Origin of the sequence: uncultured Gilliamella sp. (assembly GCA_945271295.1) — a bacterium.
GTDB lineage: Bacteria > Pseudomonadota > Gammaproteobacteria > Enterobacterales > Orbaceae > Gilliamella.
Genome location: CALYPG010000009.1, coordinates 1 through 57,671 on the forward strand (window position 1 = coordinate 1; position 57,671 = coordinate 57,671).

Genomic DNA, 57,671 nt, shown 5'->3' on the forward strand with positions numbered 1-57,671 from the left:
CCTTTTACTGACTGGATTCGCACTTAGATGTTGAATGTAGGTTTAATTTTATACTTAAACGTATACCTTTCCTGAAACTTCTTTACAGATTAATCCATTTCAATAACATAATTCTAGTTCATATTGATGATAATTTAGGTATAAAAGGTTAACTTTCTGAAGTTAAATGGGATAAATGATTAATTCACCTGACCTTTCAGCTATGCTGAATGATAAGGTGAATTAGCAGATAACTAAATTTAGTTAGTAATTTTATGTAAAAATTCAACTAAACTAACTTTTTCATTTGATCAGCGATTTTTTCTGCTTGCTGACCAACCACAATTTGTACACCTGTCTTACCTAACTTAATTACTGCCATTGCGCCAAGTGCTTTAGCTGCTTGTTCATCAATAAGATCAGAATCATTAACATTTAGGCGTAAACGTGTAATACAAGAATCAATATTAGTTAGATTCTCTTTACCACCAACAATGATTAAATATTGTTCAGCCAGTTTAGCTACATCACCTATAGTTTGTGTTGGTTCAAATTCTTCAGTGTCTTCTAAAGTAGAAGTATCATCTTCTTCACGACCAGGTGTTTTAAGATTAAATTTAACAATCACGAAGCGGAATACCACATAGTAAACCACAAAAAATACCAAACCTTGCAATATTAGCATATACCAATGTACAGCTAGTGGATTGCGTGATTGCAGTAACATATCAATTAATCCGGCACTAAATGCAAAGCCTGAAATCCATTGCATAGTTGCGGCAATAAATAATGAAATACCTGCTAAAACAGCATGGATAACATAAAGTAATGGTGCCACAAACATGAACGCAAATTCTAGTGGTTCAGTAATACCGGTAAAGAAAGCGGCGAAAGAAGCGGCTAACATAATTGAGGCTGTTTTATCTTTATTGCCTTTTTTCGCAGTATGATAAATAGCTAATGCCGCACCAGGTAAACCAAACATCATAATCGGGAAGAAGCCGGCTTGATAACGACCTGTAACACCAATAATTGATTTACCTGAATCAATCGCTTCTTGTCCAGCTAAGAAGTTTGGAATATCGTTAATACCCGCAACATCAAACCAAAATACGGAATTAAGAGCATGGTGTAAACCAACCGGAATTAATAAACGATTGAAGAAGCCATAAATACCTGCACCAACAGAGCCTAAGTTCTTAATCCATTCACCGAATGATACTAATGAACTAAATACAATTGGCCAGATAAAATATAACACCACCGAAACAAATAACATTACAATTGAAACAATAATTGGAACTAAACGCTTACCACTGAAAAAAGCCAATGCGCTATGTAATTCAACCCCACTAAAGCGATTGTATAATTCAGCAGCAATAATACCGACTAAAATCCCAACAAATTGATTATTGATTTTTGCATATGCTGGTGATATTTGACTTTGCCAGCCTTCTATACCGGTATCGATTCCTTGAAACAGTGCTACAGCAGTTGGTGATAATAAGGTGGTAATAATTAAAAAACCAACTAAACCTGCCAGTGCCGCTGCACCATCTTTATCTTTCGACATACCATAAGCCACCCCAATTGCGAAAAGGATTGGCATGTTATCTATAATTGCACTACCTGACTTAATTAAAAACGCTGCGGCAATATTATTAGCACCCCAACCATTGGGATCAATCCAATAACCGATACCGAGCAGAATTGCTGCTGCAGGTAGTACTGCCACCGGCACCATTAATGAACGCCCAATACGCTGCATGTAAGCTAAAATTCCCATAAGTGTTTCCTCATTTTATTATTTGAACTTTCCACAAAGAAGTTTTGAAATTTAATATCTTTAGTTAAAAAGTAATTAGTAATTATATTTCAACCTATATTATTTTTCTTCGCAAATTAATTATTCATTTTTTGTGATTTTAATCACGATTTTTTTTTGCTTAATTACTTTAATGTAGTAAAATAACGCTAACATTTTTTACTTTAAAAAAAAAGAAGTTGTTTTAATTATATCAGAAGAGGCTATATTTTATGAGACTTATTCCCTTACAAAATGCTCAGGAAGTGGGCGCTTGGGTTGCACAGCGTATTGTTAATAAAATCAACCAATTTAAACCGACAGCGGATCGTCCGTTTTTATTGGGTTTACCTACAGGTAGTTCACCACTGGTTATGTATCAACAATTAATCAAACAGTACCAAGCTGGTAACGTTAGTTTTAAACACGTTGTTACTTTTAATATGGATGAATATGTAGGGCTTGCTGAAGATCATCCACAAAGTTATCATACTTTTATGTATGAAAATTTCTTCAATCATATTGATATTAATAAAAACAATATCAATATACTCAATGGCAATGCTGCTGATATTGATAAAGAGTGCCGCCAATACGAAGAAAAGATAAAAGCCTATGGTAAAATCAATATTTTTGTTGGTGGTGTGGGTCAAGATGGACATATTGCTTTTAATGAACCAGGATCTTCACTTTGTTCTAGAACCCGTATCAAAACGTTAACGGAAGATACGCGTATTGCTAATTCTCGTTTCTTTGATAACGATCAAAATCAAGTACCAAAACATGCACTTACTATTGGTGTTGCAACATTAATGGATGCAGAGGAAGTTATTTTATTAGTGTGTGGTCATAATAAGAGCCTAGCACTACAAGCTGGCGTTGAAGGTTCTGTTAATCACCTATGGACCGTGACGGCTTTACAAATGCATCCAGCATCTATTATTGTTTGTGATGAACCAAGTACTGATGATCTTAAAGTTAAAACACTAAACTATTTTAAACAAATGGAAGCAGATAATCTTAAGGTAACCATTTTATAAAGGATAAATTAATGTATGCATTAACAAATTGTCGTTTTTATACAGGTTATGAAATTCTTGAAAATCATGCTGTTATTATTAATGGCGATAAAATTGAAAGAATCTGTAAACTAGACGAATTACCAACCGGTATTGCCATTGAAAATTTACAAGGAGCGATTGTTGCTCCTGGTTTTATTGATATTCAAGTCAATGGTTGTGGCGGTGTACAATTTAATGAAACACTTGATGCATTAAGTGTAGAAACACTCGAAAAAATGCAAGCAACTAACCTTATTTATGGGTGTACTAGCTATTTACCAACTTTAATCACATCAACGGATGGGTTTATGATAAAAGCCGTAAATGTAATGCGTGAATACTTAGCTAAGCACCCTAATCAAGCTTTGGGTTTACATCTTGAAGGACCATATATTAATCCAGAAAAGAAAGGCATTCATGATGAAAATATCATTCGTCAACCTTCGCAAAAAATGATCGATTTCCTTTGCGAAAATGCTGATGTTATTAAAATTCTAACCCTAGCCCCAGAAAAAGTTGATAGTCGCTTTATTAAACAATTAGTTAATGCAGGTATTCATGTTTCTGTTGGGCATTCTAATGGGCACTATGATGATTGCCGCCGTGGATTTAATGCAGGAATTAGTTTAGGTACGCATTTATTCAACGCTATGCCGTATATATCAGGACGTGAGCCGGGCGTGGTTGGGGCTATTTATGATGCACCTGACGTTTATGTTGGTATTATTGCTGATGGGCAACACGTAAGCTGGGCTAATATCCGCAACAGCCATAAAATTAAACAAGATCATTTGATTTTGATTACTGATGCGATGTTACTTGCTGGGTCTGATTTATCTTCAGGTGTATTTGCTGGTAAAACTATTTATTATAAAGATGGTCGTTGTATTGATGAAAATGGCACGCTAGGCGGATCTGCACTAACCATGATTGAAGCAGTAAAAAATGCCGTTGAATATGTTGGCATTGCATTAGATGAGGCTTTACGCATGGCTACGCTTTATCCGGCAAGAGCAATTGGTGTAGATAAAACACTTGGAAGTATTAGTGAAGGTAAAATAGCTAACTTAGTTATCTTTAATCGTGACTTTACTGTAGCTAAAACTATTGTTAATGGAGAAATCACCCGTTAGAATGTCAGATCATTAATGAATCAATAAAACTATTGAGATGATATATGACATTTAATTATCTGAATTTGGTGGGAAATGCTGAACTAATCAAGCAACTTAATTACGCCATGATTTATCGTTTGATTGTTCAGCAAGGACCTATTTCACGAATTCAACTAGCTGAAATAAGTCAATTAGCTCCTGCTAGTATTACAAAAATTACTCGCCAATTCCTTAAAAATAAGTTGATTAAAGAGGTTGATGTCCAACAATCAACGGGTGGACGTCCAGCTGTATCTATTGTTGCCAGATACAATTATTATCGGGCAATTGCTGTGCAGTTGAGCCGTTCACATATCATGATTGAGCTTTATGATATCGGGGCAAATTGTTTAGCATCAAACAAATATCCTCTCACCGATTTTACAGAGCAACAAGTACAAACAAACTTAATTACTCTTATTGAACAATTTATCCAAGAACACAGTAAAAAAATTAAAAACTTAATTGCTATATCGGTAGTAATGCCTGGATTAATTGATTCTGTGCGTGGAATTGTTCGTTATACACCACATATTCAAGTTGAAGACTGGCCGTTAGTTGAAGCATTACAAAAACAGTTTAATGTTTCTATTTTTGTCGGCAATGACATTCAAAGCTTAGCCCTAGCTGAAAGTTATTTTGGTACCACTCAAGATGTGGATGATTCTATTTTAATTCGAGTACATAAAGGGGTAGGATCAGGCGTTATTGTTAATCAACAATTACTTACCAACCATAATCAAAGTGCCTGTGAAGTTGGACATATCCAAGTTGATGCACTCGGTGATCGTTGTCATTGTGGTAACTTTGGTTGTCTGGAAAATCGAGTTGTAAATAAAGCAATTGAAAGTCGTGCCAAACAGATGATTGAACAAGGTTATGCAACTAAATTAACAACCGAGTTATGTAACATTGTTAATATTTGTCAACGTGCCAATCAAGGTGATGAACTGGCTATTAAATTAGTGAAAGATGCAGGGGAAAACCTAGGCAGAGCCGTTGCAATTATGGTTAATATCTTCAATCCGCAGCGCATTGTATTAGCTGGGGAATTAATCAAATCTCCAGAAATACTGTTAAGTGCTATAAATAGCGCATTAAACACGCAGAGTTTAGTAGGGTTAAGGAAAAATTTGACTATCACTTGCTCAACACTCGATGATCGTTCAGCTATTGGTGCATTTGCATTAGTTCAACAAGCGTTATTTAACGGTTCATTGTTAATGACATTATTTGATGACAACGCAATGTAATTTATCTTATTTTATAAAAAAAGCCCGAAAAGATCGGGCTTTTTACTAAGCTAAAATACGTAGCATTCTTCGAAGTGGTTCTGCCGCTCCCCATAATAATTGGTCACCAACAGTAAAGGCTGATAAAAAGTCTTTACCCATATTGAGTTTACGCAAACGTCCAACTGGAGTGGTTAATGTGCCTGTTACTGCGGCTGGGGTAAGTTCTCGCATTGATAATTCACGATCATTTGGTACGACTTTTACCCAATCGTTATGGGCTGCAAGTAATTTTTCAATTTCAGGAATACTAATATCTTTTTTCAATTTAATTGTGAAAGATTGACTATGGCAACGCAATGCACCGATACGAACACAAAGTCCATCAACAGGAATAATTTGACTGGTACCTAAAATTTTATTGGTTTCAGCTTGCCCTTTCCATTCTTCCTTACTTTGACCATTTTCGAGCGCTTTATCGATCCAAGGAATCAAGCTTCCAGCTAATGGCACGCCAAAATTATCGGTTGGTAAACTGCCATCTCGCATTTTTTGGGTGACTTTACGTTCAATATCTAAAATAGATGAATGTGGATTTTGTAGTTCCTTAGCCACATCTGCATGCAACATACCCATTTGAGTTAATAATTCACGCATATGGCGAGCACCACCACCAGAAGCTGCTTGATAGGTCGAAACCGAAATCCAATCAACAAGATTTTCAGCAAACAGCCCACCTAATGACATTAACATCAAGCTAACCGTACAGTTACCACCAACAAATGTTTTAATGCCTTGGTCTAACGCGGCATGAATATTGGCTTTATTTACAGGGTCTAGCACGATAACCGCATCATTTTCCATGCGCAGTGTTGATGCAGCATCGATCCAATAACCTTGCCAACCGGTAGATCGCAATTTTGAGTAAATCTTTGCGGTATAATCACCACCTTGGCAAGTTACAATAATATCTAATGCTTTTAATGCCTCAATATTGTCTGCACTTTGCAACGTGCCGGTTTTACCACCAAAAACCGGAGCAACTTGTCCCGCTTGGGAAGTAGAAAAGAAAACAGGATTAATATAATCAAAATCATGTTCTTCAACCATACGTTGCATAAGAACAGATCCAACCATTCCACGCCAACCAACAAAACCAACATTTTTCATAATTTTTCCATTCCAAAAGTAGTTGTTATACAGAGATATACTTAGCTATTAAAACAAAATATCACCATAAAACAAAGTAAGATAAGAATTATTTTTGTCAGCAAAGGTATAATAACGTGGTGTTATATAATTTTATTTTTATAAAATGAGAGTTTAAGCTATGTGCTTGTTTATATATTCTTGAAATTGTAGGTATTTTGCTATAAGGCTAAATAAAAAAGTATAATTATTTGATAAATAAAGGCAAATCTTATTGTTATTATTTATAAAAATTGATCTGCCTTTTTATAACAAGTGTTAGGTGTTATTACCGAACTAGAAGATTAAAAATCCTCATCTTGATTTTCGTTGTTTGTTATTGAAGCAATATTATGTAGCTCAATGCCTTTTACCGACGCTTCGATGATTTCTGGTAAAAAATCACTTAGATTGCTTTCGTCAGTTCTTAGCATAAACGTTGTTAACAACATTGGTATATTTACCCCAGTTATCACTTCTAAACTTGGGTAATTAGCTATTAGCTTAACCAATGTATTAAACGGTGTTCCACCCTTTAAATCAACTAAGCATAAGATTTGTGAACATTGGTTTGTTAAAAGCTGAAGTTTTTGTTCAATCTGTTGTTCAAAGTCATCTAATGATTGTCCCATTGTAAACGATACCGCTTCGCATAAAGTTTGTTCGCCACAGATCATCTCTGCAGACTCAACTAAACTTTTGGCCGACGCACCATGGGTACTCACTAATACTGCAATCATGGATATGGAACTCCTTTAATAATCAAGGCAACGATAATAACGACGAATAGTCATTGGATGACGATTTAAATGTTCAACATAAGCATCTATTCGGTTATTTATAGCACGAAAAACGAATGGCGATACATTACCTCTATATTTTTCAGATATTCCCGGTAATTCATAATCTTTTGTATCAATAATTGTATAATTACCACAAATTTGCGGTAAGAATTTAGCCACTCTTTCGCTTAAAGGTCGTTGTGAATCTTCACCAACATAAACGGTTACCGCCGTATCACGATCGATAACTTCTAATGTTCCATGGAAAAATTCTGCTGATTCAATTGATTTTGAACGTAGCCAGTGCTGTTCTTCCCAATAACACATGGCGTGAGAATACGTTGCGCCCCATTGATTACCTGCACCTACAAAATAATGCATGCTATCGTTATGATGTTTTTCAGCAACTTCTTGTCCAAACTTATCGGCTTTTTTAGCAACAGCGACAATATTTTTGGCAAAATGTTGATCCATTTGTTGATAAAACTCATCGTAATCAGGAAATTCACCGGCTAAATACATTAAACGATCAGCTGCCATAAAGAATTTTAGTTGTTCATTCATTGGGTAAACAATAAGATGATTAACTAAGTCATCTAATGGTGTATTTTCTCTATCTAAGAAAGCAAATATGGTTGCACCAACCTCTTTTTTAATTTTCTTTATTGCATCAACCAGTTCTTGTGTCGAACCTGTGACTGACGAAATAATGATAAGTGTATCTTTAGTAATTCGTTTATTACCGGTTACTAGGTATTCAGCCGCATGCTGTACAAATGTTTCAATGGCTGTTTTTTCTTTCATATGGACAACAGCTTGCATTGACGATGCATAAGTACCACCAATACCCAACCAACAAACATTGCTATAACCACGTTTGTGTATTTCATCAATAAACTTATTAATCGTTGGACGTAATGCTAATGCGCCATTCATACTGTTTAATTCTTTTTGTTCGTCATATTTTCTCATAATTTAACCCTTTATATTTTAGATTTAGTGATTACGTCGAATTCTGGATAAGTTGATTTCTCCAGATCACGACCTTTCAATTGTGAAACTTGATAACTGAGTAAATGGATCGGGATTGTCATAAATAATGAAGATAATAATTCGTCACAATTCACATTAAGACATAAATCCCGTTCTTTAATGTTGTCTGTTTTGTCAGCATAAATAGTTGTGACATTTTCAACATATTTATTTAAAAAATGTTTTAAGGCGTTTGCTCTTTGTTCTAGTTGACCTTGAGGTTCAATAAAAACGATACTGTCATTTGCATGCAAACCTATATATGGCCCATGCATATACTCTTCTAATTCTTTTCCTAAAGCTGTGTTTTGCACAGTTTCGGTAAATTTGGTTTCCCCTTCTCTGGCTACTCCATATGTTGCGCCATACCCAATTAAAATGACTCTTTCTGCATGAAAAAATTGGCTTAAATTGTTATTCACCCAAGTTTGGGATTGTTGAATGACTTGTGGGAGAGCAGTGATAATTGTTTGAATTTGATTTAGGTAACTATCAAATTGTTTAGTTTCCAAATGTCCAATTTTTTGACTAATTACCATGGAAATTAATATTAAATCAAGAATAGTGACACTATAGCCCGCACTCACATAAGGCATTTCTTCAACAGGCATACCCATTGACAACACATTATTACTTATCTTATTTAACGGACTATTAGGATTACTAGTAAGAGCGTAAATGGTTTGATTATTTTTTATAAATTGTTCGACTAAATGGATAGTTGAATAACTTTGTCCACCTTGTGAAATCGCAATATATAGCGTGTTGGAGTCATTATAATGTAAGTAGTTAGCTGCCATTGATGGATCTTCAACATATACCGGTACCTTTAATATTTTACTCATTAAAGGACGAGCGCCGTAAGCAGCATTTGAACTTGAGCCGGTAGCAAATAATACGATAGCGCTAAGTTGTTTAACTTTATTTAAATCAATTGGTTCAACAAACAACTTTACGTAATTATTTAAAACATTTTGATAATATTCGGGCTCTAATGCCACATAATCAGCAATACTTTTCATTATTTTTACTCCAACTATCCTAATAAACCACTCCAAGCCCCAAAAATGCCAATAGCAGCGATTAGCAAGAGAATCCAATGAGCCTTCAACCCCTTTTTGACTAATACAAAGATAAATATTGTGAAGAGTAAAGGTAAAATTTGCGGTACAATCCCATCGAAGATATCTTGCAATGACGAGGAGTCATCACCGGTTCCTATTTTTAATGGCATATTTAATGACACCATGGTGGCGACCATGGATCCGACCACACAAAGCCCTAAAACCGATGCACCGTAGGATAATTTATCCATTAAACCTGTCTTTTGTACTTTATCAATAAATGACGCACCTATGTTATATCCTATAAGTAAGCCAAAATAACGGGCTAAAATGGCAGGGACATTAAAAATTAATAAAAATAGCAGTGGACCTAAAATATTGCCTTCAAATGCTAACGAAGTACCTATACCTGTTGCAATAACACGTAATGTTCCCCAAAAGAATGAATCACCTAAACCACTTAATGGCCCCATGAGAGCTATTTTGACATCATTAATTGTGCTTTTATCAAAATCATTATCAGTAGCATTTTGTTCTTCCATGGCAATACAAATGCCTAACGGGAAAGTGATTAACCATGGTGTAACATTATAAAATTCAAGGTGACGTTGATAAGCATCAGTTAATTCTACTTTGTTATTACTGTAGATTTTATCTAAAGCAGGACGCATGGCATAAGAATAACCTAAGTTCATTTGTCGTTCATAATTCCAAGACCACTCGGCAGTGAAAGATCGCCAAAAAGTTCTTGTTAATTCTTTATTAGTTATTAATTTAGAATTCTTCATTTTCATAATTGATCTCCTGTGAGGCTAACACATTGCCTGTATGGGTATTTGGTTGTTGGCTGTTATCTCCAATTGCTTCTTTTTTGCCATTAAATGCGGAATAACCTGTCAAAATTAGCGCAATACAAGCACCAAAAATGGCAACACCTGTGACCGGTACTTTCATATATACGGCTAAAGCAAAGCCAAGAATAAAAAAGGTGGTATTGGTTTTTTTAATCATGATTTTCATTAACATGGCAAAACCAAAGGCAGGTAATAAGCCTGTTGCAATACCTAAACCATCAATAATAAATTTTGGAATCGTTTCTAATAAGCTATTAACCGCTGAACTGCCAAATAGATAGGAAAGTCCTACCACTAAGCCAATTGGAAGGTTAATGGAAAAAAATCCACCTAATAAGTTCATTCGATCCATGCCTTTACCATTACCTTCGTTAGCGTATTTATCCGCTTTATGAACAAAATAAGGAAGAATGAAAAGGAAGCATAAATTTTTGACTAATAAAACTAGTGAAGCAATTGGAATGCCAAGCGTTAATGCAATTTCGGTGCTTTTACCTGCACCAATAGCAAACGCCGTACCTAACACACTACCTGAAATAATTTCAGGCGGAATAGAGGCACCGATAGAAAATGATCCAACAAATGCCAATTCTAATGTTGCTCCAATAATAACGCCTTGTGTGATATCGCCCATGACTAAACCTGCTAAAGTACAAGTCACTAAGGGTCTTGATAACATCGATGAACCTAAAAAGTATTCACCATTTGCTAACATCGCAATCAAAGCTAAAACTACTGCTGTTAATTCGATACTCATTTTTTGTACCCTCTAAACTATTTTTCAAATTTTTGCTTTGATTCACTTGGAATTTGCTGAATATAGATATCAATGCCGTTTTGTTGTAATTCTGTTAATAAATCTGCTTCTGTATCGGTTAAATTAATTGTCTTGGAATAATTTTTAGTACCTTCGCGTGGTTTTGTTCCACCTAAATTAAGGCTTGTTATTGTGCCTTGTGTTTCTCGAATCAATTTTTCCGCATCCGCAACAGATTCAACTACAATTAGCATTTGATATTTATCGGTTACGCCAGAATTAATTGCATTAATACTGTCATCAATAGACTTCATGACTAATTTTGCATTTTCTGGTTTAGCTAGACGAATAGCTGATTTACGAAGTTCATCATTAGCAACAGCATCATTGGCAACTAAAATTGTATTAGCACCAACATTTTCAAACCACGAAACAACGACCTGACCGTGTACTAAACGGTGATCAACACGTAATAATTTAATCATTTGTGTACCTCCTAAGTGAAATCAACCACATATTTAGTATTGCTAGCGAATTTGTATTCAATGGCAATAGGTTCGCTATTAATATCAAAATAGTGATTGGAAATTTTAAATAATGGGTCATTAATATTACTTCGTAGCTGCTTAGCTAATTCAGCATTCGCTACAATTAGTTGTAAATCTTGTTCTAACTTATCGACTTTTTTCTTACCGGAATTAGTAATTTCCAGCGCAGATAAAACCTTTACTATTGAGATTTGAAAATCTGGAAAGTGATTAAGAGGTAGGATAAAAATTTCTTTTACTACGCTGTTTTTTGCTACCTCTAAAAAACTAATATAATAAATTAGCTCAGAAGGTTTTATCTTTAACAATTGACTATAGTATGTTCCCGCTTGTCTTAAATAATTATCTTTAATAACCTTTTTGTGATGTTGATAGGTATATGGTTTGATAATTCCCGTCATTGTTAAGATATTCTGGGTAGAAAGAGTCGGTGCAACAAATAGACCTACTCCTTTTTTCCTAACAACCAAACTTTGTTCTACTAAAAGATCAATTGCTTTCCTTATTGTTGTCCTACTTACATCATAATCCTTTTGTAATTGAACTTCGGGCGGTAATTCTGCACCTACCCCATATCGTCCCGTTTTAATCTGCTCCATTAAATGAGCAGCTACTTTTTCAAATAAACTCATTTAATTTTTTCTCGGTAATCAAAAATATTTTTTGCTGATAAATGATATCTAAATCTATTACCAATTAAATATTGAACGGTATGTTCAAAGGGTTGAAAATTAAGGTCGAAACTATAACTCGAAACTTTATAAATGGGCGTTCCTTCAGTGACTTGCAAATACGTTGCTTTATCTTCGGTTGCAGCTTCATAAGCGATCTCTTCACGGCCATGACTTGGAATGAAATAATAGTTGTCTTTCAAAAATTGATAGAGAGAAACATTATTTAAATCTACTTTTTCTAAACCTTTAAATTTTTCGGATGATAAATAGGTGATCTCATAAGATAAAGGGCTTTCACTTACTCCTAATAAACGTTGTCTTATAATTCTGATTAATTGTTGATTTGAACCAAAGAATGTTCTTAATTCAGCTGGCATTTTGATGATTTGATTAGACAGAACTTTTATTTTTATTTGGGCATTATCACCTTTTTTAACTTCTTCACTAAATGAAGACATCTTTAACATATTAATCTCAAAGACTTGATGACATTCCAAGCTTTTTTCAGTTTGAAATACAAAGTTTTCCATGGCTAAATCATTTAAAGCTTTTCGAACGGTAGTTCGACTAACCCCAAAATATTCGGCTAGTCCTCTTTCTGTCGAATTTTCCTTAATAATAGCTGGATTTGCTCTAATTTGTTCTTCAACATTCATTTTTGAAGCTATATCACGGTATTCCAAAAAACACTTCCTTTATGGGTTTTTTTATTCAAAAGATATATCTTAATCTACATAATATTGTTTATAAAATAAATAAAAAAATACATGTTATCTATTTTTAGTACCAAAATTGTTACGATGATCACAATTTTCATTGTTTATGAAATTGGAAAAGAAGATCAAAATAGGAATGGCAAGCAGCAATTGTAGACCTTAATAGCAATGACAACATAAGTTGATAAAGAGATAAATGATTGAGATTTTTAGGCTTTAAGTGATCGTTGATATAATCAAAAAATGGATGTTACTGTTTATGATGTCGTTAATTAAACGATCGGTTTGAGTATTTCTATAGGGAATAATCATCCTCAGTTACTTGCTCATCGTTATTTATAAATTAATATAAGCGATGACTGTTAATCTAATACAATTTTATATAAAGGATGATAGTATGAATAATATTCAATCTATTATGGCTATTCATCAACTCTTTGCTATTCAGAATAATAAGCAGATATTAGTAGGTTATATTGAGGGTAACGATATCAAAAAAGGAATCGGTAAAATCTATAAAAACACGACTTTTATTCAAGAGATATTAGTTATAGGTGAACAGATGATCAAAAAAATTTCTAATAATGATTACCGTTCACTCGAAGTGAAAGGAAAATTATTATTCTCTAATGGCGATTTATGCAAAGATAATTGGACACTTGTCATATAATTTTTAAGACTGCTAAGCTATATTTTAAGCAAAAATTAACGATATTGATTATGAAGATGCAGATTCTAACTATAAAATATATGTTGAATTTGGCTAGGATATTCCTTATAAAAAGGTGTTATCTATCTATATATTAATTCGATTTATAATGAAAATTTAAATCAGGTTATTTTAAGTGATAAAGATAGCGATACTTTAATTAGTAAGGTAATAAATGCTGAAAATTTTATGCCTGAATTTTGACTAGAACTTAGCTTTTGAACCTGCACCGTGATTTTATACTCAAACGTATAGTTAACCTGAAACATCTTTACAACTTATTAAACCAATACTTATCATTTTAAACGCTATTGTTATTGTTTAATTTTTGTTAGGCGGACTATTTAACTTCGCTTGATTGTAATCCTCTTTTAATAATTATTTTAATATCGATTTAAGTATTAGAGATTATCAAAAAAATCAACACAGAAACGAGATTGTTTACTAAATTCATAATGTTAAACGCAATCTTTTCTGTGTTAATGATAGTTATTAACTCATTTATTATTGATTTGCATAACTACTTTATTGTTGTGAATTCCTTTTTGATAATTCAGCAATAATTTGTTTATATTTATCATTCCAAAGCGGATAAAAGAAATACATAAATAGAATAGTTAAAATACTTAACGCGCCTGGATAAATGTAGATCAAGCTACGTATACCAAGTAATGCATTTTCTGATTGTATAGCATTTGGAACATAGCCGACAAAAGCTAAAACAATACCTGGAACAAATCCGGCAATGGCTTGTGATAGTTTTCTAAAGAAAGTGTAAGAAGAATAAACTAATCCTTCTGCACGAATCCCCGTTTTCCAGTCACCATATTCAACCGCATCTGAAATTAAAGCCCAATTTAAGGTGTTAATAAAAGAACTACCTTTGTTTTGATTTTAGAAATAACCAATTTCACGAACTACAAATATGGGAAGTTCCTAAATTTATAGAGCTTTATTCTGCTCCAACCTATCTGGATATTGTTGAAAAGCTCAGTTTGCGCTTTGGTCGCCAACCGCCATTACCTGAGTGGGTTTATAATGGCATTATTTTAGGATTGAAAGGCGGAGAAGAAAATACCTTTTCAAGAATGGAAAATGCAATCCAAAAAGGGGTGCCTGTTGCTGCGGTTTGGAGTGAAGATTGGGTTGGATTACGTGTTACATCATTTGGTAAACGATTATTTTGGGATTGGAAATGGAGTAAAAAACGTTATCCGCACTTAGATAAAAAAATTCAAGAACTCAGAGATCGTAATATTCGGTTTATGAGCTATCTTAATCCTTACCTTTGTAATGATGGTTCACTATTCCCTATTGCTAAGGAAAAAGGATATTTTGCCTTAGATAATAAAGGCGATGTTGCTTTAGTTGATTTTGGAGAATTTTATTGTGGTGTGGTAGATTTTACTAATCCTGAAGCTTGTGAATGGTTTAAACAAGAGATTATTCAAAAAAATTGCTTAGATCTGGGAATTTCTGGTTGGATGGCAGATTTTGGTGAATATTTACCGACAGAAAATATTTATTTAAAAAATGGTGTTGATGCTAAATTAATGCATAATGCTTGGCCAACTTTATGGGCAAAAATAAATGCGCAGGCAATAGCTGAGGCGGGTAAAACCGATGATGTAACCTTTTTTATGCGGGCAGGTTATTCTGGCGTGCAGAAATATTGTCCTTTACTTTGGGCCGGCGATCAGTCAGTTGACTTTTCGCGGCATGATGGACTTAATACGGTAATTTGTGCAGCACTATCTTCTGGATTAATGGGTAATGCTTATCATCACAGCGATATTGGTGGCTACACTAGTTTATTCAATAATCGACGTACCAAAGAGTTGTCTCGCTTCGCTCGGTTCGAATCTGGCTGAAAGATGCTTAACAAAAAAGCCCACTCAAAGAGCAGGCTTTTTTATTAGAAATTGGTCGGCGAGAGAGGATTCGAACCTCCGACCCACTGGTCCCAAACCAGTTGCGCTACCAAGCTGCGCTACTCGCCGTTTATAGTCATTTTATGTTGTACATAAAATGGGGTGGCTAATGGGATTCGAACCCACGACAACTGGAATCACAATCCAGGGCTCTACCAACTGAGCTATAGCCACCATAGAAGTAGGACGAAATATTACGCATAAAAAATAACATTGTCCAGTACATTTTTTAAAATATTTATTAATTGATTATATAAGAAGCGCTAAAAGTCTAAACTTTTAGCATTATTCAGTAAACTAGGTTTTATGTGACATAATATCAATAATTTGCTCATCAGTTACTTTCATACTATGGCTAACAATTGCGCCTAAATTATTGATTGATGTTTCAACACTATCGCTAACGATCCCTTCATTACCGGTTACTCTAATGCGACTTAATGCCATGAGTACAGCTTTTAATCCAGAAGAAACAGAAGTTGATACTTTCATTGCGCAACTATTGGAGGCGCCGTCACAAATAATGCCAGATAAATCACCTATCATACTACAAATTGCCATATCGATTGGTTCATATTGCCCCTTACCAAGTAACCATGCCATTCCAGCTGCCGATCCCATGGCAGCAGTTGATGCGGCACACAGTGCCGATAATGGTGGAAATTTGCTATGAATATAGATGGCAATAGTATGAGATAAAATCAATGCTCTTGCTAATTGTTCTTCGGTTGCGTCTATATAGTCAGCCACGACTACGACCGGCATGGTTGCGGTAATTCCTTGATTTCCCGATCCAGAGTTACTCATGGCTGGCATTGTTGCCCCGCCCATTCGCGCATCAGAGGCTGCGGTTGTTCGAATAATGACTTTGGATAAAAGATCATCTGCTAGTAAGCCAGTTTTGATTTGCTCATGTAGTGTACTTGCTATATTTAAGCCATATGCCCGTCTGAGTCCTTCTTGCGATAAAGCATCATTTAATTCTGCTGAGTGTAAAATAAAGTTAATATCTTCAAAATCAGCGTGAGAGGCAAAGTCATAGATCAATCTTATCGAGGCCTGATTGATTATGGTGTGATTATTCGATGTAGAATTACTACTTTGCTTATTTTGATAAATTACTTCGCCATTTTTGACAATCAAAATGACGTTAGTATGCGAATTTTCGATACAGACTTTGACATGATCATTATCGGTATAAATATTGGCTTCTGAATAAATTGCTTTATTGTTTTGAGCAATTTGGACACTCACTTTATGATCAGTTAACATTTTTTTGGCTAAACTGAGCTGCTCTGCGGTAATGCTTTTGAGCACTTCAAGTCCTGCATTGGCGTCACCACCCAGCGCGCCAATAGCCGCGGCAATTGGTAGCCCTACCATACCCGTTCCTGGTACAGTTACTCCCATACCGTTTTTCATTAAATTAGGTGAAACATATGCATCTATTTTTTTTATACTATTTTTATCAAGATATTTTGTTGCAATGGCGGCGGCTAATGCCAGAGATATTGGCTCAGTACAACCCAGCGCTGGCAAAACTTGCTGTTTTACCATGCTGATTAAATCTTGCCACATTACTGCTTGTTTCATGTTAGATCTCATTTTCTAATAGTAATGTTAAATAGTTAAAAATAGATGATTAATTATAATGTTAATATTTTATTATAATTCAAACAAAATTTGAATTATCCAATGATTTAATCAAGTAGCCTTAATATTAAGGTAATAAACAATAACAATGATTCACCAATAAGGTATTATTATTAATTTAACTGGCAAATTACATTTGAATGTAAGGTTAATGGTTATGGCACGATTAAATCATCGTCCACGAAAACAACTTGGATTTAAAACACCATATCAAGTCTTTTACAAACTCGATTCGCACTTAGCTTTTGAACCAGCCTTCGATTTTATACTTAAACGTATAGTTAACCTGAAACTTTTTTACAATAAATTATTTGACTTATGATTGATGTAATGATCTTTTTTAAAATTTATTGGGTATTGCGTTATAATGGCGCCAAATTTTGGCGAGTCGATAAAGATAAAAGAGAGATGGCATTAAAAATAACCAGTAAGTGTATTAATTGTGATATGTGTGAACCTGAGTGTCCAAATGAGGCTATTTCTATGGGGTTTGACACTTATGAAATAGATCCCAATAAATGTACTGAATGCGTTGGTTATTATGACCATTCAACTTGTCAACGGGTCTGCCCTATTCAAAATGCCATCATTGCCGATCCTAACCATATAGAAACACAAGAACAATTGTTAGCAAAATTTGAATTAATTAAGAAGAAGATTTAATTTATTTGGTTGATTTTACTTCGATACGAAGCTCTTTAGGAATTTCAAAAGTAATATTTTCTAAAATTCCATCGGTTTCAATCAGTGAAGTACAACCTAGACTTTTTAAGTGATCAATGACTTGTTGTACTAAAATATCAGGCGCAGATGCACCAGCTGTTACACCTACAGTATCTACATTAATTAACCATTCTTTTTTTATATCAGAGGCAAAATCAATTAAGTAAGCATTTTTACTGTTTCGTCTAGCTAGTTCAGCTAACCGATTAGAGTTAGATGAGTTTTTGGAACCAACAACAAAAATAACATCAGCTTGAAATGTTAATTGTTTAACAGCCTGTTGGCGATTAGTGGTGGCATAGCAAATATCGTTTTTACGAGGGCTTCGGATGTTAGGAAAGCGTTGTTTTAACGCAATAATAATTTCTGCAGTATCATCAACTGACAAGGTAGTTTGTGTAGTAAAGCAGAGATTATTTTCATTTTTGACCTGTAACTTATTAACATCATCAATGGATTCAACTAAATAAATACCACCTTCTGGGTTGTTATATTGCCCCATGGTACCAGCAACTTCAATATGGCCAGCATGACCAATCAAAATCACTTCTTCTCCGCGATAACTTGACCTCGCAACTTCCATATGCACTTTAGTTACTAATGGACAAGTGGCATCAAAAATACGTAATTTTCGCTGTTTTGCTTCTTCTCTGACGGCTTTAGATACACCATGAGCTGAAAAAATAAGAATGGTATTATCTGGTACTTCACTAATATTTTCGATAAAAATAGCACCTAACTCTTTTAAACGATTAACTACATAGCGATTATGTACGACTTCATGACGGACATAAACCGGTGCACCAAATAATTCTAGAGCACGTTCAACAATAGTAATGGCACGATCAACTCCAGCACAAAATCCACGGGGATTGGCTAAAATAATTTGCATATTATTTTATCTTTTTAGATTTCTTAAAATTGCTGATAATAAACAGTCCAATACCAATACAAATTGCACAATCAGCAATATTGAAAGTTGGATAATGCCAATCACCAAAATTAACATCTAAAAAATCAACCACAAAACCATGATACAGACGATCAAATAGATTGCCTAATGCCCCACCTAAAATCAGTGATAATGAAAAATTTTCTAATTTTTTTAAGCGAGGATTGCGGTATAACATATAAATGATTGCACCACTGATGATCATTGCAACTACAGCAAGCATCCAACGTTGACCCTCTAAAATACTAAACGCAGCCCCAATATTGCGTACATAAGTAATTGAGAAGAAAGGTAAAAGATTCACTGACTCGAAAAGTAAAAAATTATTTACAATAAAAAATTTACTTGTTATATCAACAATAAAAACAATGATTGCGAACAATAACCAGTAAAGTCCATTCTCTTTTTTCATATAGTGTATACTCATGATTATGTTTCCGCCGACAATAGTCGGCGGGAAAAGTGTAACATTGCTATAATAGTTTTATAGCTTTTTTATGCGTCAAGTAGCTTATTGCTATTATGCAAAGTGCCTTATTTCACCTTTGCCGTGGATATTTTCTTCACATCGTTTGCATAAATGTGTAGTTGGATCGTTATCAACAGTATAATGCCAACAACGAGGACATTTATCACCTTGCGCCTTAGCTAACTCAATTTTGAGCCCTTTTATTTCACTTTGCACTGCATTGTCTGGGGCTGTCGATAATGGTTGTACACTTGCTTGTGAAGTTAATAATACAAAGCGTAATTCGTTTTCTAATTTTGCTAAAGCTTCGCTGATGTCATCATCAGCATATAATGTAATTGATGCTTCAAGTGAGCTACCAATAACTTTATCGTTACGACCTTGTTCAAGAACTTTATTCACTTCACTGCGGATCGTTAAAATTTGTGACCAATATTCACTATTTAATGCTTGGTTTTCTGACAATGAAAACAATGATGGATACCATTCTTCCTCAAACACAAATTCTTGTTTTTGCGGTATTGGTAAATATTGCCAAATTTCATCAGCGGTGAATGATAAAATTGGTGCAATCCACCTCACCATAGCTTGAGCTATATGGTATAAGGCAGTTTGACAACTATGGCGAGCAATACTATTACTTTTAGCAGTGTACTGGCGATCTTTAATAATATCTAAATAAAATGATCCCATTTCAATTGAACAAAACTGCATAATACGTTGCACCACTTTATGGAAGTCATAATTATCATAAGCTTGGATAATTTGTTCTTGAGCCTCTTTGGCTATACTTACCGCCCAGCGATCGAGTACCACCATATCATCGGGTTGCACCATATTTTTAGCTGGATCAAAGCCATTTAAATTGGCTAGCAAAAAGCGGGCCGTATTACGAATACGACGGTAACTATCGGCAGAACGTTTAATAATTTCCTCGGAATAACTCATCTCACCAGAATAATCGGTCGAGGCAATCCATAAACGTAAAATATCAGCGCCCAGTTTATTCATCACTTCTTGCGGTGTGACGATATTACCGAGTGATTTAGACATTTTACGACCTTGTCCATCAACTACAAAGCCATGAGTTAAAACTTGTTGGTACGGTGCTTGGTTATCAATTGCCGTTGACAGCATAAGTGATGACATAAACCAGCCACGATGCTGATCTGAACCCTCTAAATACATATCGGCGCTATGGCCTTCAAATTCAGGTCTGACACCAACAACAGAAAAGAATGTTGAACCAGAATCAAACCAAACATCTAAGGTATCGGGAACTTTGCGATAATCTTCAGCGTCCGGACCTAACAGATCTTTAATATCAGCATCCCACCATGCTTGAATGCCTTTTTGTTCGACTAGCTTAGCGACTTTTTCGACTAATGCTAAGGTATCCGGATGTAGTTCCTCGGTCTCTTTATGTACAAATAGCGTCATTGGTACGCCCCATGTACGTTGACGAGAGATACACCAATCAGGACGATTAGCCACCATGGTTTCAATACGTGCTTGCCCCCAATCAGGGATCCAACGCACTTGTTTGATCTCCGCTAAAGATTGTGCTCGCAGACCTTGTTTATCCATACTAATAAACCATTGTGGGGTGGCGCGATAAATAACCGGTGTTTTATGCCGCCAACAGCATGGATAACTATGTTCGATAGTTTCAAAGTGTAATAACGTGTTATGTTCTTTTAATATTTCAACAACCACTTTATTGGCTTTAAATACAAATAATCCATCCAGACCAGCACCAGTTCCAGGTAAATAGCAGCCATTCCCACCAACCGGATTAGCAACTTCAAGTCCATATTTTAGACCAGCAATATAGTCTTCTGCACCGTGACCCGGAGCGGTATGCACAGCACCAGTACCTGCATCAACAGTAACATGTTCACCAAGAATAATTGGCTCGTCAAAATCGAAAAATGGATGTTTAAAGCGTAATAATTCTAAATCACTACCTTTGCAACTACCGAGCACTTTCCAATCACTAATACTGGCTCGTTGCATGACTGATTCAACTAAATCTGTTGCCAGAATTAAACACTCTTGATCATTAATTTGTACTAATTGATATTCGACTTCAGCATTTAAGGCAATCGCGCGGCTAGCTGGTAAAGTCCAAGGTGTAGTTGTCCAAATTACCGCATAAATAGTTAGTTCAGTTTTGACGCCAAATTTATCGGCAACAGCTTGATTATCGGTAGCCTTAAATTTAACATCAATAGCTGGAGATGATTTGTCATAATATTCAACTTCAGCTTCAGCTAAAGCTGACATACAGTCAGTACACCAATAAACAGGTTTGGCACCTTTCACCAAATGACCATTTTTAATTACTTTACCTAATGCACGAATAATATTGGCTTCAGTATCATAATTCATGGTGCGATAAGGATTTTGCCAATCACCAAGCACACCCATACGAATAAAATCAGCTTTTTGCAATTCAACTTGTGAAGCGGCATAATCACGGCAGATTTGACGAAACTCAGCGGGTGTTACTTTAACCCCTGGTTTACCCACTTGTTCTTCAACTTTTTGTTCAATTGGTAAGCCATGACAATCCCATCCTGGAATATACGGGGAGTCATAACCATTTAAGCCTTTTGATTTGATAATAATATCTTTAATGATTTTATTAACAGCATGACCAATATGCAGTTTACCGTTTGCATAAGGAGGACCATCATGCAAAATAAAGGTTTTTTTGCCCTTTTTAACTTGGCGGATTTTACGGTAAAGTTCTTTATCATACCAGTTTTGTAACATAGCTGGTTCACGTTTAGCTAGATCACCGCGCATTGGGAATCCAGTTTCCGGTAGATTCAATGTATTTTTATAGTCTGTCATGCTGATTTATTCCAGTTAATTTAGTGGATATTATATTTCAATTGGTTAATTGTGCACTGATCTGTTTTGCAGTGCAAACATCTTGTGTAATTTGTTGTTGTAATGCAACTAATGAGTCAAATTTTTTCTCGTCGCGTAATTTTTTAACAAACAATACCTCTAAATATTGCCCATAAATATTGCCGGCAAAGTCAAAAAGATTAACTTCTAAAATAGCGGTTTTACCTTGAATAGTTGGTCTTGTACCAATGTTGGCAATACCAAAGTAATATTGATTGTTGCACAAAGTTTTAACTTTAACAAAATACACGCCTTGTAGTGCTGGTTTTTTACGATGCAAGTGAATATTAGCTGTCGGAAAGCCTAATTGCCTTGCCAGGGCATTACCATGAATAACTCGACCCCAAATAGTGTAATCGCGACCTAATAGACAATGGGTTAATTGAAAGTCGCTATTTGATAATGCTTGACGTACTGCGGTACTGCTAATGCGTAAATTATCCCAAACAAATGTAGGCATACTTTCTACAGTAAATGCATCATTGTGTGCGTATTGTTGTAATAGCGTGATGTCACCTTTGCGGTTTAATCCAAATCTAAAATCATCGCCAATAATGATATATTGAGCTTGTAGTTTATTTATCAACCAATCTTGAATAAAATTATCAGCTGACATATTGGCAAAGGTTTGAGTAAATGGAATCGCAATAATATAGTCGATACCAAGTTTTTCAATAAAGACGACTTTTTCTTGAAATGAAGTGAGGCGCGAAGGCGCATTATCTTGATTAAAAAACTCTAATGGTTGCGGTTCAAATAACATAACTACAGTTGGGAGGTTTAATGCGTTACCTTTTTTAATCAAATGATGTATTAATCGCTGGTGCCCTAAATGCACCCCATCAAAATTCCCCAATGTCAGGACACATTGAGTAAATTGATTTTTCAAATTAGCAATGCCACGGATAATCTTCATGAAAACAATATTATTTTTCTTAAGTAGCCAAGAATTATACCAATCTTTCTTGAAGATGCACGCAATATAAGACGGTTTTTATGGTTTTGTATACTGCATTTTATTTCATTTGTAACTAAATATTACGTGGTTACTCAGTGCTATATTCATAGCATCTAAACCGATTGATATTTAAAACGTTTTGTTAATAGCAAACATTCACTATGGTTATTAATAATGAGTTAGAGCGCGTAAAAATTCTTGTCTGGTGCTAGGGTTAGTTTTAAATCCGCCACCTAATGCAGTGGTGGTGGTAATACTGCTGGAATCTTTCACCCCTCTTGCTTTGACACAGTAGTGAGTTGCATCAATTGAAACCGCAACATTGACAGTACCAAGTAACGTTTGCAATGCCACTAGAATTTGCTGAGTTAACCTTTCTTGCACTTGAGGTCGCTGAGAAAAAAATTCAACAATACGGTTAATTTTAGATAAACCAATTACTTTATCTTTAGGAATATAAGACACGGTCGCTTTGCCATCAATTGTCACAAAATGGTGTTCACAAACACTAGTCAAGGTAATATCACGAACGGTTATCATTTCATCAACTTGCATTTTGTTTTCAATAAGTGTGATTTTGGGGAAATTCTCGTAATAAAGTCCGGAAAAAATCTCATCAACATACATTTTAGCTACTCGATGAGGTGTTTCGGACAGGCTGTCATCACTTAAATCAAGTTCCATTAGTTTCATAATTTCGCGGAAATGAGACTCAATTTTTGCTTTACGCTCATTATTATCCATCGCTAAACGGCATGAAGGCGTTTCAAGATTTTTAGTAGCGAGAGCCATTTTTACTTTTTGTGCAGCAAGACTTAATTCTGTCATTTATCCGATACTCGAGCGAAAATAGATGTCGCATTATATAACACTCACATTGCAATATACAGTTTTACTCATGTTGCTTTACTAAAACATTAGTCAAACCTAAAACCATTGGTATAGTGGAGGATAATAACCATATTATGCTTAAATTAGGTTATAATGGAGATTATATTGAATAACGGTCAGGTAACCATAATGCCAAATAATACGCCAATTATCTTAATTGATGGATCTTCTTATCTTTATCGTGCTTTTTTTGCATGTCCTCCATTAACTAATGCCAGAGGTGAACCAACCGGCGCTATTGTTGGTGTGATCAATATGGTGCGTAGTTTACTTAACCAATACGACCCCACTCATGTTGCGGTGGTGTTTGATGCCAAAGGTGGATCTTTTCGTAATGAAATTTATAGCGAATATAAAGCCACCCGTGAGGCAATGCCTGAAAATTTACGCCCACAAATTGAACCAATTCATACTATTTTGCAGGCAATGGGCTTGCCACTGCTTTGTATTGAAGGGGTAGAAGCCGATGATGTAATCGGCACACTAGCTAGACAGGCAGAAAAAGAGAATCTGGAGGTATTAATCAGTACTGGCGATAAGGACATGGCACAGTTAGTTAGTGACAAAATCACACTGATTAATACCATGAACAACACGGTACTCGATCCAAAAGGTGTAATAGAAAAGTTTGGTGTACCCCCAGAAAAAATTATCGATTATTTGGCGTTAAGAGGGGATACCTCTGATAATATTCCAGGAGTTCCTGGCGTGGGGGAAAAAACGGCGCAAAGTTTATTAACCGAGTTTAATAGCGTTACTGATATTTATGCCAACTTAGATCAGATTGAAAAATTGTCAATTCGTGGTGCTAAATCTTTAAAACAAAAATTAATTGATAATCAGGAGAATGCTGAGCTTTCCTATTTATTAGCTACGATAAAAACTGACGTTGCACTAGATTTTACCAATGAACAATTGCTGATTAATGATATTGATGTTAAAGCCTTAGCGGAGCTATTTGCTTATTATGGTTTTCATCGTTGGCAAAAAGATCTGGCTTCAGGTTCATTTTTAAAACAGCAAAAAGGTACAGCTGAAGTTAAGGATGATTTATCTTTACATAATTTGGATAACAAATCAGCCATATCGAAAAAAGAAACTGATTACCAATGCATATTAACTAGTGAGCAGTTAGATAATTGGATAACTAAACTAACTCAAAGTCAGCAATTTGCTTTTGATACTGAAACTGATAATGTCGATCATGTTCATGCTAAATTAATCGGTATATCCTTGAGTGTTGAGCCTCATCAGGCTGCTTACATACCATTAAATCACCAATATCTAGGCGTACCACAGCAACTACCACTAGCAGAGGTATTAGCTAAATTAAAACCAATACTTGAAAATCCAACCATCAAAAAAATCGCGCAAAATGCTAAATTTGATTACAGTGTACTGGCAAATTACGGTATTAAAGTTCATGGTATTGCCTTTGATACTATGCTTGAATCTTATGTATTAAATAGTACTGAACGTCATGATATGGACAGTATGGCTAATCGTTATTTAAATCATAAAACCATTACTTATAATGAGTTAACCAAGTCTGATAAAAAACAAGTTACTATTGATGCTATTGATATTGAAAAAACCACTCAATATGCGGCCGAAGATGCTGATATTACTTTACAATTACACCATAAATTATGGCCAATACTGGACAAAGATGAAAAATTAAACAAACTCTTTACTGACATTGAAATGCCGTTGGCAATTGTATTAGCTGAAATGGAACGCACAGGTGTACTTATTGATGCAAAACAGTTAAATGCGTATTCAAATGAGCTGGCTAATAAATTAAAGGAAACTGAAGAACAATTACAATTATTGGCTGGTGAAAAATTTAATCCGGCATCGCCGAAACAAATTCAAGCAATTTTATTTGATAAGCATAACTTACCTGTGTTGAAGAAAACCCCAAAAGGTGATCCATCAACTAGCGAAGAAGTGCTTAGTGAGCTAGCTAATCAATATGTATTACCACGTATGATTCTATTTTATCGAGGATTGGCTAAACTTAAAAATACTTATACTGATAAGTTGCCATTAATGATTAGTCCACTCGATCACCGTATACACACCAATTATAACCAAATTGGTACGGTTACAGGGCGATTATCATCAAATGATCCAAATTTACAAAATATACCCGTACGTAACGAAGAGGGGCGACGGATTCGCCAAGCTTTTATTGCACCTAAAGGTTGTAAAATTATTTCAGCCGACTATTCACAAATTGAATTACGCATCATGGCACATTTATCTCAAGATAAAAGTTTGCTTACGGCTTTTGCGCATGACAAAGATATTCACCGAGTTACTGCTGGTGAGATTTTAGGTAAACCAGAATCAGAAGTAACATCTGAAGAAAGAAGACGCGCTAAAGCGGTTAACTTTGGTTTAATTTATGGCATGAGTGCTTTTGGTTTGTCAAAACAGATTAATATTGCCCGGAAAGAAGCACAATTTTATATTGACCGCTATTTTGAACGCTATCCTGGTGTACAAACTTATATGGAGCAAACTCGGCAAAAGGCTGCTGAGCAAGGCTTTGTTGAAACCTTATCAGGTCGACGATTGTATTTATCTAAAATTGCTTCAACTAACGGTATTGAACGTCGTGGCGCGGAACGAGCAGCAATTAATGCGCCAATGCAAGGTACCGCAGCTGATATTATCAAAACAGCCATGATTAGAATGAGTGAATGGATTAAAAATCAACCAACCGACACCATTAAAATGGTCATGCAGGTACACGATGAGTTAGTTTTTGAAGTAAAAGAACAATTTGTTGAGCAATATTGTGCTCAAATTAAAACTATTATGGAAAACTGTTATCAACTTTCAGTACCATTAAAAGTAGATGTTGGTGTAGGTAATAATTGGGATGAAGCCCATTAATAACACTATCTACGATTGTTATTACAAAACACAGCAGGTTATGTAACTATGCCCTTAAAATAGTACAGCAAACAAATAGGAAAATTCGCTATGATAAAAGCCAAAGAAGATTTGAATATGAAAAAATGACAGAGCACCAAATTGTATCTATTTTAAAAAACAAGTGTATCGGGTTTATTGTGAATTAAAACTTAATATCAGGATAAAGCAGAAAAAACGAAACCCACCACCAAGCCCGGAAAAGTGTTCAATAATTGGGTAGGCGCACATGGCATAACTATAGATTACGTCAATCCGGGTGGTCCTTATCAAAATGGCTATATTGAACGATTTAATTGTACTTATCGAACAGAAATATTGGCTTTATATCTTTTTAACCATCTGAAACAAGTAAGGAAAATAACTGAGGAGTGGTTAACCATTTATAATACCGAAAGACCCCATGAGGCATTAAATAATATAACACCGCTTGAATATAAAATACCTAGCGTAATTTTCTATGTGAACTGTGTACTAAGAAAGGGTATTTACACTATTTATAGCATCCTTTTACGTCAGTCTACTTAATGCACAATCTTTGTTGATAACTAGATTTTTAATTATAAATTATCCCCAAAAACTTGATTATAATAATACTATTTTCAAGTGTGCTAAGTTTAGGGGGGATTAAATATAACATATAGGAGAGGAATAAAATTAAAAAACTCATCAAGATTTGTTTCGTTTTTTTCTATTCATCTAAAAGATCGATTGCCTCGTTAGCTGCATCTTTTATATCAATATTTTTTGATTGCAAAGATATTTCAAGCCCATTTCTTAACATTTCATCATTAAAATCAGCAGCCGTTTGTGTAACCCAATATCTTACGCTATCAGGTATGGTTATATCTTCAAGAACATTTTTAATCTCGTTTTTAACATCAGTATCAGAACATTGGTAAAAGAAATCTTCTACTAGCTGATATACTCCCCATCCATCACCTTCACCGAAAGATCTTAGAAATAACTCAATTGCTTTTTTATCGGGGTTTTTAATAAAAAACTTTCTAACATCGTCATATTCATCAATAATCTCTTGAGTTAAATTGTTATCTGAAGGCATTGGTTGATGTCTTGATAGGAAATTCAAAGCATCTTCTTTAGTTGTAATAGTCATCGTTTTAAATGTTGCAAAAGCGTAAATAATCTTCTTTATAATACTAGCTAGATAATATTGCTAGAGTGCCTATAAGGTATTTTATTTAATTCAAATTTTCTTTCTTCAAATTTTTGTCTGTATGCCCCAAGTGTTGCATGATTAACTGAGCTATAACTATCTAATTCATCGTAGGCTTTACCATCATCTTCCCAATAACATAAAGGACAAATATCATAATTTCCCCGATTAGTTAACGTCAAATAACGACAACAAGGGCACATTTGCAAAATATCTTCATTTCCTACTACAGAAAAATTTTCTTTGTATAAGACGGTGAGATATTGTTGTAAATATTCATTAGAATACCCTTTTAATTTCACATCAATAAAATAATTTAATAAAAATTCTTGAATAGAATCATCATAAACGCATGAATATTCAATAGTTTTACCTTCTTCATTTAGATAATCAGCAAAAAGAATATTATCGATATCCTTTTTTGAACATTGCGCTATTTCATATATTGCTAGATGAGTTAATGCCAATTTTTTACTTATTATTTTCATTTATAAATATCATTTTTTGCTAAAAGTCTCATTACCCCCGAAAACTATCATTGAAAACATCTTTAATCGGAAAGGATAAGAAGTACTTTATGGCTTTTATCAATATAATACTACTCTTCCTCACCATCTAAAAAATGATAATGATCCATTGAAGCACTAGTAAAAGAACCAATAAATGATGGGAGTTGGTGTTTGTCTTCTTTAGGAATAAACAAATCGTGCTCAATTGCCCAATCATATACTCCTATATCAATTGGGTATTTAGTTAACACTCCTGTCAGTTTATTTTTTTTTATCCAATTTTTTGCGTTTTCTAATGAAAAAAATAATCCAGAGGGAAAACGCGCCATTGCACCATTGAATACCCATACTTCTTTCATAATATAATCTAACCCACTATTTACAAATTCTGAAATCCAAATTATTTTTTTGTGAATGTTGTCGAATAATTTGTCTTAGTTCAATTTTATTGGTTGCTTTAAACGATAAACTAATTCTACCGGAACAATAATATTTTCAGATTGATAATCATTATTGGCGATCTTTTGTTCCATCATGTATAACGCTTTTTCGGCAATTAATTTATCGTTTTGTTTAATAGACCAGATATTATTAGATAAAAAATTCAACATCAAATGCTCATCAAAAGCACCAATATTAATATGTTCAGGGATATAACCTAATCTTTGATGAAGTAAACTAATAACACCCTCGAGTATAGGTAATGATGAAGCAATAAAATTCTGTGGAATATCATTATATTTTTCAATATATTCCGAAATCATTAATTCACCATCACTTACTGAGTCGTTTTTAGCGTGACAAACGATGATTTGTTTATCATCCCCAGACTCTTTAATTGCTTGAATGTAACCTTCAATTCTCTCTTTGACAGGCGCAAGAGTATCCAAACCAGCAAAAAAGACAATAGGTTGTTTTATTTTGGTTACCATTGATTGTGTTAATAAATAACCACCCCCTTTGTTATCCGACACTACACCTGACGATGTTGCTTGGTGATGATTTCTATCCAAAAAAACGAAAGGTTTGTCCAAAGATGATAAATGCTTAGCTTCGGTATCTTTATTTGCTGGCACAATAAAAATACCATCAACATTCCTAGCCTGCAAAGAGTTTGTTAGCTTTATTTCATAATTAGGATCATTATAGGTACAGCAAATCATCAACTGGTAACCTTTTTGCCGACAACTTAATTCAAGTGATTCGGCTAAAGATGAAAAAAAAGGGTTAGATAAATTCGGAACAACTAAACCCAAAGTATCAGTTTTATTCAATTTCAGGCTTCTGGCGGTATGATTAATGACATAACCATATTTATCTACATAATCTTGTATTTTTTTTTGAGTTTTAACACTAATACGGTAATATTCTGCCTTTCCATTTAGAACCAGTCTGACTGTCGTAATCGATAAATTAAGATCAGTTGCGATTTGTTCTACAGTTTTCTTAGCCATTCCTGTTCTTTATCTTATATTTGATTATACTTGCAATTATATACTTATAATGATTAAAGGTACAAAGTAAGCAATACTCTCACCAAAAGAAAATTTGACGAGAGTAAAATTAATTAATAAAACTATTCAACATCTTTAGTTAAATCTCGTTTTGATGTTTCTGGCGCTCGTATAGCAGCAATACAACCAATAAGTGCAGCTATTACTACATATGTCGCAACTGGTACCCATCCATCATTAAATGCTGCACTTAGACTTTTAGCGATAAAAGGGGTAAATCCACCGGCAACAATAGCTCCTAATTGGGCTCCAATTGAAGCTCCGCTGTAGCGCACTTTAGGTCCAAACAATTCAGTAAAAAAGGATGGTTGAACAGAATTGATAGAGTTATGGCCAATATTTATTAATAACATGTAACCTAAAACCATCAAAAAGAATGATCCACTTTCTAAGAGCCAGAAAAATGGAAAAGCCATTGCCGCAGAAAAAAGAGCACCAAAAATATAAATTGGTCTGCGACCTACTTTATCAGATAATGCACCAAAAAATGCATGAGTAGCAAACGAAATGACACAAGTTGCCATAACAACGTTCAAAATAGTTTGTCTCTCGACATTTAAGGTTGATGTCGCGTAAGACACGGCAAATACAGTAGCTAAAAAGAAAGGAACTGACTCCGCAAGTCTTAAGAACATAATTAAGACGATGCTACGCCACTGATGTTTTATAACTTCAATAACAGGACTTGGTTCTTTATTCTTTTCTTTCTTTTGTTCTTTTTGTATTTGTTGGAATACCGGTGTTTCATCTAAACGTCGACGCATATATAGTCCAAGAATAACCAATGCTACACTAAGCCAAAATGGAATTCGCCATCCCCAACTTAATAGTTGATCTTCTGGTAACATAACCATAAAAGCAAAAACCCCTGTAGCTAAAAGTTGTCCGGAAAAACCACCAGTTTGTGGTATTGCCCCTAATAATCCACGGCGGTTAGATGGAGCACTTTCGACCACCATTAGCATTGCTCCCCCCCATTCTCCGCCGACCAAAAATCCTTGCATAAATCTAAGTATAACTAGGAAAATAGGCGCCCATACACCAATTTGTTCATATGTAGGTAAACAACCGACTAAAAATGTAGAAACCCCCATACCTCCAAGTGTAATTAGTAGCGTAATTTTACGACCTAATGTATCACCCATATGGCCAAAGAAAATACCGCCTAATGGTCTTGCAATAAAACCGACACCAAATGTTGCAAACGAAGCTAACATAGCAGCTAAAGGGCTAATGGTTGGGAAAAAGATTTTACTAAATACTAGTGCACTAGCTAATCCATAAAGTAAGAAGTCATAAAATTCTATAGTATTACCAATCCAACTAGATATTACTACTCGTCTAATACTGGCTTTATCTAATTGTTTTGCTCCTGTTTCTGAGCTTATTGCTGACATAGTCATAATATATTCCTCGTAATTTTTGACATAAGACTGTTCATGGGTAATGTAAGAACAGTTTTATCTCTATTGCGTACAGCTAATTGTGCTTTAATTAATTATGTTAACTTCGTTATATACAATATTTTTTCGATTCCATGTATAAGTTATATGTAATACATTTTTTTCATTAGGATCACTAATAATTGCAGGATAAGAAAACTCACCTTCGCCAGATTCCAAATCAAATGGTAGCGACCATGTTTTGCCATTATCATGTGAATAAATTAATGAAATTGGGGAGCGCTTATTCCAATTCCCTGATACAGGATTGAAAGCAAGAATTAAAGTACCATCTGCAAGTTTTATAATGTCAATTCCACTATTATTATTGGGTAGCGTAGTGGCATAAGCTTGGCACCAATTACGACCAAAATCGACAGAATCACTTCGATAAATTTGACCCCGAGTGCTACGCATTAAAGCATGGATATGACCAGTATTTGATTCCCATAAGGTTGGTTGGATAACGCCATCCCATCGAAATACTTGTTCAATATTACTTTCCCATAAGGCATCATTTTTTAGTCCTTGCCAAATATTACTTTTATTAGAAGATGTAGCCTCCAAGTGTACAATTGGAATATCATTTCTTAACCAATTAATCCCATAATTATCTGAAATATCAATAAAAGAATCCCAATAGTGATTATTTTCAATTGAGCTTGGGGCTGCCCATTCTCCATTTGACATAACTAACAATTTATTTTTGACCGGTCCTCTTGGTAATGGGTTTCCATCACCTAACACCTTAGGTACAGACCATGTATTTCCATTATCATCAGAAAAACTATAGTGCGTGATCCAATGGTGTACATCTGGACCTACTTTATAAAACAAATAAACTCGGTCATTTTGATAATGAAGTACTGGATTCCAGTGTGCTTTTCCTTCTTGTGCAATTATACGAATAGGATTTTGCCATTGATTATTCACATAACGAGATAACCATATAGCCGTATCTTCGGTTCCTTCCTTTTTACCAGCAAAATAGGCAACTAATAGTTGTTTATTAGATAACTTAATAATTGTTGATGCATGGCAGTTGTTAAATAATTGATGTTCAGGTTCTAATAAAAATGAAGCATCTTTTTTTAATAATTGCATTATTAAATACCTTTTAAATAGCCAATGATCTTGTGATTATTTCACCTTGTAAGACCATATCATCTATAGCTTGCGGATAAAAACTACTCATAAAGTTTTGAGAGGTCCTTACTCTGCATTGTATTGTTGAGAAATTTCCAATTTTCTGCTGATAATATTTTGCACAAATTGGATAATCTAAATTTTCTACTAAAGCTGCTGTGGATAAATAACTAGATAAAATTTGAGCTTTTTCAATATTTTTTTCCCAATTTTCATATAACCAAACATAAAGTTCTGGATGAAAATTAGCCATCACACCGCTAAATGCTCTATACCCCATTTGCAACGAGGTTAACAATGTTTGACTATTGGCATTTGCAAGGCTTAAGCGAGAACCATTGGTAATTAATGCCCGTTGTTTAATAATATTAAGATCACAACAGGTATCTTTAATAAAGGTAAAACGCTTACTATCAACACACCATTTTACAATATCGTCACTGAGTAAACGTTTATAAGGATAGGGACATTCATAAATACCGAGATCTATTTTTTGTGGTAATGTTAGCACTAATTTTTGTAAATTATTTAAGGCAATTTTATTGTCTTCACCTTGTAGTGCAAACCGATTGCTAATTAAGATGATACTATCTGCACCCGTTTCAGACATTGCGATAAGTTGTTCAGATTGATGTGAAAAATCTGTTGCTGTGTGTCCAGAAACAACTACTGGTATTTTGCCATCAACTTTCTCAATAATAAATTTGGCAATTTTTTGACTTTCTTTGTCACTGAGAAAAAACATTTCACTCGATTGACAAAGGCCAAATAATCCATGAACTCCAGCTTTAACATACCAATCTATAAGATTTTCTAATGCATTATAATCAACGGATCTTTGCTCATTAAATGGGGTGAGCATTACCGGCCATACACCTACATATTTATTTTTCATACTGTTCACCATTTATTTAAATACTAATATTTATTTATCTTGGAAATATGTAAACGCATCCCCAGCAACTTTAACTTTGATATTTTGTGTTAAAGCTTGTGCAACAAAGGCTTTTACTACATATTCTAAGTGTGCTTCATCAACATAGGCTATCGTAATGTGATTGCTTTGATGACCAGCCATAAAGTCGTCTCGCGTAATACCATCAAGTACCGCATTGAGTAATGGCCACTCATAATTTGTCGCTCTGCGACGACGTTCAAATTCGTCTGCTGGTAATTCAGTGGCGTGACCGGTACCTATGTGCATAATCACATCTAATCCTTCATAATGGGCTCTTGCCCAAATAAAACGTCCGGTTTTTCCTTGTCCTGCAATAGTTGAACCACCATAAGGGAAGAACATCGGCGGTTGCCGGTATCCGGTTGCTCCTGCAATACCACCTTTTATGTGTTCAAACGGTACCGCACCAGAAATTTCAAAATCCCAATAAAATGTACCGTTATATTTACTGCCCCAACGAACATCATGAAGTGTTGTTTCTGCTGGTAAATTGAGGGATGTTAATAAATACCAAAGCATGGTTTGTGGGATAGCGGTTCCCATATCCACTTCATTGATGCATGGAATGGGTTGATTAGGCATAATCACTTCACCATTTTCATCAGGAATAGGGAATCGGCCCGTTGATCCAATTGCTCCTTCAGCAAAATCAGATGCTGCACAGCAATCTTTCAGACCTTGTTGATATTGAACCCCAACTGCCGATAAACCAAATCGTTTAAAGAATCTTGCCATAGCAATCATCATTGCACATTGTTCTTCAACTTGTTCACGGGTGAGTTCTTGTTCGCTATTAGTACCAAATTGGAATTGCATTCCTCGATCTTCATACCACTTTAAGCATTGCTCACGTAATGATTGTGGTACTTTTTTCATTTCAACTAATAAAGCGGATTGAGAAAGAGATTCGAGAGGCATGCCAATTTTGATTAATGATTGTTGTGGAAAGACACCATTAATCATCCCCATACAAAACGTATCAAATAATCCTAATATTGCTTTGTTACGAAGAATGTATTGCCCAATTTGATATCCAGTTTTTCCTGCTGTTGTTGCCATAACAGGATGGGTTGCAGGAATGTCATGTAAATATTGAGTATTATGTTCAATAGCACCAAATTTTAACCAAGTATTAAGGGCAGTATCAAAAAACGCATCTTCAAAATTTTCAGACCACAATCTTGAATACGATTTACCCAAGCTGGTTAATGTGCCAGCTAAACAAAGCATACCTACTAGGCCTGGCCAAGTGCCTTCAAAATTAGCAAGTAATAAAATCGGTCCGCGATGATGAACTAAACATGGTGCCACATAATGTGAGTATTGCCATGCTGTAAGTAAAACAATTAATGGTGCATCAGGGTCAATGTTGGCAAAATAGTCACATCCTTCGCGTTGAGTTCGTAAAAAACCATGTCCTGATTCAGGGTTAATGGGGAATGCTCTGGTTAATTTATATCCTTTATTTTTTAATACTTGCTCAAGCTTTTGTTCGAATTTTAATTGGGTTGGCCAACAGGTTGTATTTGCTGCTTCGCGCAAATCCCCACTGGTTACCATTAAAATTTCATTCTTATCAGCTGTCATTGACGGCTTGTTATTAGATAATGCACTTTTTAACATAGGTCCTCCCTGTTACTTCTCGTCAAATGATTCATTCATTAACTGGTTATAACGCAATTGATCTTGGTACATTTGTAAATAAACGTTGTATTTACGGTGGTGAAAATTCTGAGTGGAAAGATCTGGTTTAATCGTATTTCCAAATTCAACCATTTCTTTTGCTGCGTTAGAAATATCTTTAAAAGCTTTACATGCCACAGCCCCTAAAATTGCCGCTCCTAAATTGACGGCGTCTTCTTCCTTAGCAAGAAATATCTCTTTACCGGTGATATTGGCGTACTCTCTTAGCCAAAGTGGATTTTTAGTTGCACCTCCACACATAATTAATCTATCAATTTGATAACCCGATTCCGTCATAGCATTGATAATGTGTAATGTTCCGTAGGCAATAGCTTGCATGGTTGCTAAGTAATATTTAGCTAAAGCAGTTATGCCAGTTTCAAGCGTAAGTCCTGATACCATTCCTTTGGCATCCGGATTAGCTCTTGGTGAACGGTTACCATGATGATCGGCTAAAATATGGAGATCATCAGTAAGGTATTTATTGTGTTGTTCTAATTGATTAACATAATGGTTAAGAAGTTGATAATAGTTACATCCTTTTTGTTTGGCTTCTTGTTCTAGTTGTGGCCATGCTTCATGTTGTCTAATTGACCATTCTAATAACGCACCCGCGGCACTTTGTCCGCCTTCATTCAGCCAATAATTGGGTAACATTGCATCAAGATAAGGTCCCCAAACCCCTGATACTAGAATGGGGTTTTTATTAACTATCATATGACAATTTGAAGTACCACTAATAATGGCAAGGCTGGCTTGAGGATTAGAACCAACAAGTGCAATACCGCCAGCATGAGCATCAATAATTCCGGTTGCGACAATAACGTTAGTATGTAATCCTAATTGTTCGGCTGCTTTTGGCGTTAACGAACCGGCACTTTCACCTAACCCTAAAACCGTTTGTGGAATTTTATCTTTCAGATCTTTCAAATCAATTTTATTGAGGAATTTTTCACTAAAACTCTTTTTATGTGCTAAGTAATTCCATTTACAAGTTAAGGTACAAACACTTGCAATATCTGAATTTGTAGCTTGCCAGACTAAATAATCGGCTAAATCGAAAAAGCGGGCTATTTTATTATAGCGGTCTGGATAGTGATGTTTGATCCATAAGATTTTGGGTAGTTCCATTTCAATACTTACTTCGCCACCAACATACTGCAATACCGGATCATTGGTTAAATTAATCGCCCTAGCTTCTTCTTTTGCGCGGTGATCCATCCACATAATTATGTTTTGATTATCATCATTGTTTTCAGAAATTGATACCGGATGACCTTGATGATCAAGTGCAACTAACGAACAAGTAGCATCAAAACCAATAGAACGAACTTGAGCCACATCAACATTAGCAATAGCTATTGATTCTCTGACTGCAAGGCAAATTTGTTGCCAAATTTGCTTAGACGATTGCGCAATCCAATCTGAATTAGAATGAAACTGGTCAATAGGTTTTACACTAAATCCTAATCGATGACCTTGACGATCAAATAAAGCGGAACGCACACTTGCAGAACCAACATCAACACCTATAAAAACATCTTCCATGTTTGCCTCAACTTTTTTGCTAACTCGTGTTAGCATAATAATTAAAAAACCCGAGTAAACAATTAATAAATATTCATAATGTGATTTAATTCAAACTTTTTTTAAAATTGCAATAAAAAACACATGGATAATTGCTTAAAATAAAAGCAATTGAATTTGCAAAAATTATCATTTTTGAAATTACTGATATTTGTTTCTATCTAAAATTCAGAATGATATTTTTAAGTGTTAATCTTAAAATTTGTGTAAAAACAATGTTGTTTTTTTATTAATGAATATTGCTAAGAACATATTTAATCTTTAGAAGAATTTAAAAAAATTACTTGAACGATAATTTTGTTTAATGGTTGATATCTTTTATTATTGGATAAACCTGTTATTAACTGCAATGGATTAACCTAATTCGAGATTCATTTAAAACAAATATGTTAGGGTTTTATACTGAAACGTATAGTTAACCTGAAACTTTTTTGCAATAAATTCTAAATATTATTGAAATTAACATGACTATTGCCGAAACCTTTTGGCATGTTAGAATAAGACACCATATCGATGTTGTAACAATATAGTAAAATCATAATTATTAACATCATCTTTGTCATAAGTAGGATTATTTCATGAAAATCAAAACCCGTTTTGCACCGAGTCCAACCGGTTATTTACATGTTGGTGGTGCTCGTACAGCACTTTATTCTTGGCTCTATACTCGCCATGCTAAAGGCGCATTTGTGTTGCGTATTGAAGATACCGATCTTGAGCGTTCAACGCCAGAGGCAATACAAGCAATTATGGATGGTATGAATTGGTTAAAATTGTCATGGGATGAGGGACCTTATTTTCAAACAAAACGTTTTGATCGTTATAATCAAGTGATTGACGAAATGTTAGAAAAAGGTACAGCTTATCGTTGTTACTGTTCTAAAGCGCGTCTAGAAAAATTACGTGAAGAACAGATGGCAAAGGGTGAAAAGGCACGTTATGATGGTCATTGCCGTTGTGATGCAGTGCAAAAGCAACATTCACATGATGAGCCGCACGTGGTGCGCTTTGCTAATCCGGTTGATGGTGTGGTCATTTTTAATGATTTAATTCGCGGTCCAATTGAGATTGCTAATAAAGAACTTGATGATTTAATTATCCGCCGCACTGACGGTTCACCAACTTATAATTTTTGTGTAGTGGTCGATGATTGGGATATGGAAATTACTCATGTTATTCGTGGTGAAGATCATATTAACAATACGCCTCGGCAAATTAATATTTTAAAGGCACTTGGTGCACCATTGCCTGAATATGGCCATGTATCAATGATCTTAGGTGATGATGGGCAAAAATTGTCAAAACGCCATGGTGCAGTAAGCGTAATGCAATATCGTGATGATGGCTATTTACCTGAAGCATTACTCAACTATTTAGTTCGACTTGGTTGGTCTCATGGTGATCAGGAGATCTTCTCTGTGGCTGAAATGATAAGCTATTTTTCGTTAGATGCAGTAAGTAAATCAGCAAGTGCATTTAATACCGAAAAATTATTGTGGTTAAATCATCATTATATTAATCATTTAGACGTCGATTATGTGGCGCAACATTTGGTTTGGCATATGAACAGGCAAGGCTATGATTTAAGCCAAGGACCAGATCTTATTACTATCATTAAATTATTCGGTGAACGTTGTAAAACGCTTAAAGAAATAGCTGAATCATGCGCTTATTGTTATCAAGATTTTGCCGAATTTGATGCCGATGCAGCTAAAAAACATTTACGTCCGGTTGCCAAAGTACCATTAGAAACCATTAAAGCAAAAATACAAGCTATCGCTGATTTTGATTGGCAAATTGATAAGATCCATCATGCCATTGAAGCAACCGCAACTGAACTCGATGTAGGTATGGGTAAAGTTGGTATGCCACTTCGTGTTGCAGTAACAGGGCTTGGTCAATCTCCATCTGTTGATGCGACAGTGTTTGCTGTTGGTAAACAGCGTTCGCTTGCCAGAATTGATAAAGCACTAGCTTATATTAAACAGCGAGAACAAGCACAAGAGTAATTTTATTTGTTTTGTTATTGCCGGCGTTACCGGCAATAAGTGCTTCTTCCAATTGAGAGTTTATATGGCTCACATAAAAAAACGCTATTGGATTTCATTAAGTATATTACTTATTCTATTTTCTATTAGCCTATTTGGTTGGCGTTATTGGTGCTCCTTTAAGCAAGAGCATGATCTTTCTGTCGACTGGCGCGGAGCTAAAATCAGTTTGGAAGGTATTACATTTGATGAAGTAACTATCTTCCAACATTCAAAATTATTAATCACCGGTAAAAATTTATTAGTTTCATGGTCGCAGTTATCAGCAAATAGTCTTGATATTCATTGGCAAGAAAATACAGCTTTATCTACAGTAGAACCTGCGGAAAAAGTAATGGTTGATACTGATCAAAATCTCAATTTATCATCAATGGCAACCATTTTGTATTGGTTACCAAAGATGATCCATGTAGATTCATTACGTTGGTTTAACCAAGAGAACGAATTGTATAATTTAGATGTTGATATAACTAAACAGCAACAAGCCATTCGTTTAACAATAACGACCAATGATCATGATACTATTAAACTTGCTACCACATTAACCTTGAATCAGGAAGATTCACGAATTGATCTACAAGATGGTCTTTTAACGGTAGCGTTAAATCAGGCAGATACAACTAATTGTTCTTTGGTATTACCATTCAAAGGTTGGATAACTAATAATCAATTATTTTTAACAAGTTTAGAAGATGCATCATTTAGTTTAGACAAATTGAACCTTTCTCAAGATTTGTTGTTAACTAATTCAGCAGGAAAGGTGAAGTTACAAGTTCAATCTAAAATTCCATTTGATGTAAAACAATTATCTACTACTGCACAATTAACCATTAATAGAGTTAATGGTATTTATCAAACTAGTGAGATAAAATCAGCTTCAGGAACAAGCAATATTGTTATAAAAAATAACCAATTCACTATTCTAATACCAGCATTAACTATTCAAGAAGTGAATGTGGGTATTGCTTTTGAAAAAGTAAAATTGGCTGGTACTTATACCGCCTCACTTAAAATGCCGAATAAAGGCGTTGTAACTTGGACTCAGGCTAAAGCCAATATTTTTTCAGGTTCAGTGGTGCTTGAAAACAATAAATTGAATTTAGCTAAATTACCCCAACAATTTAATGTAAAGCTAAAACAAGTACAATTAAAGGATATTTTTGCTAAATATCCTGTTGAAGGACTTGCTGCTAATGGTTCGATTGATGGTTATTTGCCAGTAACATTACTAAAAATGAAGAAGAACAATAATGAGACTGATATACAGACAGTTATCAAAAATGGTCAATTGGCTACAAATGGTGATGGTTATTTGCAGTTTGAAAACTCAGCACTTAAAAATTATGTAAAAAACAATCCTAATATGAAAATACTCACTGATATTCTCAAAAATTTTCATTATACTAAATTAACTGGTAAGGTAGATTATGCTAATGATATTGCGAAATTGGGATTAAATATTCAAGGAAGCAATTTAGATGTTGAAAATGGTAAAGCGGTCAATCTGAATATTACCCTTGAAGAAAATATAGCTAAATTAATGATGAGTTTACTCTTATCGGATCAAATTAGTGAACCTATTCGTAAACGTATCGAAGCGCGTTTAAAATAATGGTCTCATAATTAAGAGGGTAGTCTATTATGGTACGAAACGTTATTGCAATAATGGTATTAAGTTGCACATTAATGGGGTGTTCACCAACAGTTAAAGTTCAAGCACCTAGTGAACCCATTAATATCAATTTAAATGTTAAAATTGATCATGAAATTAACATTAAAGTAGATAAAGCGCTGGATAATATTATTAACAAATCAGGTTTATATTAAATTAAAGCAGTTAGGGTTTATTAACTATTATTCCACTGATCGTAATTATGTAAGCCTAAATGCCGAGATGAAAATTCCCTTTTACGCTTTCAAATTCATTACAAATTTAAGTATTTATTAAGGAGTTTGTTATGACTATTTATAAAAAAGTAGCAATCGCATTATTAACTATGATTTTATCTTTTCCTATTTTTGCGCTAACTTTAGATCAAGCTATAGATTCATTAAGCCAAGTTAAAGCTGCTGGATTGGTTGGGGAACAAGCAGATGGTTATTTAGGTGTTGTGAAAAATGAAGGTAATGCCAGTGAAATTGCCCAATTAATTAATCAAGCACGTAAAGAGCAATATCAAAAAGTATCATCCGAAAGTCATGTTGCTTTAAGTGAAGTTGAAAAAAGAGCTGGTAGTAAAGCACAAGAAAAAACACCGATTGGACAATATATAAAACAACAAGGTCAATGGCAAAAAAAATGATTATGATCCATGTTGCAACAATAGGAAAAGTATAATGATTATGTACTTTAATTGTATATAAATAATGTGTATGCTGTGCTGTTATTATTAATAAAACGAAAGGCAATTTTTGAAATAAGTCATAAACTAAATTAAAATAAACATGGTATGAATTTTTATCTAGTTAGTTTTTTTATGTGTAAATAATATCGCTTTTGCGATCCCAAATGGAGAAAGTCAATGTGTTCGATTTTAGGTATTCTTGATATTAAGTCAGATCCAGAGCAATTACGAACAAAAGCATTAGAGTTATCAAGTCTACAACGTCATCGTGGTCCTGATTGGTCTGGTATTTTTGCTTCTGATAAAGCTATTCTTGCTCATGAACGTTTATCAATTGTGGACGTCAATACAGGATCTCAACCTCTTTACAATAAAGATAAAACTTTAGTTTTAGCGGTAAATGGCGAAATATATAATCATCAAGAACTCCGAAATCAGTACAAAGACCGTTATGAATTTCAAACTGGTTCTGACTGTGAAGTGATTTTAGCACTTTACCAGGAAAAAGGGATTCACTGTCTTGATGATTTACAAGGCATGTTTGCTTTTATCCTTTATGATATCAATAAAGGTAGCTATTTTATTGGTCGTGATCACATTGGTATTATTCCAATGTATACAGGCTATGATGAAAATGGAACATTTTATGTCGCTTCTGAAATGAAAGCATTGGTTCCTGTTTGTAAAACTATTGCTGCTTTCCCTCCTGGAAGTTATTTATCTAGCACTGAAGGTGAAATAAAGCCTTACTATAAGCGCGATTGGATGGATTATGAAAATGTCAAAGATAATAAGACAGATATTAATGCATTACGTGTTGCTTTAGAAGAATCAGTAAAAAGCCATCTCATGTCTGATGTGCCTTATGGTGTGTTACTATCAGGTGGATTAGACTCGTCTGTTATCTCAGCCATTACTAAGAAGTTCTCTGCTCGCCGTGTTGAAGATCAGGAAAAATCAGAAGCTTGGTGGCCACAACTACATTCATTTGCTGTTGGCCTTAAAGGCGCACCTGATCTTAAAGCAGCACAAGCAGTAGCAAATCATTTAGGCACAGTTCACCACGAAATTAACTTCACTATTCAAGAAGGGATTGATGCAATTCGTGATGTAATCTATTTTATCGAAACCTATGATGTCACCACTATTCGTGCTTCAACGCCAATGTATTTAATGGCGCGTAAAATTAAAGCCATGGGTATAAAAATGGTTCTATCCGGTGAAGGGGCTGATGAGGTATTTGGTGGTTATCTTTACTTCCATAAAGCGCCAAATGCCAAAGAATTCCATGAAGAGACAGTACGTAAATTAGCCGCGCTGCATATGTATGATTGTGCGCGAGCTAATAAGGCAATGGCTGCTTGGGGGGTTGAAGCTCGAGTCCCTTTCCTTGATAAAAAATTCTTAGATGTTGCCATGCGTATTAATCCGAAAGATAAAATGTGTGGTAGTAATGGCAAAATGGAAAAACACATTGTCCGTGAAGCATTTGAATCTTATTTACCCGCATCGGTTGTTTGGCGTCAAAAAGAACAATTTTCAGATGGTGTCGGCTACAGCTGGATTGATACATTAAAGGAAATTGCAGAAAGTAAAATTACCGATCAACAATTAGAAAATGCTAAATTCCGCTTCCCATACAATACACCAGCAAGCAAAGAAGCTTACATGTATCGTGAAATTTTTGATGAATTATTCCCGCTTGAAAGTGCAGCTCAGTGTGTACCAGGTGGCCCTACTGTTGCATGTTCAACCGCTAAAGCGATCGAATGGGATGAATCATTTAAAAATCTCAATGACCCATCAGGGCGAGCAGCAGTTGGTGTGCATAATGATGCGTATAAAAAGAAGTAATAGATACAATTTAAAATAATTTCTTTCATATAAATTTATAAAAAGGGCATTTATGCCCTTTTTTTATAAAAGTAGATAAGACAAACGCTAGGTTAAATATAACTTAATTTTTTTTTAAATTAATTTTAATTAAGAAATATTAATTTTGAGGGTTTTATTTATCGCTCATTCGTATTTTAAAGATTAAAGATATATCTTATTCTATTCTCGAATAGAGTTGAAAATTGTTGTTTTTTCTCTGATTAATTCTGCTTGATTGTTGTTTAAAATCTGCTCATTTTTTTACAAATTTTATTGATTTAATTAACTGACATTATTCTTGTAAAAGTAAAAAATTCATTTCTTCTATATATCATTTAGTGAATTATTTAATCTAAAATATTTTATTAAATATGTGATCTAAATTCATTTTTTTCTAAATTTTATCAACTATACTAAATGTTACCAGTCACATAATGGCTGAGTGGAGAATGAATCATATTTATTTTCCAATAATTAAATAAATTTGTAAGGATGCATGATTAACTAGGAGCATTGAGTGAAAAATTATAAAATTGCAATAATCAACTCAAGTAGTTTTGGGAAATATTTTCCTGATCATTTAAGGCGATTAGAAAAAATCGGTGAAATAAAACATTTCACTTTTGAAAATAATATTACAGGAAAGGAATTAGCTGATGCATTGCAAGGATTTAATATTGTTATTGCAAGTGTTAGACCTTTTTTTAATAGAGAATTTTTTGATAATAAAAAAGATCCTTTATTGTTACTTTCGCGCCATGGAATAGGATTTAACAATGTTGATGTAGTTGCAGCTAGGGAGCATGGGACGATTGTTACTATTGTTCCTCCTCTAGTCGAGCGCGATGCTGTTGCAGAAAATGCAGTAACAAATTTGCTAGCATTAATAAGGCAAACTGTTCAATCTCAAGAAGCAGTTAAATCAAATGAATGGAAAAAAAGAGCTTCTTTTCTCGGTATAAATGTTACGGGTAAAGTTATCGGTATTATTGGTTGTGGTAACATTGGTAGTCGTGTCGCAGAAATATTTAAACATGGTTTTAATGCTCGATTACTTGTGGTTGATCCTAAGATCAATAAAGAATGGGCTAATAAACATAATATCGAAATTGTTGAGTTAGATTATTTACTGCAAAATGCCGATATCATCTCTTTAAATGCATCATTAAATGAAACTAGCTATCATATTCTAAAAGAACCTCAATTCTCTTTAATGAAAAAAGGTGTTTATATTACAAATACCGCACGGGCAGAATTGATTGATGAAAGCGCATTAATCAATGCATTAGATAGTGGTATTGTAGCTGGACATGCAACAGACGTGATGTATGTTGAACCTTCATATAATGATAATCCTTTAGTTAAACATCCAAAAGTGCTTGTTACTCCTCATACTTCAGCTTATGCAATTGAATGTTTACAAGGTATGGGTGAAAAATGTGTTCAAGATGTAGAAAAGTTCGTCAATAATTCAAAGTTACAATCTATTGTTTCTTAATTATTTAATGTGATAAGTGATAATAAAAAATATCAAGGAGTTTATATATGCAAGAAATGCATGTAACGTTTCTTCAAGCAGCTATTATTTCAGTATGGGTTGCAATGGTAATGTCACGAGGTTTAGGTGGTGCAACATTAACGTTGAGATTTTCACCGATGATGACAGGTTTAATTGTTGGGGTTGTCTTTAATGATATTCCAAATGCGATGATAACAACAGCTGCAATACAGTTGATCTATATGGGGGTATTTTCTCCTGGTGGTCAAATGCCATCAGAGCCAGCCATTGCAACTGCGGTCGCAGTCCCCGTTGCATTACTAGGAAAAATGGAACCAACAGCTGCTGTTGCTGTTGCTGTGCCTGTTGGTTTATTGGGATCTTATCTATATCAATTAAGATTTTTCTTTAACACTATGATTATGAAATTCACTGAAAGATATGCACAAGAAGCAAATAGTTCAGGATTAACTTTATCAATAATTATACTGCCAATAATTTGTAGTTTTGCCTTATTTTTACCATTCATGTTTGTGGCATTATATTTTGGTGCACCAATTATTGCTGATGTTATTAAATCTAATGCTGGTGGGCTTGTTTTTCATATTCTTAATGTAATTGGTGGTGGTCTTGCTGCGGTGGGTATTGCATTAACCATTTATGTTATTGGTAAAAAGAGTTATATCATTTTCTTTTTGTTAGCTTATTTTATGGCGGTGATTGCAAAACCACTTAATATCACAATGGTAACTTATGCAATTGTTGGATCTATCATTGCATTTATTTTTGTTCTTGCAAAAAATGAAGCAGTAAATTCTGCAGCAGATCAGCCTAGAAATAATTCAAATCGTAACAATCAAATTGATGATGATGATTATTAATCTGTAAAGACTTGATTAATAAATTATATAGAGGAATTTTATAATGACAGAAATAGTACAAGAAAGTATAGATCTAAAACCGGAAGCCATTACTAAAAAAGACATCACTATTGCTTGGTTACGATGGTATTATGCTAATGAAATCCCACATTCATTTGATCGGTATCTTGCAGCATCTTTAATGTGGGGCTTGATGCCAATTCTTAAAAAATTATATAAATCAAAAAATGAACTAGCAGCTGCTTACCAAAGACATTTATTGTTTTTTAATACCCAATTAACTTGGGGTGGAGGAACAATCTCGGGTATTATGGCTTCACTTGAATCGGCCAGGGCTGATGAAGTTTATCAAAACAAACCAATCAGTATTGATAATGATGTACTTTATAATACTAAAGCGGGTTTAATGGGAGCATTAGCTGGTATCGGCGATGCTATTGACTCAGGTACAGTACAATACATTTTTATTGCCATTGCACTTCCTTGGGCTCAAGATGGATTGGCAATTGGTGCATTATTTCCATTTTTTACTTTTGTAATATATCAGCTTTTTGTTGGGTATTATTTTGCTCAGTTAGGCTTTAAATTAGGTCGAAATGCAGCTACAGAAGTTGTAGGTAATAAAATGCAGATGATAATCGAGGCCTTATCTATTTTGGGTCTGTTTATGATGGGTATTTTGGCTGCTAGTTACATTAAAGTATCATCAAGTTTGAAATTTACCTTATCAGGTAAAGATTTTGTTATACAAGATACATTGGATAAAATCTTACCAGGTGTATTGCCACTTATTGTTGTAATGGGATTATATTTTTATTTTTCTAGGAAAGGTTTAAAAGTAACCAGAGCATTAGTTGGATTAACAATAATACTTGGTGTTTTAGCTGCAATTGGCATTTTATAAAAATAATAGAGGTTTTAAATTATGGGAAAAGTTGTTTTAGCTCGAGTAGATAGTCGTCTCATTCATGGCCAAGTCGCAACTAATGTTTCTAAAGCGGCCGGAGCTAATGCTTTATTTGTTGCAGATGATTATTCTGCTAACGATGAGTTTACAAAAAATATTATTCTTGGCGCAGGTGCAAGTACCGGCCATAAAATCAGAGTATTAAAAGAAGATGGTGCGGTAAGATATTGGAATGACCGCCAGTATGATGATTTTAATGTTATTTTGATTACTAAAAATATTGAAGTAATGTATAAAATTATTAAATCAGGAGTACCAATCACCAATCTTAATATTGGTGGATTACCTTTAGTACCTGGTGCAACAACAATAATTAAAGAAGTTTCGATTAAAAAAGAGCAATTAGATCTATTAATCGACTTACAAAAGAATTTTCCTAATATGGATATCTACTTTCAAGCAACACCTTCTTTGAAAAAAGTGACTTTGAATGAAGCCATCAAAATGTTTGAATAACATAGGATCATAAATATGATAGGTGTTTTATTAGTTAGTCATGGCAATATGGCTGCAGGAATGAAAGATAGTGTGACAATGATAGTTGGCGAACAAGACAAATTTGAATCATTATCACTTATTCCAGGACAAGATGTGAATCAATTAAAAACAGATCTTTTTAATTGTTCTAAATCTTTAGATTCTGGTGATGGGGTTCTGGTTTTTGTCGATTTGTATGGTGCTTCCCCTTACAATGCCGCTATGAGATGTGTGCCACAATGGCGTGATCTTGGTATGAATGTCCGAGTTGTTACAGGTATGAGTTTACCTATGGTCATTAATGCTGTCTGCAATCGAGATTCTTTAGCAATACAGGCGTTAGCAACAGAGTGTATTGAGGCTGGTCGTGAGAATATTCAAGATGCTATAGCTAATATTACTCATTCGAATCATGTTCAAAGTGAGGATGATTATTAAGTTAATAGTATTAAGTTTAGTTTAAATCTATCGACTTATTTGTTATATCTAGATAGTTAATATCATTTTATAAAATGATATTAACTATGTTATTTCAGTTTATATTTTAATAGTTTATTAATAATGGAAATATTTAAAGATCTTGTTTTGCGGTATTGTGTCATATTTGGAAAAAGGTTCACTTCAAAAGAAAAGATTGCTTTTTTAAGAGTGATATCTAAAGAATTAATTCAATTAGGCTATATAGTTGATGCTAAAATTTCAAAATTGAAAATAGCAACAAGACGATATGAAAATTACTACAATGCTTATATTGGTGATTTGAATAAAGCGGAATTAATTATTTGTACTTATTATGATACTGGCATAAATAATTTTAATCTTCAAAAGACTTACGCATTTTCATCAAAATTTAGTAAATTAAGTTATTTTATTAGTATTGCGCCTATTATATTTTTATTTATTACATCATTAATATTAAATTACTTTGTATTTTTACCTGATATTTCCCTTTATGGTTTTTTCAGTTTTTCTGGTATTAGTTCTATTATATCAACTGTTTTATTGTTTTTCTTAGTTTTTAAGTTTAAAACGGGGATTCCCAATAATAAGAATTTTATTTGTAATTCATCTAGCATCATTACCATCATTAGTATAATTAATGAACTTAACAAAAAAGAGAAGAAGAAAATTGCTTTTGTATTATATGATGGTGGAAATAGTGGTGAATATGGTTTAAAAATGTTGGAAAATTATTCTGACCATATGAAAGATAAAAAATTTATTTTCATCGATAGTATTGGTAATGGTGAAGATTTAATTTTTCTAAAACCACAACAATCGAATCTACAAATAGATAATATGCCATTTCATCATGGCAACATTGAAACTCAATTGCCTAATTATATTATGATAACTTCAGGTAATATAGATAGTAATGGTAAAATTATTATTAACAATGCGCATTCATCCAAAGACAATTATTTATCTGAAATGATAATAGTAAAACATACTCAATCTCTTGTTAATTTATGTAGATCATTGATAAGCAATGCTATTGAAAAACATGAAAAATAACATATTTTTTGAAGATGAATAATCACATCTATCCAAATAGATGGTAGATGTGAACTATAAATTAGTGGGCAGATTTTTGTAATGCACCTATAGGTAAAACAGTACGTCCATATTGTTCATTAATGACTTCTGCCATAGCTAGATAGATAGCACTTGCACCGCAGATGATTCCTTCAAAACCAGCTATATGGATAATGTCATGATTCCCAAAAATATTACCAATAGCTAATAAAGCAAATAATATTGTTAAGCTAGCAAAAACAAATTGTAGTGCTCGATTTGCTTTTAAAGTACCAATAAACATAAAAGCGGTAAAAATCCCCCATAAGGCAAGAAAAATACCAACAAATGTGGCATCCGTTGTTGCAGTTGCTGGTGAAGTTGGTAAATACCAAATCCCTACTAGTGCAATCCAAAAAAAACCATAAGAGGTAAATGCGGTTGTTCCAAAAGTATTGCCTTTTTTAAACTCTAAAATACCTGCAATCACTTGGGCAAGGCCACCATAAAAAATACCCATTGAAGCAATAGCTGTCATAACCGGGAAAAATCCAGCATTATGGATATTTAATAAAATTGTGGTCATTCCAAATCCCATTAAACCAAGGGGACCTGGATTAGCAAGTTTTGTTTGTTGCATATAAATCCTATAAATTAAATTTTATAATAAAAAAAGAGCGGCAATAATAAGTGCAGAATGCTTATCAATCAAGATATATGAAAAAATTATTTTTACACCCCCTTGATATTAGCAATAATGTTCCCATTTATGTGAAAACAAAAAATATTTCTTTGTGAAAATTAAGGGCTTGAAATTAGAAATTTAAGACTTATATACAATGAATAAAATACAGATTTTGAGGAGAATGAGATTATGGGTAAAATTATTGGTATAGATTTAGGTACAACAAATTCATGTGTTGCAGTAATGGATAACGGTCAAGCTAAAGTATTAGAAAATGCAGAAGGCGATCGTACCACACCATCGATTATTGCTTACACACAAGATGGCGAAATTCTAGTTGGTCAACCAGCAAAACGCCAGGCAGTAACTAATCCACAAAATACATTATTTGCAATTAAACGTTTAATTGGTCGTCGTTATGAAGATGCAGAAGTACAACGTGATGTTAGTATTATGCCTTATAAAATTGTAAAAGCTGATAATGGCGATGCATGGGTTGATGTAAAAGGGCAAAAAATTGCTCCACCACAAATTTCTGCTGAAGTATTAAAGAAAATGAAGAAAACAGCAGAAGATTATCTTGGTGAAGCCGTCACTGAAGCTGTTATTACTGTTCCTGCCTATTTTAACGATGCTCAGCGTCAAGCAACCAAAGATGCTGGTCGTATTGCTGGACTTGATGTTAAACGTATTATTAACGAACCAACAGCGGCAGCGCTTGCTTATGGTTTAGATAAAGATGTTGGTAACCGTACTATTGCGGTGTATGACCTTGGTGGTGGTACATTTGATATCTCAATCATCGAAATTGATGATGTTGATGGTGAAAAAACATTTGAAGTATTAGCAACTAATGGTGATACTCACTTAGGTGGTGAAGATTTTGACTCTCGTTTAATTAACTATTTAGTTGATGAGTTTAAACGTGAACAAAATTTTGATTTAAAAAATGATCCACTAGCAATGCAACGTTTAAAAGAAGCAGCTGAAAAAGCCAAAATTGAATTATCATCAGCTCAACAAACAGATATTAATTTACCATATATCACAGCTGATGCGACAGGTCCTAAACACTTAAATATCAAAGTGACACGAGCAAAACTTGAATCTTTAGTTGAAGATTTAGTTAAACGTTCAATGGATCCAGTTAAAACAGCGTTACAAGATGCCGGTCTTTCCGTATCAGACATCAAAGATGTGATTTTAGTTGGTGGTCAAACACGTATGCCAATGGTGCAAAAAGCGGTTGCTGACTTCTTTGGTAAAGAACCACGTAAAGACGTGAACCCAGATGAAGCTGTGGCTGTAGGTGCTGCTGTTCAAGGTGGTGTACTTGGTGGTGATGTTAAAGATGTCTTGTTACTTGATGTAACACCATTGTCTTTAGGTATTGAGACTATGGGTGGTGTAATGACTACGTTAATTGAGAAAAATACCACTATTCCAACTAAACATAGTCAAGAATTCTCAACTGCCGAAGATAATCAATCAGCAGTAACAATTCAGGTGTTACAAGGTGAGCGTAAACGGGCAAATGATAATAAATTATTAGGTCAATTCAACCTTGACGGTATCCAACCAGCGCCACGCGGTATGCCAAAAATTGAAGTAACTTTTGATATTGATGCTGATGGTATTTTGCATGTATCAGCTAAAGATAAAAATACTGGACGCGAGCAAAATATTACGATTAAAGCTTCTTCTGGACTAAGTGAAGAAGAAATTCAAAAGATGGTTCATGATGCTGAAGCCAATGCTGATGCCGACCGTAAATTTGAAGAATTAGCACAAATTCGTAATCAAGCGGATCATCTTGTTCATTCAACTCGTAAACAAGTGTCTGAGTCTGGCGATCAATTATCAGCTGATGATAAGAAAGCTATCGAAGATGCAGTAAATGCTTTAGAAGTTGCCGCACGAGGTGAAGATAAAGCTGAAATTGAAGCAAAAATTAATGCATTAATGGAAGCATCTAAAAAATTGCTTGAATTAGCACAACAACAAGCGCAAGCAGAACAAGCTACCAGCCAGTCTGGTGGTAACTCAGCTGGGCAAGATGATGTTGTTGATGCTGATTTTAAAGAAGTTGATGATAATAAAAAATAAACGTTAACTACAAGTTTTTTAATGAGTTATTCCAACAAGTTTTAAACATGTAATACATTAAACGGGCGCGAGGTAACTCAAGCCCGTTTAGTTGTTTTTAAAACGATAAAAATAAAGGTTAATTATGGCGAAGAAAGATTATTATGAAATATTAGGCGTAAGTAGAGATGCTAGCGAAAGTGAGATAAAAAAAGCCTATAAACGCCTAGCCATGAAATATCATCCAGATAAGAATCAGGATAATAAAGCTCAAGCCGAAGCTAAATTTAAAGAAGTTAAGGAAGCATATGAAATCCTGACTGATGCTCAGAAGAAAGCCGCTTATGATCAATATGGACATGCCGCTTTTGAACAAGGATTTGGGGCGGGAGCTGGTGGATTCGGTGGTTTTGGTGGTGGTTCTGCTTTCGATGACATCTTTAGCGACTTTTTTGGTGGTGGTCGAAGCCGTGGACAAAGTGCCTCCAGAGGTGCTGATTTGCAATATAACATCTCGTTAACACTAGAAGAAGCTGCTGCTGGTGTTAATAAAGAGATCAAAGTTCCAACATGGGTAACATGTGATATTTGCCATGGGCAAGGAACTGAAAAATCTTCTGATGTCGTCACTTGTGATACTTGTCATGGAGCTGGTGTGGTACAAATGCGACAAGGTTTTTTTGCTGTACAGCAAGAGTGCCCAACTTGTCATGGCCGCGGTAAAGTTGTTAAAAATCCATGTAAAAAATGTCATGGGGAAGGTCGAGTACAGAAAACCAAAACATTGTCAGTTACGATTCCGGGTGGGGTTGATACTGGTAATCGCATTAGATTATCTGGTGAAGGCGAAGCTGGTTTAAACGGAGCGCCGGCAGGTGATTTGTATGTCCAGGTACAAGTTAAACCGCATGCTATTTTTGAGCGAGATGGTTCAAATCTTCATTGTGAAATTCCAATTAATATAGCATTAGCATCTTTAGGCGGTGAAGTTGAAGTACCAACACTTAATGGCAAGGTTAGTTTAACTATTCCGGGAGAAACCCAAACTGGAAAAATGTTCCGATTACGCGGTAAAGGCATCAAGTCATTACGTGGTAGTGCGATGGGTGATCTTTATTGTCATGTAGTGGTAGAAACGCCAGTTAACTTAACCAATAAACAAAAAGAATTACTTAAAGAGTTAGGTGAAAGTTTTAAAGCTGATAAAAGTGCTAAACATAGTCCAAAAGAAAAAAGCTTTTTTGACAAAGTGAAAAAATTCTTCGGTTAATCAATGTTTAACAAATTGCCAATTTAGATAAATAAAGCCAATGTGATTAATTACATTGGCTTTTTTATTGGTATAAATTGTAATTTTAATTGCTATTAAATATACAACAAAACAGCTATAGCACAATTGATATTTCAAATTTATACTATCTTATAAAGAAGGTTCGTATAAGGTAATGGCAGTGAAGTTAAAGAAAAAAGATTTTATTGCTCAAGATTTATTAGGTCGCATTTATCAGCAAACAAATTTTACTAATCAAAAGTTACCACCAGAACGAGAGCTTGCTGAAACGTATGGTGTATCTCGTCATACGATCCGCAAAGCATTAGAAAAACTAACCCAAATAGGCATTATTTCGATTATTAAGGGTTCAGGAGCTTTTATAAATCAACAAACCAAAAATAGCCCACTAATTTATAACTCCATTACTGAAAAACATTATGACCAAATTAGCTCAAAATTGATTTTATTTCGCAAAAGGCGTGTTCAATTAGAAGAAAAACAAACTTTCAATTTGTCTGATGATGAATATATCTGGGAGTTTCATCGTATTCGCTATGTGGATAAACAAGGTACACAAATTGAAGTTTCTAAGTTACCTTATCGGTATTTTCCAGATTTAAAGCAAAAAATTATTGAAAACTCAATTCAACAATACGTATTGAGCAAAGGTTATGAAATATCTCATTATCTTACTCAGTATCAGGCAGTAGCAATCAATCGGAGTGAAGCAGAACTACTAAAATGCAAGAAAGGAATTCCAGCCATGAAAATAATTAATCGTTGTTTTTTAAAAAATGGTACGATATATGCCATTAGTGAAATTATAGATATTCACTATACCTGTACATATATTACGCCATTTAATAAGCCTAACTTAGAATTTAGGCTTGTTGATGACAAGAAGAATAAATCATCTTCACATAATCTATTTATTTAATAATATGAATTATACACTTTATTAGGGTGTGTGCATTACACCATTAGGTAAACGACTTTGTGTCCATTCATGTGGTCGATAAACAATAGGATATTTACTCGCTTCATTTAGATCAATCTCAACCCCAATTCCTACTTTTTCAATTGGATACAAATAGCCTTGTTTTGCACCAATAATGCCAGGAAATACAGTTTGAGTATTTGCAGTATAGGGAATGTATTCTTGTATTGCTGCATTATGCAAATGAATATTCAAATGGGTATTGACCGCAGCACCAATCGGCGTCATATCAGGCGGACAATGCCACGCAATGCGTATGCCAAAAGGCTGACAAAATGCGGCTAATTTTAATGCCGGTGTAATCCCACCAATTTGAGACACATGGCAACGAATAAAATCAATTTTGCGTTGAATAATTAAATCCTGCCATTCTAATGGATTATTAAATAATTCCCCGGTAGCTAAAGTCACAGCACTTTGGCTGCGAATTTGAGTAAGCCATTGATTTTGATCTGGAGGTAAAATATCTTCGATAAAATATGGTTGATATTGTTCCACTTGCTTTGCAAAAGCAACCGCTTGATTGGGGAATAATCTTTCATGTACATCATGGAGAAAATGAATTTTGTAACCATATTTTTCTCTTAACGCTTTAAACATATCCAAAGTATTTTGCATATACTGGTCTTGATCAAAATAAGCGCCACGAGTAGGATTTTCTGGGCAATGTAATTGATCAGGAGTGCCGCCATAAAAGCCTAATTGACAACGAATATGACGATATCCTTCGCTAATAAGTCGATCTACTTGCTCAAATAGCTCGGGCAATGTTTCACCTGTTGCATGGGTATATACATCAATAGCATCTTTCGACTTCCCACCAAATAATTGATAAAGCGGCATATTAGCAAGTTTTGCTTTAATGTCCCATAACGCCATATCAATACCGGCAATGGCATTATTAATAATTGGTCCATTACGCCAATAAGCATTGACCATCATCATTTGCCAAAGATCTTCAATATGATTAGCATCACGACCAATTAATAATGGCTTTAAATATTCATTAACAATGGTTTGCACGGCTAAAGGGCGCTGCTGGAAAGTTGCACAGCCATAACCAATCACATCTTTATCAGTATAAACAATTACCGTAACGAGATTGTGTCGATCTGGTTTAGTAATAATACATTCAATGTTGGTAATTAAAGTCGCTAACATATTATAGATATCCTTTTTAGACTGGCTATTTTTATATAATTACCTATTTTTTTTATATCTGTAAAGAGCAAAATTATGAGGAAAAATTATTGGTTCGAATTTAAGCAATAATTGTCAATAAAAAGCAGACCAATTAAAAAATAAAATGGATAATAGCGCTAAAATGCCCTTTTTTGTGATCTAGATCATATTTTTCGTCCTTGTATTGCCAATTTAAAATTTCTATTATTTTCGTTATATCAATTAAAGAGGCGTTATTGAGGTTACTAATGAGTAAACAAGAAAATATCGATAAAATTATTGCTGGTATCGGCGGTAAAGATAATATCAAAAATGCTTGGCATTGTATGACTCGTTTAAGATTTGATTTAGATGATCAGACAAAAGTGAATTGGGACGAAATTAAGCAAATACCAGGTGTTATTGGCGCCCAATTTCAAAATGATCAGTGTCAGATAGTTATTGGTACTCAAGTGAAATCATATTTTGATATTTTGGCTGATAAAATTGGTTTGCACACATTGGGGAATGAACAAGCTAAGAAAATCACTCCAGAACGTAAAGGAATAATTTCGTTGTTTATGGATACTGTTTCTGGCGTTTTTGGTCCAATTGTGCCAGCTATTGCAGGAGCAGGAATGATTAAAGGTTTATTAGCTGGTTTAATTGCCTTAAAAGTGATACCTAAAACAAGTGATACCGTAATTATTATTGATTTAATAGCTAGTGGCGTATTTTACTTTTTACCATTCTTTTTAGCAGTTTCGGCAGCAAAGATATTTAAAACTAATGAATATTTAGCCGCAGCTATTGCTGCTTGCTTAATGTTCCCAACGTTAGTTGATGCAGCAAAAGTATTAGCTAGTAATCCAGAAGCAACCAGTTTTTACTATTTTCTTGATATCATTCCAATATCTATTTTTAATTATTCCGGCAGTGTTATTCCTATTATCTTTTCCGTCTTAGTATTAAGTTATATTCACCGCTGGGTTGATAAAATTATGCCTAATGTGCTTAAAACTGTTTTTACGCCAACTGTAACTCTTTTTATTGCTGGATTAGTGGCTTTAACTATCATTGGTCCAATCGGTATTTATCTAGGCAAGCTATTAGCATTATTTGTTCAATCTCTATTTAATATTTCTTCTGTTTTTGCTGGTGCAATTGTTGGAACTATTCGACCAGTTGCTATTTTAACAGGTATGCATCACGCTATGACGCCAATTGCACTGCAAAACTTTGCTGAACAAGGTTACGATATGCTTATGCCAATGATGTTTATGGCAAATATGTCTATAGCAGGGGCTGCTGCTGCAATGTATTTTAAAGCAAAGAACAAACAAGAAAAAACTGTTATCGTTTCTGCTGCAGTATCTGCACTTTTGGGAATTACTGAACCGGCATTATTTGGGGTGTTAACCAAATATAAAAAAGCGTTTATTGCGGCAACTGTTGGTAGTGCATTTGCTTCTGCATTTATTGCTTTTTTCGGCGTCAGGTTATATGGCTATATTCTTTCAAGTATTTTCAGTTTACCAGCATATATTGGTCCATACTTTGTTTATGCAATACTAGGTGTTTTAATATCACTTTGTTTATCTTTCACTGTCGCTTATATTCTGGTTGGGAAAAAAGATGCGTAACTTTTTAAAAGATAATAACAAGCCTGTCACATTACGGGCTTTTAATAAATTTATATATTTTTTTAGATAATATGCATAATTCATCGTTCACATAAAAAAATTGATTTTCTCTAATTTCGTTTTTTTATAATTATCACTTGGATTTTATTCCTGCTGACTAATTTTCTTATTATTTATTATTTCTAAATATTCAACCTAGCTAATTGACAAAAATTATAACTATCGATACCATACCAAATTAGTAAGGGCGCTAACTAATTTTAAAGATTAATGTATGCAATTAGAAAATCGATATTTATCATTTTGTAATATTTTAGAAAAAGAAAAAATCGTAGATTTGGAAAAAATCAAAACATGTTTTACGCTTTTGTCTGTGGCTAATACAATCGATTCTGAATGTGCTAAACGTTTACAAGAATTTCAACTGTCTGAAAGTCGATTAATTATTTTAGTTTTATTAAAAGAATACCAAGAATTACCACTACAAGATATTGCCAAATTACTTGGAATAACAAAAGCTTCAACTACAACATTGATTAGTTCATTAGTTAATGACCGGCTAATTTCAAAAAGAAATGATCAAAATGATAGAAGAATTTATCAAGTGTCGCTAACTCAGGCAGGAACTAATTTACTTGCGGAAACGCTAAAACAGCATAGTCTCTGGATTGAGAAAATGACAACAAATCTATCCGAAAAAGATATCACTACATTTAAAAAAGTACTACAACAAATTTATAAGAATGTGTCAAAAAGGGAACAACTAAATGAAAACAATTGAAGAATTGAAAGTTTTACAAAAAGATATGTCTACGCAGTTACCTAAAGATATGTTAAATATTATGGCTAATTCATTATCGGACATGTTAACTAAAAATTTGGATAGTCACGCATTAAAAAAAGGGAATATTGCACCAGATTTCTCTTTAATATCGACCAAAAAACAAAAAGTTAATTTATATGAGTTACTCAATACTAAACCTGTTATTATTAGTTTTTTTAGGGGAAGTTGGTGTCCATTTTGTGTAAAAGAGTTACAACATTTTCAAAATAATTTAAAACAGCTACAACAAGTTAGTAATGTGCATTTTATTGCTATTTCTCCGCAAAAGATAGAAATTAGCGCGAAATTACAACAAGATAATGCCATAGATTTTACTATTTTATCGGATGTAGGTAATCATATTGCTCAGCAATATGGTTTGGTATTTA

The 57,671-nt window shown here is 34.2% G+C and carries 51 protein-coding genes, 2 tRNA genes and 2 pseudogenes (1 of these 55 running past the window's edge); 25 read left to right on the forward strand and 30 right to left on the reverse strand.

What is annotated here, in order from left to right; genetic code table 11:
* Window positions 1-268: 268 nt before the first annotated feature.
* Window positions 269-1,765, reverse strand: a complete 1,497-nt coding sequence (gene nagE / locus Q0K76_RS06265; RefSeq protein WP_294613060.1) for an N-acetylglucosamine-specific PTS transporter subunit IIBC — start codon at window positions 1,763-1,765, stop codon at window positions 269-271.
* A 251-nt stretch (window positions 1,766-2,016) separates the two neighbouring features.
* Here nagE and nagB point away from each other — a divergent pair, with 251 nt between their 5' ends.
* Genes nagB through Q0K76_RS06280 form a run of 3 tightly spaced genes read left to right on the forward strand, consistent with a single transcriptional unit; the run spans window position 2,017 to window position 5,251 of the window.
* Window positions 2,017-2,823: a glucosamine-6-phosphate deaminase gene (nagB, locus tag Q0K76_RS06270; RefSeq protein WP_294613063.1), complete on the forward strand. Its 807-nt coding sequence runs from the start codon at window positions 2,017-2,019 to the stop codon at window positions 2,821-2,823.
* Between the two features lie 11 nt (window positions 2,824-2,834).
* Window positions 2,835-3,977, forward strand: coding sequence for an N-acetylglucosamine-6-phosphate deacetylase (gene nagA, locus Q0K76_RS06275; RefSeq protein ID WP_294613065.1), 1,143 nt, complete (start codon window positions 2,835-2,837; stop codon window positions 3,975-3,977).
* 44 nt (window positions 3,978-4,021) lie between these two features.
* Window positions 4,022-5,251, forward strand: a complete 1,230-nt coding sequence (locus tag Q0K76_RS06280) for an ROK family protein (protein ID WP_294613068.1) — start codon at window positions 4,022-4,024, stop codon at window positions 5,249-5,251.
* Window positions 5,252-5,296: 45 nt separating this feature from the next.
* Here the strand turns inward: Q0K76_RS06280 and asd are convergent, their stop codons facing one another.
* From asd to Q0K76_RS06325, 9 genes are all read right to left on the reverse strand, one after another.
* Window positions 5,297-6,400 (reverse strand): aspartate-semialdehyde dehydrogenase, encoded by a 1,104-nt coding sequence (gene asd / locus Q0K76_RS06285; protein WP_294613071.1) that lies wholly within the window; start codon window positions 6,398-6,400, stop codon window positions 5,297-5,299.
* Between the two features lie 323 nt (window positions 6,401-6,723).
* Window positions 6,724-7,158 carry a PTS sugar transporter subunit IIA gene (locus Q0K76_RS06290; protein ID WP_294613073.1) on the reverse strand — a complete coding sequence of 145 codons (435 nt, stop codon included), beginning with the start codon at window positions 7,156-7,158 and terminating at the stop codon, window positions 6,724-6,726.
* A 15-nt stretch (window positions 7,159-7,173) separates the two neighbouring features.
* Window positions 7,174-8,172, reverse strand: a complete 999-nt coding sequence (locus Q0K76_RS06295; protein ID WP_294613076.1) for an SIS domain-containing protein — start codon at window positions 8,170-8,172, stop codon at window positions 7,174-7,176.
* 11 nt (window positions 8,173-8,183) lie between these two features.
* Window positions 8,184-9,254 (reverse strand): SIS domain-containing protein, encoded by a 1,071-nt coding sequence (locus Q0K76_RS06300; RefSeq protein ID WP_294613079.1) that lies wholly within the window; start codon window positions 9,252-9,254, stop codon window positions 8,184-8,186.
* Between the two features lie 14 nt (window positions 9,255-9,268).
* Entirely contained in the window at window positions 9,269-10,090 is an 822-nt protein-coding gene (locus tag Q0K76_RS06305; protein WP_294613082.1) for a PTS system mannose/fructose/sorbose family transporter subunit IID, read from the reverse strand.
* A complete protein-coding gene (locus Q0K76_RS06310) occupies window positions 10,071-10,907 on the reverse strand; it encodes a PTS sugar transporter subunit IIC (protein WP_294613085.1) in 837 nt (278 codons plus the stop codon). The genes Q0K76_RS06305 and Q0K76_RS06310 overlap by 20 nt, the downstream gene beginning before the upstream one ends.
* 17 nt (window positions 10,908-10,924) lie before the next feature.
* Window positions 10,925-11,392 (reverse strand): PTS sugar transporter subunit IIB, encoded by a 468-nt coding sequence (locus tag Q0K76_RS06315; protein WP_294613088.1) that lies wholly within the window; start codon window positions 11,390-11,392, stop codon window positions 10,925-10,927.
* A gap of 11 nt (window positions 11,393-11,403) precedes the next feature.
* Window positions 11,404-12,087, reverse strand: a complete 684-nt coding sequence (locus tag Q0K76_RS06320; protein WP_294613091.1) for a GntR family transcriptional regulator — start codon at window positions 12,085-12,087, stop codon at window positions 11,404-11,406.
* Complete coding sequence (locus Q0K76_RS06325) at window positions 12,084-12,812, reverse strand: GntR family transcriptional regulator (protein WP_294613094.1); 729 nt, start codon at window positions 12,810-12,812, stop codon at window positions 12,084-12,086. Before Q0K76_RS06325 ends, Q0K76_RS06320 begins: the two co-directional genes overlap by 4 nt.
* A 430-nt stretch (window positions 12,813-13,242) precedes the next feature.
* Between Q0K76_RS06325 and Q0K76_RS06330 the strand changes: the two genes are divergently transcribed.
* Window positions 13,243-13,515, forward strand: a complete 273-nt coding sequence (locus tag Q0K76_RS06330) for a hypothetical protein (protein ID WP_294613097.1) — start codon at window positions 13,243-13,245, stop codon at window positions 13,513-13,515.
* A gap of 564 nt (window positions 13,516-14,079) precedes the next feature.
* Here the strand turns inward: Q0K76_RS06330 and Q0K76_RS13025 are convergent.
* Window positions 14,080-14,424, reverse strand: a complete 345-nt coding sequence (locus Q0K76_RS13025; protein WP_363322411.1) for an MFS transporter — start codon at window positions 14,422-14,424, stop codon at window positions 14,080-14,082.
* 17 nt (window positions 14,425-14,441) lie between these two features.
* On the opposite strand from Q0K76_RS13025, the pseudogene Q0K76_RS06335 reads away from it, so the two are divergent.
* A pseudogene (locus Q0K76_RS06335) lies at window positions 14,442-15,395 on the forward strand (TIM-barrel domain-containing protein); the annotation flags it as partial.
* Window positions 15,396-15,477: 82 nt separating this feature from the next.
* Here the strand turns inward: Q0K76_RS06335 and Q0K76_RS06340 are convergent.
* From Q0K76_RS06340 to Q0K76_RS06350, 3 genes are all read right to left on the reverse strand, one after another.
* Window positions 15,478-15,554: transfer RNA gene (locus Q0K76_RS06340), tRNA-Pro, on the reverse strand.
* 29 nt (window positions 15,555-15,583) lie between these two features.
* Window positions 15,584-15,659: transfer RNA gene (locus Q0K76_RS06345), tRNA-His, on the reverse strand.
* Between the two features lie 123 nt (window positions 15,660-15,782).
* Entirely contained in the window at window positions 15,783-17,078 is a 1,296-nt protein-coding gene (locus tag Q0K76_RS06350; protein ID WP_294613100.1) for an L-serine ammonia-lyase, iron-sulfur-dependent, subunit alpha, read from the reverse strand.
* Window positions 17,079-17,546: 468 nt separating this feature from the next.
* Here Q0K76_RS06350 and Q0K76_RS06355 point away from each other — a divergent pair, with 468 nt between their 5' ends.
* Window positions 17,547-17,801 (forward strand): YfhL family 4Fe-4S dicluster ferredoxin, encoded by a 255-nt coding sequence (locus Q0K76_RS06355; protein ID WP_363322412.1) that lies wholly within the window; start codon window positions 17,547-17,549, stop codon window positions 17,799-17,801.
* A gap of 1 nt (window position 17,802) precedes the next feature.
* Here the strand turns inward: Q0K76_RS06355 and ispH are convergent, their stop codons facing one another.
* From ispH to folE, 5 genes are all read right to left on the reverse strand, one after another.
* Entirely contained in the window at window positions 17,803-18,753 is a 951-nt protein-coding gene (ispH, locus tag Q0K76_RS06360; protein ID WP_294613106.1) for a 4-hydroxy-3-methylbut-2-enyl diphosphate reductase, read from the reverse strand.
* Between the two features lies 1 nt (window position 18,754).
* Complete coding sequence (lspA, locus tag Q0K76_RS06365) at window positions 18,755-19,240, reverse strand: signal peptidase II (RefSeq protein ID WP_294613109.1); 486 nt, start codon at window positions 19,238-19,240, stop codon at window positions 18,755-18,757.
* A gap of 93 nt (window positions 19,241-19,333) precedes the next feature.
* Window positions 19,334-22,141 (reverse strand): isoleucine--tRNA ligase, encoded by a 2,808-nt coding sequence (gene ileS, locus Q0K76_RS06370; protein ID WP_294613112.1) that lies wholly within the window; start codon window positions 22,139-22,141, stop codon window positions 19,334-19,336.
* Window positions 22,142-22,178: 37 nt separating this feature from the next.
* Window positions 22,179-23,117: a bifunctional riboflavin kinase/FAD synthetase gene (ribF, locus tag Q0K76_RS06375; RefSeq protein ID WP_294613115.1), complete on the reverse strand. Its 939-nt coding sequence runs from the start codon at window positions 23,115-23,117 to the stop codon at window positions 22,179-22,181.
* Between the two features lie 210 nt (window positions 23,118-23,327).
* Window positions 23,328-23,987, reverse strand: a complete 660-nt coding sequence (gene folE, locus Q0K76_RS06380; protein ID WP_294613118.1) for a GTP cyclohydrolase I FolE — start codon at window positions 23,985-23,987, stop codon at window positions 23,328-23,330.
* A gap of 192 nt (window positions 23,988-24,179) precedes the next feature.
* Between folE and polA the strand changes: the two genes are divergently transcribed.
* Entirely contained in the window at window positions 24,180-26,954 is a 2,775-nt protein-coding gene (gene polA / locus Q0K76_RS06385; RefSeq protein ID WP_363322413.1) for a DNA polymerase I, read from the forward strand.
* 267 nt (window positions 26,955-27,221) lie between these two features.
* Window positions 27,222-27,521: pseudogene (locus Q0K76_RS06390) on the forward strand (transposase); the annotation flags it as partial.
* 163 nt (window positions 27,522-27,684) lie between these two features.
* Here Q0K76_RS06390 and Q0K76_RS06395 read toward each other — a convergent pair.
* The 9 genes from Q0K76_RS06395 to Q0K76_RS06435 form a co-directional block, all read right to left on the reverse strand.
* Window positions 27,685-28,056, reverse strand: coding sequence for a hypothetical protein (locus Q0K76_RS06395; protein WP_363322414.1), 372 nt, complete (start codon window positions 28,054-28,056; stop codon window positions 27,685-27,687).
* Between the two features lie 101 nt (window positions 28,057-28,157).
* Window positions 28,158-28,658, reverse strand: coding sequence for a CPCC family cysteine-rich protein (locus Q0K76_RS06400; protein ID WP_294613130.1), 501 nt, complete (start codon window positions 28,656-28,658; stop codon window positions 28,158-28,160).
* 110 nt (window positions 28,659-28,768) lie between these two features.
* On the reverse strand, window positions 28,769-29,038 hold the full coding sequence (locus Q0K76_RS06405; RefSeq protein ID WP_294613133.1) for a hypothetical protein: 270 nt from the start codon (window positions 29,036-29,038) through the stop codon (window positions 28,769-28,771).
* A 75-nt stretch (window positions 29,039-29,113) separates the two neighbouring features.
* Complete coding sequence (locus Q0K76_RS06410; protein ID WP_294613136.1) at window positions 29,114-30,133, reverse strand: LacI family DNA-binding transcriptional regulator; 1,020 nt, start codon at window positions 30,131-30,133, stop codon at window positions 29,114-29,116.
* 122 nt (window positions 30,134-30,255) lie between these two features.
* On the reverse strand, window positions 30,256-31,590 hold the full coding sequence (locus Q0K76_RS06415; protein ID WP_363322415.1) for an MFS transporter: 1,335 nt from the start codon (window positions 31,588-31,590) through the stop codon (window positions 30,256-30,258).
* A 93-nt stretch (window positions 31,591-31,683) separates the two neighbouring features.
* On the reverse strand, window positions 31,684-32,739 hold the full coding sequence (locus Q0K76_RS06420; protein WP_294613140.1) for an exo-alpha-sialidase: 1,056 nt from the start codon (window positions 32,737-32,739) through the stop codon (window positions 31,684-31,686).
* Window positions 32,740-32,752: 13 nt separating this feature from the next.
* On the reverse strand, window positions 32,753-33,676 hold the full coding sequence (locus tag Q0K76_RS06425) for a dihydrodipicolinate synthase family protein (RefSeq protein ID WP_294613142.1): 924 nt from the start codon (window positions 33,674-33,676) through the stop codon (window positions 32,753-32,755).
* 30 nt (window positions 33,677-33,706) lie between these two features.
* Window positions 33,707-35,362 carry a hypothetical protein gene (locus Q0K76_RS06430; RefSeq protein WP_294613145.1) on the reverse strand — a complete coding sequence of 552 codons (1,656 nt, stop codon included), beginning with the start codon at window positions 35,360-35,362 and terminating at the stop codon, window positions 33,707-33,709.
* Between the two features lie 12 nt (window positions 35,363-35,374).
* Window positions 35,375-37,006, reverse strand: a complete 1,632-nt coding sequence (locus Q0K76_RS06435) for an FGGY-family carbohydrate kinase (protein ID WP_294613148.1) — start codon at window positions 37,004-37,006, stop codon at window positions 35,375-35,377.
* A 581-nt stretch (window positions 37,007-37,587) separates the two neighbouring features.
* Between Q0K76_RS06435 and gltX the strand changes: the two genes are divergently transcribed.
* The 11 genes from gltX (at window position 37,588) to Q0K76_RS06490 (ending at window position 48,615) form a co-directional block, all read left to right on the forward strand.
* Window positions 37,588-39,018 carry a glutamate--tRNA ligase gene (gene gltX / locus Q0K76_RS06440; protein WP_294613150.1) on the forward strand — a complete coding sequence of 477 codons (1,431 nt, stop codon included), beginning with the start codon at window positions 37,588-37,590 and terminating at the stop codon, window positions 39,016-39,018.
* Between the two features lie 64 nt (window positions 39,019-39,082).
* Window positions 39,083-40,669, forward strand: a complete 1,587-nt coding sequence (locus Q0K76_RS06445; protein ID WP_294613154.1) for a YdbH domain-containing protein — start codon at window positions 39,083-39,085, stop codon at window positions 40,667-40,669.
* 26 nt (window positions 40,670-40,695) lie between these two features.
* Entirely contained in the window at window positions 40,696-40,884 is a 189-nt protein-coding gene (locus Q0K76_RS06450) for a YnbE family lipoprotein (protein ID WP_363322416.1), read from the forward strand.
* A gap of 131 nt (window positions 40,885-41,015) precedes the next feature.
* Window positions 41,016-41,360, forward strand: coding sequence for a DUF1318 domain-containing protein (locus tag Q0K76_RS06455; protein ID WP_294613161.1), 345 nt, complete (start codon window positions 41,016-41,018; stop codon window positions 41,358-41,360).
* A 219-nt stretch (window positions 41,361-41,579) separates the two neighbouring features.
* Window positions 41,580-43,256 (forward strand): asparagine synthase B, encoded by a 1,677-nt coding sequence (gene asnB, locus Q0K76_RS06460; RefSeq protein ID WP_294613163.1) that lies wholly within the window; start codon window positions 41,580-41,582, stop codon window positions 43,254-43,256.
* A 538-nt stretch (window positions 43,257-43,794) separates the two neighbouring features.
* Window positions 43,795-44,775, forward strand: coding sequence for a D-isomer specific 2-hydroxyacid dehydrogenase family protein (locus Q0K76_RS06465; RefSeq protein WP_294613165.1), 981 nt, complete (start codon window positions 43,795-43,797; stop codon window positions 44,773-44,775).
* A 47-nt stretch (window positions 44,776-44,822) separates the two neighbouring features.
* Window positions 44,823-45,656, forward strand: coding sequence for a PTS sugar transporter subunit IIC (locus tag Q0K76_RS06470; protein WP_294613168.1), 834 nt, complete (start codon window positions 44,823-44,825; stop codon window positions 45,654-45,656).
* A 43-nt stretch (window positions 45,657-45,699) separates the two neighbouring features.
* Window positions 45,700-46,560, forward strand: coding sequence for a PTS system mannose/fructose/sorbose family transporter subunit IID (locus Q0K76_RS06475; RefSeq protein ID WP_294613171.1), 861 nt, complete (start codon window positions 45,700-45,702; stop codon window positions 46,558-46,560).
* A 21-nt stretch (window positions 46,561-46,581) separates the two neighbouring features.
* A complete protein-coding gene (locus Q0K76_RS06480; RefSeq protein WP_294613174.1) occupies window positions 46,582-47,079 on the forward strand; it encodes a PTS sugar transporter subunit IIB in 498 nt (165 codons plus the stop codon).
* A gap of 15 nt (window positions 47,080-47,094) precedes the next feature.
* Window positions 47,095-47,538 (forward strand): PTS sugar transporter subunit IIA, encoded by a 444-nt coding sequence (locus Q0K76_RS06485; RefSeq protein WP_294613177.1) that lies wholly within the window; start codon window positions 47,095-47,097, stop codon window positions 47,536-47,538.
* 123 nt (window positions 47,539-47,661) lie between these two features.
* Window positions 47,662-48,615, forward strand: coding sequence for a hypothetical protein (locus Q0K76_RS06490; RefSeq protein WP_294613180.1), 954 nt, complete (start codon window positions 47,662-47,664; stop codon window positions 48,613-48,615).
* Window positions 48,616-48,676: 61 nt separating this feature from the next.
* On the opposite strand, the gene satP is transcribed toward Q0K76_RS06490, so the two are convergent.
* The gene (gene satP, locus Q0K76_RS06495) at window positions 48,677-49,255 is read right to left on the reverse strand and encodes an acetate uptake transporter (RefSeq protein ID WP_294613183.1); all 579 of its coding nucleotides are present in this window, start codon (window positions 49,253-49,255) and stop codon (window positions 48,677-48,679) included.
* A gap of 234 nt (window positions 49,256-49,489) precedes the next feature.
* Between satP and dnaK the strand changes: the two genes are divergently transcribed.
* From dnaK to Q0K76_RS06510, 3 genes are all read left to right on the forward strand, one after another.
* Window positions 49,490-51,406 carry a molecular chaperone DnaK gene (gene dnaK / locus Q0K76_RS06500; RefSeq protein ID WP_294613186.1) on the forward strand — a complete coding sequence of 639 codons (1,917 nt, stop codon included), beginning with the start codon at window positions 49,490-49,492 and terminating at the stop codon, window positions 51,404-51,406.
* 124 nt (window positions 51,407-51,530) lie between these two features.
* Window positions 51,531-52,655, forward strand: a complete 1,125-nt coding sequence (dnaJ, locus tag Q0K76_RS06505) for a molecular chaperone DnaJ (protein ID WP_294613189.1) — start codon at window positions 51,531-51,533, stop codon at window positions 52,653-52,655.
* A 175-nt stretch (window positions 52,656-52,830) separates the two neighbouring features.
* Window positions 52,831-53,595: a GntR family transcriptional regulator gene (locus Q0K76_RS06510; RefSeq protein WP_363322408.1), complete on the forward strand. Its 765-nt coding sequence runs from the start codon at window positions 52,831-52,833 to the stop codon at window positions 53,593-53,595.
* A gap of 21 nt (window positions 53,596-53,616) precedes the next feature.
* On the opposite strand, the gene Q0K76_RS06515 is transcribed toward Q0K76_RS06510, so the two are convergent.
* Window positions 53,617-54,816, reverse strand: a complete 1,200-nt coding sequence (locus Q0K76_RS06515) for an enolase C-terminal domain-like protein (protein WP_294613195.1) — start codon at window positions 54,814-54,816, stop codon at window positions 53,617-53,619.
* A 269-nt stretch (window positions 54,817-55,085) separates the two neighbouring features.
* Between Q0K76_RS06515 and Q0K76_RS06520 the strand changes: the two genes are divergently transcribed.
* From Q0K76_RS06520 to Q0K76_RS06530, 3 genes are all read left to right on the forward strand, one after another.
* Window positions 55,086-56,459, forward strand: a complete 1,374-nt coding sequence (locus Q0K76_RS06520) for a PTS transporter subunit EIIC (protein WP_294613198.1) — start codon at window positions 55,086-55,088, stop codon at window positions 56,457-56,459.
* 274 nt (window positions 56,460-56,733) lie between these two features.
* Window positions 56,734-57,240, forward strand: coding sequence for a MarR family transcriptional regulator (locus Q0K76_RS06525; protein WP_294613201.1), 507 nt, complete (start codon window positions 56,734-56,736; stop codon window positions 57,238-57,240).
* A protein-coding gene (locus Q0K76_RS06530; protein ID WP_294613204.1) for a peroxiredoxin-like family protein crosses the window boundary here: on the forward strand, window positions 57,227-57,671 show its 5' portion. The gene runs 203 nt beyond the window's last position; the window shows 445 of its 648 coding nt (coding positions 1-445); its start codon is at window positions 57,227-57,229; its stop codon lies beyond the right edge, outside the window. The genes Q0K76_RS06525 and Q0K76_RS06530 overlap by 14 nt, the downstream gene beginning before the upstream one ends.

Excerpts from the sequence above, each read along its gene's own strand:
- nagE (WP_294613060.1), bottom strand. The coding sequence starts at position 1,765 with ATGGGAATTTTAGCTTACATGCAGCGTATTGGGCGTTCATTAATGGTG.
- nagB (WP_294613063.1), top strand. The coding sequence starts at position 2,017 with ATGAGACTTATTCCCTTACAAAATGCTCAGGAAGTGGGCGCTTGGGTT.
- nagA (WP_294613065.1), top strand. The coding sequence starts at position 2,835 with ATGTATGCATTAACAAATTGTCGTTTTTATACAGGTTATGAAATTCTT.
- Q0K76_RS06280 (WP_294613068.1), top strand. The coding sequence starts at position 4,022 with ATGACATTTAATTATCTGAATTTGGTGGGAAATGCTGAACTAATCAAG.
- asd (WP_294613071.1), bottom strand. The coding sequence starts at position 6,400 with ATGAAAAATGTTGGTTTTGTTGGTTGGCGTGGAATGGTTGGATCTGTT.
- Q0K76_RS06290 (WP_294613073.1), bottom strand. The coding sequence starts at position 7,158 with ATGATTGCAGTATTAGTGAGTACCCATGGTGCGTCGGCCAAAAGTTTA.
- Q0K76_RS06295 (WP_294613076.1), bottom strand. The coding sequence starts at position 8,172 with ATGAGAAAATATGACGAACAAAAAGAATTAAACAGTATGAATGGCGCA.
- Q0K76_RS06300 (WP_294613079.1), bottom strand. The coding sequence starts at position 9,254 with ATGAAAAGTATTGCTGATTATGTGGCATTAGAGCCCGAATATTATCAA.
- Q0K76_RS06305 (WP_294613082.1), bottom strand. The coding sequence starts at position 10,090 with ATGAAAATGAAGAATTCTAAATTAATAACTAATAAAGAATTAACAAGA.
- Q0K76_RS06310 (WP_294613085.1), bottom strand. The coding sequence starts at position 10,907 with ATGAGTATCGAATTAACAGCAGTAGTTTTAGCTTTGATTGCGATGTTA.
- Q0K76_RS06315 (WP_294613088.1), bottom strand. The coding sequence starts at position 11,392 with ATGATTAAATTATTACGTGTTGATCACCGTTTAGTACACGGTCAGGTC.
- Q0K76_RS06320 (WP_294613091.1), bottom strand. The coding sequence starts at position 12,087 with ATGAGTTTATTTGAAAAAGTAGCTGCTCATTTAATGGAGCAGATTAAA.
- Q0K76_RS06330 (WP_294613097.1), top strand. The coding sequence starts at position 13,243 with ATGAATAATATTCAATCTATTATGGCTATTCATCAACTCTTTGCTATT.
- Q0K76_RS06350 (WP_294613100.1), bottom strand. The coding sequence starts at position 17,078 with ATGAAACAAGCAGTAATGTGGCAAGATTTAATCAGCATGGTAAAACAG.
- Q0K76_RS06355 (WP_363322412.1), top strand. The coding sequence starts at position 17,547 with ATGGCATTAAAAATAACCAGTAAGTGTATTAATTGTGATATGTGTGAA.
- ispH (WP_294613106.1), bottom strand. The coding sequence starts at position 18,753 with ATGCAAATTATTTTAGCCAATCCCCGTGGATTTTGTGCTGGAGTTGAT.
- lspA (WP_294613109.1), bottom strand. The coding sequence starts at position 19,240 with ATGAGTATACACTATATGAAAAAAGAGAATGGACTTTACTGGTTATTG.
- ileS (WP_294613112.1), bottom strand. The coding sequence starts at position 22,141 with ATGACAGACTATAAAAATACATTGAATCTACCGGAAACTGGATTCCCA.
- ribF (WP_294613115.1), bottom strand. The coding sequence starts at position 23,117 with ATGAAGATTATCCGTGGCATTGCTAATTTGAAAAATCAATTTACTCAA.
- folE (WP_294613118.1), bottom strand. The coding sequence starts at position 23,987 with ATGACAGAATTAAGTCTTGCTGCACAAAAAGTAAAAATGGCTCTCGCT.
- polA (WP_363322413.1), top strand. The coding sequence starts at position 24,180 with ATGCCAAATAATACGCCAATTATCTTAATTGATGGATCTTCTTATCTT.
- Q0K76_RS06395 (WP_363322414.1), bottom strand. The coding sequence starts at position 28,056 with ATGCCTTCAGATAACAATTTAACTCAAGAGATTATTGATGAATATGAC.
- Q0K76_RS06400 (WP_294613130.1), bottom strand. The coding sequence starts at position 28,658 with ATGAAAATAATAAGTAAAAAATTGGCATTAACTCATCTAGCAATATAT.
- Q0K76_RS06405 (WP_294613133.1), bottom strand. The coding sequence starts at position 29,038 with ATGAAAGAAGTATGGGTATTCAATGGTGCAATGGCGCGTTTTCCCTCT.
- Q0K76_RS06410 (WP_294613136.1), bottom strand. The coding sequence starts at position 30,133 with ATGGCTAAGAAAACTGTAGAACAAATCGCAACTGATCTTAATTTATCG.
- Q0K76_RS06415 (WP_363322415.1), bottom strand. The coding sequence starts at position 31,590 with ATGTCAGCAATAAGCTCAGAAACAGGAGCAAAACAATTAGATAAAGCC.
- Q0K76_RS06420 (WP_294613140.1), bottom strand. The coding sequence starts at position 32,739 with ATGCAATTATTAAAAAAAGATGCTTCATTTTTATTAGAACCTGAACAT.
- Q0K76_RS06425 (WP_294613142.1), bottom strand. The coding sequence starts at position 33,676 with ATGAAAAATAAATATGTAGGTGTATGGCCGGTAATGCTCACCCCATTT.
- Q0K76_RS06430 (WP_294613145.1), bottom strand. The coding sequence starts at position 35,362 with ATGTTAAAAAGTGCATTATCTAATAACAAGCCGTCAATGACAGCTGAT.
- Q0K76_RS06435 (WP_294613148.1), bottom strand. The coding sequence starts at position 37,006 with ATGCTAACACGAGTTAGCAAAAAAGTTGAGGCAAACATGGAAGATGTT.
- gltX (WP_294613150.1), top strand. The coding sequence starts at position 37,588 with ATGAAAATCAAAACCCGTTTTGCACCGAGTCCAACCGGTTATTTACAT.
- Q0K76_RS06445 (WP_294613154.1), top strand. The coding sequence starts at position 39,083 with ATGGCTCACATAAAAAAACGCTATTGGATTTCATTAAGTATATTACTT.
- Q0K76_RS06455 (WP_294613161.1), top strand. The coding sequence starts at position 41,016 with ATGACTATTTATAAAAAAGTAGCAATCGCATTATTAACTATGATTTTA.
- asnB (WP_294613163.1), top strand. The coding sequence starts at position 41,580 with ATGTGTTCGATTTTAGGTATTCTTGATATTAAGTCAGATCCAGAGCAA.
- Q0K76_RS06470 (WP_294613168.1), top strand. The coding sequence starts at position 44,823 with ATGCAAGAAATGCATGTAACGTTTCTTCAAGCAGCTATTATTTCAGTA.
- Q0K76_RS06475 (WP_294613171.1), top strand. The coding sequence starts at position 45,700 with ATGACAGAAATAGTACAAGAAAGTATAGATCTAAAACCGGAAGCCATT.
- Q0K76_RS06480 (WP_294613174.1), top strand. The coding sequence starts at position 46,582 with ATGGGAAAAGTTGTTTTAGCTCGAGTAGATAGTCGTCTCATTCATGGC.
- Q0K76_RS06485 (WP_294613177.1), top strand. The coding sequence starts at position 47,095 with ATGATAGGTGTTTTATTAGTTAGTCATGGCAATATGGCTGCAGGAATG.
- Q0K76_RS06490 (WP_294613180.1), top strand. The coding sequence starts at position 47,662 with ATGGAAATATTTAAAGATCTTGTTTTGCGGTATTGTGTCATATTTGGA.
- satP (WP_294613183.1), bottom strand. The coding sequence starts at position 49,255 with ATGCAACAAACAAAACTTGCTAATCCAGGTCCCCTTGGTTTAATGGGA.
- dnaK (WP_294613186.1), top strand. The coding sequence starts at position 49,490 with ATGGGTAAAATTATTGGTATAGATTTAGGTACAACAAATTCATGTGTT.
- dnaJ (WP_294613189.1), top strand. The coding sequence starts at position 51,531 with ATGGCGAAGAAAGATTATTATGAAATATTAGGCGTAAGTAGAGATGCT.
- Q0K76_RS06510 (WP_363322408.1), top strand. The coding sequence starts at position 52,831 with ATGGCAGTGAAGTTAAAGAAAAAAGATTTTATTGCTCAAGATTTATTA.
- Q0K76_RS06515 (WP_294613195.1), bottom strand. The coding sequence starts at position 54,816 with ATGTTAGCGACTTTAATTACCAACATTGAATGTATTATTACTAAACCA.
- Q0K76_RS06520 (WP_294613198.1), top strand. The coding sequence starts at position 55,086 with ATGAGTAAACAAGAAAATATCGATAAAATTATTGCTGGTATCGGCGGT.
- Q0K76_RS06525 (WP_294613201.1), top strand. The coding sequence starts at position 56,734 with ATGCAATTAGAAAATCGATATTTATCATTTTGTAATATTTTAGAAAAA.